The organism is Occallatibacter sp., assembly GCF_049582745.1.
Taxonomy (GTDB): Bacteria; Acidobacteriota; Terriglobia; order Terriglobales; family Acidobacteriaceae; genus Telmatobacter.
In genome coordinates this window covers 1-57,671 of record NZ_JBAUUO010000067.1, presented here as the reverse complement: position 1 = coordinate 57,671, position 57,671 = coordinate 1, and the positions used below count along the sequence as shown (strand labels likewise).

Annotated in this window: 47 protein-coding genes and 1 pseudogene (1 of these 48 running past the window's edge); 20 read left to right on the top strand and 28 right to left on the bottom strand. The window is 58.9% G+C overall.

Translation table 11 applies throughout. The features are described 5' to 3' along the window. On the bottom strand, positions 1–86 hold the start of the coding sequence (locus WCA10_RS11100; RefSeq protein WP_472822585.1) for a helix-turn-helix domain-containing protein. Its footprint begins 133 nt before the window's first position; only the first 86 of its 219 coding nucleotides appear in the window; its start codon is at positions 84–86; its stop codon lies beyond the left edge, outside the window. 154 nt (positions 87–240) lie between these two features. On the opposite strand from WCA10_RS11100, the gene WCA10_RS11095 reads away from it, so the two are divergent. The 4 genes from WCA10_RS11095 (at position 241) to WCA10_RS11080 (ending at position 4,130) form a co-directional block, all read left to right on the top strand. Further along, positions 241–1,686, top strand: a complete 1,446-nt coding sequence (locus tag WCA10_RS11095; RefSeq protein ID WP_472822584.1) for a Kelch repeat-containing protein — start codon at positions 241–243, stop codon at positions 1,684–1,686. Between the two features lie 491 nt (positions 1,687–2,177). Next, a complete protein-coding gene (locus WCA10_RS11090; RefSeq protein WP_472822583.1) occupies positions 2,178–3,245 on the top strand; it encodes a hypothetical protein in 1,068 nt (355 codons plus the stop codon). 166 nt (positions 3,246–3,411) lie between these two features. Then, on the top strand, positions 3,412–3,669 hold the full coding sequence (locus tag WCA10_RS11085; protein WP_472822582.1) for a hypothetical protein: 258 nt from the start codon (positions 3,412–3,414) through the stop codon (positions 3,667–3,669). Next, positions 3,669–4,130, top strand: coding sequence for a type II toxin-antitoxin system VapC family toxin (locus WCA10_RS11080; RefSeq protein ID WP_472822581.1), 462 nt, complete (start codon positions 3,669–3,671; stop codon positions 4,128–4,130). The genes WCA10_RS11085 and WCA10_RS11080 overlap by 1 nt, the downstream gene beginning before the upstream one ends. A gap of 120 nt (positions 4,131–4,250) precedes the next feature. Here the strand turns inward: WCA10_RS11080 and WCA10_RS11075 are convergent, their stop codons facing one another. From WCA10_RS11075 to WCA10_RS11065, 3 genes are all read right to left on the bottom strand, one after another. Beyond that, positions 4,251–4,928 (bottom strand): hypothetical protein, encoded by a 678-nt coding sequence (locus WCA10_RS11075; protein WP_472822580.1) that lies wholly within the window; start codon positions 4,926–4,928, stop codon positions 4,251–4,253. Between the two features lie 194 nt (positions 4,929–5,122). Then, the gene (locus WCA10_RS11070) at positions 5,123–6,118 is read right to left on the bottom strand and encodes an ArdC family protein (RefSeq protein ID WP_472822579.1); all 996 of its coding nucleotides are present in this window, start codon (positions 6,116–6,118) and stop codon (positions 5,123–5,125) included. A 458-nt stretch (positions 6,119–6,576) separates the two neighbouring features. Then, a complete protein-coding gene (locus WCA10_RS11065; RefSeq protein WP_472822578.1) occupies positions 6,577–7,857 on the bottom strand; it encodes a tyrosine-type recombinase/integrase in 1,281 nt (426 codons plus the stop codon). A gap of 337 nt (positions 7,858–8,194) precedes the next feature. On the opposite strand from WCA10_RS11065, the gene purL reads away from it, so the two are divergent. The 5 genes from purL to fusA all read left to right on the top strand — a co-directional run bounded on the left by purL (position 8,195) and on the right by fusA (position 18,970). After that, positions 8,195–10,693 carry a phosphoribosylformylglycinamidine synthase subunit PurL gene (gene purL / locus WCA10_RS11060; RefSeq protein ID WP_472822577.1) on the top strand — a complete coding sequence of 833 codons (2,499 nt, stop codon included), beginning with the start codon at positions 8,195–8,197 and terminating at the stop codon, positions 10,691–10,693. Further along, positions 10,690–12,342, top strand: coding sequence for an amidophosphoribosyltransferase (gene purF, locus WCA10_RS11055; RefSeq protein ID WP_472822576.1), 1,653 nt, complete (start codon positions 10,690–10,692; stop codon positions 12,340–12,342). Before purL ends, purF begins: the two co-directional genes overlap by 4 nt. Positions 12,343–13,127: 785 nt before the next feature. Next, on the top strand, positions 13,128–13,883 hold the full coding sequence (locus tag WCA10_RS11050; RefSeq protein ID WP_472822575.1) for a TIGR03435 family protein: 756 nt from the start codon (positions 13,128–13,130) through the stop codon (positions 13,881–13,883). Between the two features lie 618 nt (positions 13,884–14,501). Continuing rightward, a complete protein-coding gene (locus WCA10_RS11045) occupies positions 14,502–16,529 on the top strand; it encodes a fused MFS/spermidine synthase (protein ID WP_472822574.1) in 2,028 nt (675 codons plus the stop codon). A 293-nt stretch (positions 16,530–16,822) separates the two neighbouring features. Continuing rightward, entirely contained in the window at positions 16,823–18,970 is a 2,148-nt protein-coding gene (fusA, locus tag WCA10_RS11040; protein ID WP_472822573.1) for an elongation factor G, read from the top strand. A 318-nt stretch (positions 18,971–19,288) separates the two neighbouring features. On the opposite strand, the gene WCA10_RS11035 is transcribed toward fusA, so the two are convergent. Next, a complete protein-coding gene (locus WCA10_RS11035; protein ID WP_472822572.1) occupies positions 19,289–20,794 on the bottom strand; it encodes a hypothetical protein in 1,506 nt (501 codons plus the stop codon). A gap of 600 nt (positions 20,795–21,394) precedes the next feature. On the opposite strand from WCA10_RS11035, the gene WCA10_RS11030 reads away from it, so the two are divergent. Further along, positions 21,395–22,825 (top strand): MATE family efflux transporter, encoded by a 1,431-nt coding sequence (locus WCA10_RS11030; RefSeq protein WP_472822571.1) that lies wholly within the window; start codon positions 21,395–21,397, stop codon positions 22,823–22,825. A gap of 96 nt (positions 22,826–22,921) precedes the next feature. Continuing rightward, the gene (locus tag WCA10_RS11025) at positions 22,922–24,385 is read left to right on the top strand and encodes a TolC family protein (protein ID WP_472822570.1); all 1,464 of its coding nucleotides are present in this window, start codon (positions 22,922–22,924) and stop codon (positions 24,383–24,385) included. 366 nt (positions 24,386–24,751) lie between these two features. On the opposite strand, the gene WCA10_RS11020 is transcribed toward WCA10_RS11025, so the two are convergent. The 7 genes from WCA10_RS11020 to WCA10_RS10990 are packed head-to-tail and all read right to left on the bottom strand — an operon-like array spanning position 24,752 to position 31,829. Continuing rightward, entirely contained in the window at positions 24,752–25,345 is a 594-nt protein-coding gene (locus tag WCA10_RS11020) for a YceI family protein (RefSeq protein WP_472822569.1), read from the bottom strand. Further along, positions 25,342–27,276: a cbb3-type cytochrome c oxidase subunit II gene (locus tag WCA10_RS11015; RefSeq protein WP_472822568.1), complete on the bottom strand. Its 1,935-nt coding sequence runs from the start codon at positions 27,274–27,276 to the stop codon at positions 25,342–25,344. The genes WCA10_RS11020 and WCA10_RS11015 overlap by 4 nt, the downstream gene beginning before the upstream one ends. Next, positions 27,263–27,673, bottom strand: a complete 411-nt coding sequence (locus tag WCA10_RS11010) for a hypothetical protein (RefSeq protein WP_472822567.1) — start codon at positions 27,671–27,673, stop codon at positions 27,263–27,265. Before WCA10_RS11010 ends, WCA10_RS11015 begins: the two co-directional genes overlap by 14 nt. Next, a complete protein-coding gene (locus tag WCA10_RS11005; RefSeq protein WP_472822566.1) occupies positions 27,670–29,085 on the bottom strand; it encodes a hypothetical protein in 1,416 nt (471 codons plus the stop codon). Before WCA10_RS11005 ends, WCA10_RS11010 begins: the two co-directional genes overlap by 4 nt. Further along, positions 29,066–29,773 carry an ABC transporter ATP-binding protein gene (locus tag WCA10_RS11000; protein ID WP_472822565.1) on the bottom strand — a complete coding sequence of 236 codons (708 nt, stop codon included), beginning with the start codon at positions 29,771–29,773 and terminating at the stop codon, positions 29,066–29,068. The genes WCA10_RS11005 and WCA10_RS11000 overlap by 20 nt, the downstream gene beginning before the upstream one ends. Beyond that, positions 29,770–30,879 (bottom strand): ABC transporter permease, encoded by a 1,110-nt coding sequence (locus WCA10_RS10995; RefSeq protein WP_472822564.1) that lies wholly within the window; start codon positions 30,877–30,879, stop codon positions 29,770–29,772. The genes WCA10_RS11000 and WCA10_RS10995 overlap by 4 nt, the downstream gene beginning before the upstream one ends. Then, a complete protein-coding gene (locus WCA10_RS10990; RefSeq protein ID WP_472822563.1) occupies positions 30,876–31,829 on the bottom strand; it encodes a polyprenyl synthetase family protein in 954 nt (317 codons plus the stop codon). Before WCA10_RS10990 ends, WCA10_RS10995 begins: the two co-directional genes overlap by 4 nt. 371 nt (positions 31,830–32,200) lie before the next feature. Here WCA10_RS10990 and WCA10_RS10985 point away from each other — a divergent pair, with 371 nt between their 5' ends. Together WCA10_RS10985 and WCA10_RS10980 are read left to right on the top strand one after the other, a co-directional pair. Next, positions 32,201–32,878 (top strand): response regulator transcription factor, encoded by a 678-nt coding sequence (locus WCA10_RS10985; protein ID WP_472822562.1) that lies wholly within the window; start codon positions 32,201–32,203, stop codon positions 32,876–32,878. Beyond that, the gene (locus WCA10_RS10980) at positions 32,859–34,295 is read left to right on the top strand and encodes a sensor histidine kinase (RefSeq protein ID WP_472822561.1); all 1,437 of its coding nucleotides are present in this window, start codon (positions 32,859–32,861) and stop codon (positions 34,293–34,295) included. Before WCA10_RS10985 ends, WCA10_RS10980 begins: the two co-directional genes overlap by 20 nt. 274 nt (positions 34,296–34,569) lie before the next feature. Here the strand turns inward: WCA10_RS10980 and WCA10_RS10975 are convergent, their stop codons facing one another. The 4 genes and pseudogenes from WCA10_RS10975 to WCA10_RS10960 all read right to left on the bottom strand — a co-directional run bounded on the left by WCA10_RS10975 (position 34,570) and on the right by WCA10_RS10960 (position 36,973). Then, complete coding sequence (locus WCA10_RS10975) at positions 34,570–35,439, bottom strand: hypothetical protein (protein ID WP_472822560.1); 870 nt, start codon at positions 35,437–35,439, stop codon at positions 34,570–34,572. 371 nt (positions 35,440–35,810) lie between these two features. After that, positions 35,811–36,485, bottom strand: coding sequence for a hypothetical protein (locus WCA10_RS10970; RefSeq protein ID WP_472822682.1), 675 nt, complete (start codon positions 36,483–36,485; stop codon positions 35,811–35,813). Between the two features lie 78 nt (positions 36,486–36,563). Continuing rightward, positions 36,564–36,812, bottom strand: a pseudogene (locus WCA10_RS10965) (PilZ domain-containing protein); the annotation flags it as partial. After that, the gene (locus tag WCA10_RS10960) at positions 36,770–36,973 is read right to left on the bottom strand and encodes a hypothetical protein (RefSeq protein ID WP_472822559.1); all 204 of its coding nucleotides are present in this window, start codon (positions 36,971–36,973) and stop codon (positions 36,770–36,772) included. The gene WCA10_RS10960 and the pseudogene WCA10_RS10965, both read right to left, overlap by 43 nt. Positions 36,974–37,180: 207 nt before the next feature. On the opposite strand from WCA10_RS10960, the gene pgl reads away from it, so the two are divergent. From pgl to WCA10_RS10935, 5 genes are all read left to right on the top strand, one after another. Continuing rightward, positions 37,181–37,978, top strand: coding sequence for a 6-phosphogluconolactonase (pgl, locus tag WCA10_RS10955; protein WP_472822558.1), 798 nt, complete (start codon positions 37,181–37,183; stop codon positions 37,976–37,978). Continuing rightward, positions 37,975–39,003 carry a glucokinase gene (glk, locus tag WCA10_RS10950; RefSeq protein WP_472822557.1) on the top strand — a complete coding sequence of 343 codons (1,029 nt, stop codon included), beginning with the start codon at positions 37,975–37,977 and terminating at the stop codon, positions 39,001–39,003. The genes pgl and glk overlap by 4 nt, the downstream gene beginning before the upstream one ends. A gap of 307 nt (positions 39,004–39,310) precedes the next feature. Continuing rightward, a complete protein-coding gene (locus WCA10_RS10945; protein ID WP_472822556.1) occupies positions 39,311–39,583 on the top strand; it encodes a hypothetical protein in 273 nt (90 codons plus the stop codon). An 81-nt stretch (positions 39,584–39,664) separates the two neighbouring features. Beyond that, positions 39,665–40,111, top strand: coding sequence for a hypothetical protein (locus tag WCA10_RS10940; protein WP_472822555.1), 447 nt, complete (start codon positions 39,665–39,667; stop codon positions 40,109–40,111). 223 nt (positions 40,112–40,334) lie between these two features. Then, complete coding sequence (locus tag WCA10_RS10935) at positions 40,335–40,529, top strand: hypothetical protein (RefSeq protein ID WP_472822554.1); 195 nt, start codon at positions 40,335–40,337, stop codon at positions 40,527–40,529. Positions 40,530–40,590: 61 nt separating this feature from the next. Here the strand turns inward: WCA10_RS10935 and WCA10_RS10930 are convergent, their stop codons facing one another. The 5 genes from WCA10_RS10930 to WCA10_RS10910 form a co-directional block, all read right to left on the bottom strand. Next, positions 40,591–41,775: a tetratricopeptide repeat protein gene (locus WCA10_RS10930; RefSeq protein WP_472822553.1), complete on the bottom strand. Its 1,185-nt coding sequence runs from the start codon at positions 41,773–41,775 to the stop codon at positions 40,591–40,593. 354 nt (positions 41,776–42,129) lie between these two features. Next, on the bottom strand, positions 42,130–43,131 hold the full coding sequence (locus WCA10_RS10925; RefSeq protein ID WP_472822552.1) for an ROK family protein: 1,002 nt from the start codon (positions 43,129–43,131) through the stop codon (positions 42,130–42,132). A 202-nt stretch (positions 43,132–43,333) separates the two neighbouring features. Then, positions 43,334–44,464, bottom strand: coding sequence for a 6-phosphofructokinase (locus WCA10_RS10920; protein ID WP_472822551.1), 1,131 nt, complete (start codon positions 44,462–44,464; stop codon positions 43,334–43,336). Positions 44,465–44,665: 201 nt separating this feature from the next. Next, complete coding sequence (locus WCA10_RS10915) at positions 44,666–45,025, bottom strand: STAS domain-containing protein (protein WP_472822550.1); 360 nt, start codon at positions 45,023–45,025, stop codon at positions 44,666–44,668. Positions 45,026–45,328: 303 nt separating this feature from the next. Next, complete coding sequence (locus WCA10_RS10910) at positions 45,329–46,156, bottom strand: RDD family protein (RefSeq protein ID WP_472822549.1); 828 nt, start codon at positions 46,154–46,156, stop codon at positions 45,329–45,331. On the opposite strand from WCA10_RS10910, the gene WCA10_RS10905 reads away from it, so the two are divergent. Continuing rightward, a complete protein-coding gene (locus WCA10_RS10905) occupies positions 46,155–47,129 on the top strand; it encodes a stage II sporulation protein M (protein WP_472822548.1) in 975 nt (324 codons plus the stop codon). The genes WCA10_RS10910 and WCA10_RS10905 overlap by 2 nt on opposite strands. A gap of 61 nt (positions 47,130–47,190) precedes the next feature. Here the strand turns inward: WCA10_RS10905 and WCA10_RS10900 are convergent, their stop codons facing one another. From WCA10_RS10900 to WCA10_RS10890, 3 genes are all read right to left on the bottom strand, one after another. Then, a complete protein-coding gene (locus WCA10_RS10900) occupies positions 47,191–47,928 on the bottom strand; it encodes a lysostaphin resistance A-like protein (RefSeq protein WP_472822547.1) in 738 nt (245 codons plus the stop codon). Positions 47,929–48,153: 225 nt separating this feature from the next. Next, positions 48,154–49,350, bottom strand: a complete 1,197-nt coding sequence (locus WCA10_RS10895; RefSeq protein WP_472822546.1) for an acyltransferase family protein — start codon at positions 49,348–49,350, stop codon at positions 48,154–48,156. A 185-nt stretch (positions 49,351–49,535) separates the two neighbouring features. Beyond that, complete coding sequence (locus tag WCA10_RS10890; protein ID WP_472822545.1) at positions 49,536–51,812, bottom strand: protease pro-enzyme activation domain-containing protein; 2,277 nt, start codon at positions 51,810–51,812, stop codon at positions 49,536–49,538. Positions 51,813–52,191: 379 nt separating this feature from the next. Here WCA10_RS10890 and WCA10_RS10885 point away from each other — a divergent pair, with 379 nt between their 5' ends. Continuing rightward, the gene (locus WCA10_RS10885) at positions 52,192–54,378 is read left to right on the top strand and encodes an OPT family oligopeptide transporter (RefSeq protein ID WP_472822544.1); all 2,187 of its coding nucleotides are present in this window, start codon (positions 52,192–52,194) and stop codon (positions 54,376–54,378) included. A 169-nt stretch (positions 54,379–54,547) separates the two neighbouring features. On the opposite strand, the gene WCA10_RS10880 is transcribed toward WCA10_RS10885, so the two are convergent. The 4 genes from WCA10_RS10880 to WCA10_RS10865 form a co-directional block, all read right to left on the bottom strand. Then, positions 54,548–54,679, bottom strand: a complete 132-nt coding sequence (locus WCA10_RS10880; protein WP_472822543.1) for a hypothetical protein — start codon at positions 54,677–54,679, stop codon at positions 54,548–54,550. A gap of 382 nt (positions 54,680–55,061) precedes the next feature. Continuing rightward, positions 55,062–56,648, bottom strand: a complete 1,587-nt coding sequence (locus tag WCA10_RS10875; protein ID WP_472822542.1) for a hypothetical protein — start codon at positions 56,646–56,648, stop codon at positions 55,062–55,064. Between the two features lie 6 nt (positions 56,649–56,654). Continuing rightward, positions 56,655–57,185, bottom strand: a complete 531-nt coding sequence (locus tag WCA10_RS10870; RefSeq protein WP_472822541.1) for a YfiT family bacillithiol transferase — start codon at positions 57,183–57,185, stop codon at positions 56,655–56,657. 58 nt (positions 57,186–57,243) lie between these two features. After that, on the bottom strand, positions 57,244–57,438 hold the full coding sequence (locus WCA10_RS10865; RefSeq protein ID WP_472822540.1) for a hypothetical protein: 195 nt from the start codon (positions 57,436–57,438) through the stop codon (positions 57,244–57,246). Between the last annotated feature and the right edge of the window lie 233 nt (positions 57,439–57,671).

Here is a 57,671-nt window from a genome sequence, read left to right as displayed (position 1 = left end):
GCAGCCTCTTCCTGATTGATGCCCTGTTCTTCGCGGATACGGCGAAGGGCACGGCCAAAGCGGATTCGAATGTCGAGCGGCATCATCTATCATGGTTAGGCGTGGTAGCCGATGCGTACACAGCCAATGAGTCACACTGGTATTGCTCTGAGGTTCTTACTGGGCCATGACGACTGACTAAAGTGGGATAGGCTATGACCCGGTGCCTGTGCTACAAAACGGAAGCGAAAGAGAGCATCCATGACTGCCCAAAAGCTTGATTCCTGTTGCCTGCAAGTGCTTCTTTCCTTCACCGTCCTTCTCACCGCATGCGGCGGCGGAAGCACGAGTACCGGAACCGGTGGAGGAGGCGGGACCACGCCGCCGCCCAGCACTTCCAATGAGTGGACGTGGATGAGCGGCAGCAATGCTGTGGCCGCGAAATTTGGCGGCGCGTCGGGCGTCTACGGTTCCCTGGGGATCGCCTCCGCGAGCAATGTTCCTGGTGGGCGTGAGTTCGCTTCAAGCTGGACCGACAACAGCGGTAATTTCTGGCTGTTTGGCGGAATGGGATACGACTCGAAAGGTACACTCGCTTTCGGTCTGAATGATCTTTGGGAGTTTAGTCCCACAACCAAAATGTGGACTTGGGTGAGTGGCAGCAGTACCGCGCCTTCGTCCAATGGCAGCCAACCTGGCGTGTACGGGACTCAGGGTATCGCCGCTGCGTCCAATGTCCCTGGAGGACGCTTTGGCGCAGTTAGCTGGATCGACACCAGCGGCAACCTTTGGCTCTTTGGTGGAAACGGCCAAGACGCGCCCAATGGCTTTCTCAATGATCTTTGGCAGTTCAATCCCTCAACAAAGGAATGGACCTGGGTCAGCGGGAGCAATACTGGAAGTACGCCAGAGGGAAACGGAGTCTATGGTACAGAAGGCGTTGCGGCTCCTGGCAACGTGCCCGGCGCGCGCGAGGCCGCCGCGAACTGGATCGACGCCAACAACAACCTCTGGCTTTTTGGCGGTAGTGACCTCAACGACCTTTGGGAGTTTAGTCCCACAACGAAGTTGTGGTCATGGGTTAGCGGGTCCAGTTCGGTGAATGGTTCGCCTGATTGTTTACCAGGAGTCTACGGGACGCTCGGCGTTGGTTCTACCTCAAACGTTCCCGGTGGCAGAGGCGAGACTTCGCAGAACTCCACCAGTTGGATCGATAGCAGCGGTAACCTTTGGCTGTTCGGCGGATTTGCCTGTACCGGCTCTCTGAACGATCTCTGGGAGTTCAGTCCTACAACCAAGATGTGGACCTGGGTCAGCGGGAGTAACGCTGCCGGTGCCAACGGCGTCTACGGCACATTGGGAACCGCCTCCGCAGCGAATGTTCCCGGTGCCCGGTCGAACGCCGTGAGTTGGATTGATGCAAGCGGGAATCTCTGGCTCTTCGGCGGCGGCAACCAATTTAACGACCTTTGGAAATTTAGCCCAACCGCAAAAACTTGGGCTTGGATGAGCGGCAGCAATACTGGTAATGCAAGCGGCGTTTATGGGACGCTCGGTTCCGCTTCGACCGGCAATGTTCCAGGTGGTCGGGAGGGCGCAGTCTCATGGAGAGACAGTAGCGGTAATCTATGGCTATTCGGCGGACTCGGCTACGAGTCAACAGGCACGGTTGGGTATCTCAATGATCTCTGGCGCTACCAACCCTAGCCAATGTGCCGTATTTGGGGTCCGTGATTCTCTCCGTACACTTCCGATGAGTCACACATACCGTTGACTTAGTCGAGCGGGGCGATTGAACATGAAGTTGTCTCCCTATTCCAAGTTGACGCCCCCGGACCGCAGGCAAAGGAGAATTCATGATTCGTGTACTTGGCTCCGCTTCGCTCATTCTCTTCGCCACCGCGCTAGCTAGCGGTCAGTGCGCGATAAAACCGATCAAGCCCATCCCTCCGATCGGCTGCAAGGATGTTACGCCTCAGTGTGTCAGCGATGGCAACGGAAGGAGTCATTGGAATTGGATTTGTGTACCGGACACCGCACCAACTGCGACGAGCAACGAATGGAAGCCGAGCGTCCGGTCAGCCGGAACCCCAGGCGGCGCGAGTCAATCCACGGTTCAGCCAGCCGCTCACAGTCCTGGGACGGGCGTCATGCGGGGACCTGATTCTCAATTGCCAATCGGAGTATCGATAGCGGATATGGATGCCGGCGAACAACGCGCGACCGAGGAACTTCGCGCCGTTGCGGAGTCAATTAAGAGCTGCCCGGTGCTCGGATCACCTCCCGACGCTGAGGGCTTCGCTGACGTGTATGGTCCTCCGTTGAACGTCCTTTGGAACGTCGAACCTCGCCCATCGACGCGTGGCCGGTATACCGGCGTAATCGAATTTGGCGAACCTTCCTATTACAAACTGCCGCCAGATGATAGCTACTGCAATAAACCGAAGATGGATAAATCCGAATGCCGGCGCAGATGGGTAATCGGTACGCGAATCTACCAGCAACAACTGGACCACCCGCTTCAGTTTAGATATGAATTCGATGTGACTCCCCAAGGTTTGGACTTCTTGCGGGCATTCAAGAAGACTAAACAGACAGATGACGAGCCTTGGGTCGCTGGAGCGATGGATTCAGATGGGTGCGCTGCAAAGGCGATTAAGTTTGCGCTGAACAGCTCTAACGTCAATGACCAGCTTTCTCCGTCACAGCTTTCGGTGGCCAGCCAGGGACCACAGCGGACCAGTGAGGAAGCAACGCAACCGGCATCAAACTCCGTTGACCAGAGTTCATTGGACATTTCAAGGGTTGCAATCGGAACGGTTCGGGACGTTGCTCTGAGCGGTTTGGCGAATAACTACAAGCTTACGAAGGAAGACATTGGTGGGGGCCAGATTGAAGTGTGGCTGGTGGAAAAGAAAGCCGTTTCGGGGCCGACAGATTTTTGGGAAATTGCGTTTAAGGATGACAAGCTTGCCTCGGTGATCACGCACTTGTCCCCCACTCTACGTGGAGACGCCGTAGGGCTCGCTCAGCAACTGTTCGCAGAGCTTTATCCAAGAGCAGAAACCGAGTCGGGACAAGTCGCAAAATTCCTTGGCTCTCGGGAAATTACCGTGCAGATTGAACTTGGGCAAATGACGACCGCTACGGGAAACGAAGAGACGATGCGTCTTGACTTGCCAAATGGAACGACATTTGAGATTAAGATCCAGGCTCCGGTTACCTCGGCACCAACGGTGAGCACGAGCAATTTCAGAACCAATTGATTCGGTGAAACCTGTGAGATCGGGCCAAGCGGCGGAGCAGTAGCTCGACGGAGATCGAACCGGAAGGCTGGGCAAATCGCACATTTCGCGTGCGAATCCCCCTAAATCAAACACGGATCGACTTTTGCCAACAGCCGTCCGATAATAAGTAGGAAGCGAGACTGCCATGACAATTCGTGTTGAACTCAACCCGGAGATGGAAAGACAGCTTGCCGCTGAAGCATTGGCTCGCGGCATTGCACTGGAGTTGTATGCACAGAGGCTCCTTCAGGAGGCAATCGCTTCTAGGAGCAAAGCGCATGGGCGCGCAAGCCAGCAAGAATTTCGCGACTTTCTGGATGCCCTTGCGAGCAAAGCGCCTAATGTCCCGCAACTGCGAACAGAGACCTTCTCCCGCGAAATGATCTATGGTGAGCACGCCTGATGCCCGGCTTGTCCTACCTGGTGGACACGAACATTCTGCTCCGCCTCGTTCAGCCGGACAGCCCCGAATATGGCACCATCCGGCAATGTACAGATCGTCTTTGGGAACGCGGGGCGGACCTCTTCTACACATCCCAAAATCTAGCTGAATTCTGGAACGTCTGCACTCGACCGGCTGATCGGAATGGGTTCGGATTCTCTGTTGCAGAGACGGATGAGCGCGCAACTCTGATCGAAGCCAAATTCTCTTTTGCCGCCGACAGCGAAGCAACACATCAAGAGTGGCGGAAAATCGTAGTTGCGGCGGGCGTCTCTGGTATCCAGGTCCATGACGCCCGAATGGTGGCCGCGATGCACGTGCACGGTATTGCGAATTTGCTGACGCTCAACGCCAAGGACTTTCGCCGGTTCAGCGACATCACTGTCCTTTCGCCAGATGAAGTGGTGGCCTCCTCCAGCTAGGGGCCGTACCACCTAAATAAATGCAGAGCGCGTTTTCCGAGTCTTTGTGCTCTTGGGACGGGAAAGCAAATCATGAGAGGAAAGCCGCTGCCTATTTTTCGTTGGCAGCGGCGGACCTTCTCATCGTTCCGCCTTCTCTTCATATGTGGTCACGGTCGCAGCCGCCGACGCCGGATCGACCAGCGTAAGAGTTGCGCCGAGCAACCCTAAGTTGCTCAACTCGAATTGGCCAATGCGTCCGTCTTCATATTCGACCATCCAGATCATTGGAAATACGCAGGCAGTTTCCCCAACAAGATCAGCCGAGCGGATCGGGCGAATGGTGACTCTCTTCACCGCCAACATCGCTGTCTTATTTGTAGAAGCCGTCTTTTCCAAGGTCAGTTCCGAATTCTCCACAACGTGCGAGTAGAGCATCAGGAAGCTCATCCATTTTCCCTGATCATCACAAATTGACTGGTTCGCACCGATCTGCCCCAACAAAATGCGAAGTTCCAAACGAAACGTCTCCAGAGTCAGTAGCGCATGGAGCGCATCGTGCTGGGCTTGATCAAATTCCCCATTCATCGTCAGGATCGGGTCAACCTTGGACAAGAATGCTTGCGCTCCTGCCCGGCTGAGTTGAGTGTGCAGCGCCCAATTGCAATAAAACTCAAGCGTCGGAAGCATTGCCCTTAACGACTTGTCATGCTCAAAGAGTTTGCGGCATTCCGCAAGGAGATATGTCACCTTGGGTTCATCAGTGATTTGATCGCCCTTGAGAAGGCGGCGCAGTTTTTCTTCTATTTCGTTTTTCACAGCTATTCCCTTCGACGGCGCAGAGTATAGCTCCCGGTCTATGGCTGGCCAGCAGACTGTATATCGAGTATGCTCCTGCTCTCGCCGGATGAAAAGTCTGCGCTTAATTGGGCTACCGCTTTGGAATCACCTGAGCCGATGCTGCAAATCGATCACAAAGTAGACGCGGTATGAAGGCACGTGCGACGATGCGGCTAATCACTCAATGACAGAACTCCTGTCACCTCGGGGACGCCGCTGTCAGTGGCATCCCCGACGTTTTCGGCTGCCTCCTTCTCTTCCTCAAACGTGCTGCCGAGAATCAGGCCCACGGCTCTCTGCGCGTTGGCGGCTGCATGAACGATGAGCCGGTTATCCTCTTCCAGCGCGGCAATCCAGTTTTGGATGTAAGCAGTGGTGTTGCGGTCGATGCGCTCGTTGGCAATCCCGGCGATTGCGCAAAAAAAGGCTGCGCCCATCTCTGCGACCAGTTCCTCCTTGCTGTAAAGCTCATCTCCGAAGCGGTCGCCAAAGATGCGATGCAGACGGCTCTCGTGGCCGGTGCTGTGTACCAGCTCGTGAAAGAGCGTGCTGTAATAGTGCGGCGCATCGACGAAGCGGGAACGTGCGGGCATGTGGACGGAATCGGTAGAGGGCCGGTAGTAAGCACGGCACTCGCTTGGGCTGTTGAGATAGAGAGCGGGGCGGTTCTCCCATCCGGTAACGATGCTTTCGCAGAGTTCGTCTTCGTCGATCTCTGGCGCAATGGCAGGCTGCGAGATTTCAGGAAGCGTGAGGCCGTCGCACTGCTCCACGTTGAAAACCGTGTAATGGCAAAGAACGAAGGGAACGCGCTCATCCTCGCTCGTTGCTTCCCCGTCTTTCGTGGCGCGTTCGGGAAGCTGCTTATAAAAGACAATCGGCGTACCGTGCTCGCCTTTGCGGACACTGCCTTTCAATGCCTGGGCCTGCTTGAAGGTAAGCCAGAACGGAGAACCGTACTCACTCGACCAAAGCAGAAGGACATTAATGCCACGGTAGGGCTTCCCGGTATAGAAGTTGCGCGGGAATGGGCCGCCAACATAGCGCGGCGTCTTCCACGGCTTTTCCCACGGAATCACGCCGGCTTTGAGGCTGGAAATAATGCGCTCGGTGACGGTCTGGTAGATGCTTGGCCTGCTGGCTGCGTTACGGTAGTTGCGATGTGCCATGACGATTCGCTCTCCTGTGCTGCCCGCGTGGGGCGGAATCTGAAGGAGGGCTTTTTGCCTTTGGCTCTCAACCAAATTTCTTTCGTTGAGTGCCCCGCTTCATGTCTTACGCGGCGGGCGGAGGCGAGGCGGGTTCAGTCAAGGGCGCGCGCTTATTGCGCGTTCATGGAGCGTCAGCGAACACCCTTGACGGGTTCCGACCGGCTCTGCCATAAGGCCGCATGAAGCGGGGGCACTTGATGAAAGAAGAAATTTAGGTCTACTTCCGAATCGTATTCAGGGAAGGGGCAAGTGATCTGAACTGAGAAACGCAGCGCACTCTCGTATGCAAGCGATTGGCAGTGCTTGGCCCGGTTCCGGGCCGGAGTGGGGCCGGTTCCGGCCCAAAAGCCATGCCAGGATGGTTCCATCCTGGCTCACTGGATATTCAAGTTAATCTGAAAACAAGCAGTGCTGGTCTAGGCTTCCTCAGCCAAACGAACGGCCTCGACTCGTCCGGGGCCTTTCTTGGGAACCGTCTTCTTCTTCGACCGTGGCCTCATGACGTTGATAGCGGAAGCATCGAGCTGCGTCTTCAAATGTGCTGCATAGTATTTCTCAATCATCTCCACGCTTGTCCGGCAGTTCTTGGCAATCTGATAGATGTCGGCACCTTCAAGCAGGCGGAGGCAAATGTAGGTGTGGCGCAGGCTGTAGGCCGTTCGCGGCCTTCCGTCACGGTCGGTGCGGAGCTTTTCTTCCTCAAGGATTGCGTTGAACAACTCGCGTGGCCATTTCGGGAACAGAAGATCAGTGGGTCCGGGCGCGTGCCACTCACCGTTGGCCATTGATGCGGTGCGGCTGCCTGCTCTTCCCGGCCCTCCGTCTGGACGCAGGCGCGCTTTCAACCGCTCGAACGGATGCACGGCACCTGTTGTGCTCTTGCAATAGCCAACGCCTCGCTTGCCACGTACTTCGATCTCAAGGATGGTTTGGCCGCTCCCCTCGTCTTCGATCACAGTCACATCGCGGAACTGAAGACGCCTCGCCTCATCGGGGCGGAGTCCGGTGTTAGCGGAGAACAGAACATAATCGTGAAGTTGTTCCGCTTCCCAACGAAAACGGGGCTGCTTTGGGTCCTGGACACGTTTCCGCGTTGCCTCATAAAGCTGCCTGTACTCTTCCGGGGAGAACCACGCTCTATGGGAAATCTTCGGGGACGCGCGATATGGCGCTGAGAAATCCGGGAGATGATCGACCCATCCGTGCCGCAGAGCTGTTTTGAAAATCTGCCGCAGCGTCACGATCTCCTGGTGCATGGTGCTACGCGCTGGAGGTTTGCCGCGCAAGGCCTTGCTCTCTTCAAGTCGATGGACGCGATATTCGTTGACCTTGCCCGCCGTGATCTCAGGTAGCACCATGCTGCCGAAGAACGGGATCAGATAGCCATTGGCACGCGCGTGCTGTCCACTCGCATATTTCGCGCTGCGCTGTCCCTGCGTCATGATGTCAAACTCGCGCAGATACAACTTCGCAGCGTCGCGGAACAGTTTGCCGGTCTTCAACTCACCGTCGCGGAGTTTGCCGCGCAACTGCAAATACCAGTCTTCCGCGAACTCCTTTGCTTTCGACAGGCTGTCTTCTTTGGTCGTCGTGCGCCGGTTCCTTCCGGCCAGATAGGTCGCGCATTGCCAACTCGAACTGTTCGGACGTTTGTAGACGTGAACTTTGCCACCGAGGATGGTGTGATGCTCTGCCATGCGGCTGCACCTCCTGCTTCTCTATAGAAGCACAAAAGTGTGCAAGGGTTGCGCAAGTCCTGCGCCATGCATGACATCAAAGCAAGCCGTTTATATTCAATCGTTTATAGTGGATTTTATTTTTAGTAAGCCGATTTTGAGTCCGCTGCGTCTGCCAGTTCCGCCATCCCGGCCAAGGTGGGGCGCATGGAAAGTATCGCACAGCGATTGCTTTCGAGGCTACCCGAGCTCTGCCGGCAGAGAGAGCCGTTTCTGGCCAGGTCCTTTTGCTAAGTCCTTTCTCCAGGCCCTACGCGCGCCGGTTCCGAAATCCCGTGCGACAATGGAGGCAATCGTGATGACTACTGCCTCTTCTGCAGTCGTTCCCGATCCGGTCGTGATAACCCCGGAGTTGCTGGCTCAGCACAGCATCACTCCGGATGAGTACGAGCGGATTCTGACGGCACTGGGACGCGTCCCTTCTCTTACCGAGCTGGGTATTTTCAGCGTGATGTGGAGCGAGCACTGCTCGTACAAATCGAGCCGTGTGCATTTGAAGCGGCTGCCAACAAAGAGCGACCGCGTGGTGCAGGGGCCAGGCGAAAATGCCGGTATCATCGACGTGGGTGACGGGTGGGCCTGCGCGTTCAAAATCGAAAGCCACAATCATCCCAGCTACATCGAGCCTTACCAGGGCGCGGCAACGGGCGTTGGCGGAATTCTGCGCGACATCTTTACCATGGGCGCGCGGCCACTTGCGGTGATGGATTCACTGCGCTTTGGGCCGATATTGCCGGAGCCGGGCGTGGAGCAGGATCTGGTGCAGAAAAACCACTCCGTAGTTGAGGGCGTGGTGAGCGGCATTGCGGGCTACGGCAACTGCTTTGGCGTGCCGAACCTCGGCGGTGAGACGAAGTTCGAGTCCTGCTACAGCGGCAATCCGTTGGTGAATGCATTTGCACTCGGAATGGTCCGCAAAGACGAGATTTTCTACGCCAAGGCCACCGGCACCGGCAACCCGGTGATCTATGTTGGCGCAAAGACCGGCCGCGATGGAATCCACGGCGCGACGATGGCCAGCGAGGAATTCCACGCAGGCACCGAAGCGAAACGGCCGAACGTTCAGGTCGGCGATCCTTTCATGGAGAAGCTGCTCCTCGAGGCATGTCTCGAAGCAATGAAGACAGGCGCCATCGTCGGCATCCAGGACATGGGCGCCGCCGGCCTCACCTGCTCGACCTGCGAAATGGGTGCGCGGGGCGGCGTGGGACTCGATGTGGAACTGGACTTCGTTCCGCAACGCGAAACCGGCATGAGCGCCTACGAGATCATGCTCTCCGAGAGCCAGGAACGCATGTTGCTGGTCGCTGAAAAAGGACGTGAAGACGAAGTGCTCCGCGTTTTTGCCAAGTGGGGACTTGACGCGGTCATCGTGGGTACGGTGCAGCCGGAACCGCGGTTGCGCATCCGCCATCATGGCGTGCTGGTTGCGGATATTCCGAACCAGTCGTTGACCGATGATGCTCCGCTCTATCACCGGCCAGTTGGGAAATGGAAGGCACCGGTGCCGACCGATCCTCCAGATAAAGCGATCATCGCGTTGGAGCAGGATCGCGATTACCTCGCCGATCTCAAGGCACTCCTGGCAAGCGCCAACGTGTGCTCCAAGCGATGGGTGCACGAGCAGTATGACACCATGGTGCAGACTAACACCGTGCTTGGACCGGGCGGCGAGGCCGGCGTAATGCGCATCAAGGGAACCGCCAAGCCGGACGGACCTGAGGGGCCAATTGGAGAGATCGGGTTGGCTATGGCGCTGGACGGAAACGGGCGCTGGGCTTATCTCAATCCCAAGCTGGGCGCGATGCATGCTGTGGCCGAAGCTGCGCGCAAGGTTGCCATGTCTGGTGCAACTCCGGTGGCAGCGACGAATTGTTTGAACTTCGGCAATCCGGAGAAACCGGAAATCATGGCGCAGCTTTCTGCGGCCATCGACGGCATTGCAGAAGCCTGCACGGCGCTAGGAACGCCGATCACTGGCGGCAATGTTTCACTGTACAACGAAACGAAAGGCGAAGGAATTTATCCGACGCCGGTGCTGGGGATTGTGGGAATTCTTGAGGATGTGACTCGAGCCGTGCCGGCGGAATTCCAGCAAGCTGGTGACGCTATCCTGCTGTTGTGGCCGGTGCCGCGAGGCGAAGAACCGAACCCGCACCTTGAAGTCCCATTCACACCGGTGCCCATCAATCCATACATCCTTGCGGGGCTGGACCCGCATCCTCCGTTTCCCGTCGCCAGCCCTTTGACCACACCGGTTCCGGATGCTCCCGAAGACACAACGGACTCGCCTTCGAAGGAGCTTGCCACCTTCGGCAGCTCGGAATTCAGCAAGTCGGTTATCGGGGCGCTTTGGGGTACTCCTCCTGCGCTTGACCTCGAAGCAGAATCCGGTCTCCACAAGCTTCTGATTGAGCTCTCCTGGTGCAGGTTGATTCGTTCCGCTCGAGACATCAGTGACGGCGGCATTGCGGTTGCCATGGCCCAGGCCTCCTTCCCGCTGGGAATAGGCGCCAAGGTCGATCAGGAGCAATCGCTTTTGGTGCACCCGCTCTTCGGACTGTTTGCAGAACCAGCATCGACGGTTCTCGTAACAACGGCCTCAGAGAATATTCCGGAGATCGAGAAGCTCGCTGAGGAGTTCAACTTTATGTGCTCGCGCATCGGCACCACTGGCGGAACTCGCCTGGAGATCACGGTTGATGGCCAATCCTTCATCTCGGCGCCAATCGACGAGCTGCGTGAACCCTGGGCCAAATCTCTTGAAGCAGCACTCCACAATGAGGTAACGGCATGAGCCGGTTGCTGTTTCAGGGGGTTGAAGGCGAAGCGGATTTGAGTTTATTGGAGCGAGGCGAAAACTCCGCTCAGGGGCTAAAGCCCCACGCTTTATCTGCAGGATTTACGGCACGACTAAAGTCGTGCCCTGACGCAAAATGGGTCAAAGCACAAGTTCTTCCGCCATCTCTGAAGCCCCAGGCGCCTTTCACCGCGGCCTGTGGCACGGCTAAAGCCGTGCCCTTTCACGACGACAAGTTGCGTGAAGAGTGCGGCGTTGTTGCCATTCACGGGCATGCCGATGCGGCACGGATGGCGTATCTCGGCTTGTACGCACTGCAGCACCGCGGCCAGGAATCAGCAGGTATCGCCACCGCCGATGGGCAGCACCTCGCCAACATCAAGGGCATGGGCCTTGTGTCGGAGATCTTTACCGATGAAGTGCTGCAGAAGCTCCCGGGTCGGATGGCGATTGGCCATACGCGCTATTCGACTACCGGCGACTCCGCCCTTTTGAATGCCCAACCGATCCGCGTGGATTCGACCAAGGGACTCATTGCGATTGCGCATAACGGCAACCTCGTGAACCTCGGCAATGTGAAGGCGAGGCTCGAGCGCGATGGCGCATACTTCCAGACCACATCGGATTCCGAGATCATCGTGCAGCTCATTGCGCACTCCAAAGCCAGTACGCTCGTCGATGCCATTGCCGATTCCCTGCGGCAGGTTGAAGGCGCCTTCTCGATTGTGATGATGACGCGAGACCGCATCTTCGCTGCGCGCGATCCTCGCGGATTCCGGCCGCTTTCAATCGGGCGAATCAAAAACCCAGACGGGCCTGAGACGATTGTCTTTGCTTCTGAAACCTGTGCCTTCGACCTGCTGCGCGCCGAATATGAGCGCGATGTGCTTCCCGGCGAACTGGTGATGGTGACCGAAGATGGCTTGACCAGCCGGCAATATGCGAGCGGAGTTCCGCAATCGAGCTGCATCTTCGAGCACGTCTACTTTGCGCGGCCCGACAGCCGCATCTTTGGCCGCTGGGTGCAGGAAAGCCGCGACCAGATGGGCCGCCAGCTTGCGCGCGAGTCGGGAGTGCCTGCGGACGTGGTGGTGCCGGTGCCGGACTCGGGCGTGACGGCGGCGTTAGGCTATGCGGAGCAAAGCGGCATTCCGTTTCGATTCGGTTTAATACGCAATCACTATGTGGGGCGCACGTTTATTGAACCCGAACAGCGCGTGCGCGACTTTGGTGTACGCTTGAAGCTCAATCCGGTGCATAACTTGCTTGAAGGCAAACGCGTGATCCTGATCGACGACTCGATCATTCGCGGAACCACGAGCCGCAAGATCGTACGCATGGTGCGCGGTGCGGGAGCAAAGGAAGTACACCTGCGCATCAGTTGTCCGCCGACGATTTCGCCTTGCTTCTACGGTGTCGACACGCCAAGCAAGAAGGAACTGATCGCGGCCAACAACAGCGTCGAAGAGATTCGGCGCTACATTGAGGCCGATTCGCTGGCTTATCTTTCGCTTGAAGGGTTGCTGAAGTGCTGCGATGGCAGCGAGCACAATGGCTACTGCACGGCGTGCTACACAGGCAACTACCCGACAGCGTGGGTTGACGTGGACGAGATTCTGCCGGCCACGGAGAGCATCCAGGTGTGAGCACCCGAGCCCTGGGATGCCCGACTGTGATGCTTTGAACAATGTGCAACCTTGCGGTTGCGCTTTTAGAAAAACAAATTCAGGTAAAGTCGTCAGCGCGCATGACTTAGGCGGAAGGGGGTCCCCTATGTCAAACATCGCGTTGTACTTAGGTCTCAAAGTCTTCATAAAATCTAACTTAGCGGCAGACTTTCGGGAGGATTGCACCATTTCGGGGCAGGTGGTCTCGCAATGTGGTGGCCTGGTTCAGTGGAATTCGGATCTGAGTGATTTTGCGCACCGCGGCGAGCGAGTCGTTCTGATGCGTGGACCTTTTAGACATTGATATAAGTGTAGAGAATTCGGAGAAATAACCTGCAAGGTTCGGAAGAATTATTTGCGGAAGGGAATGAGGCAGATAGGGCGGATACTGCCGAAGCGGGGTATTGACATGCGGGTTTCCTCGTTTCGGGAAACGCCGGCCCCGGTAAGGGGTTACTTTCCAATAGCCCACCATCCGGCCACTGTACCGTCCGAAGAATAATCTTGGTTCGAGCGTCGCTATAATTGTCGCGTCTATCTTTTCGATTCAGAGGATATAGGAGCGCGAGCCAAAGTTGTGCTATCTGCGCCGCTCCCAGTTGAGCAAATTGGTTATGTTTTCCATTCACTGAGAAAGGTGTGTGAGCCGAATGCGCATATTTACCCGTTCCAACCGATTGGCCTACATCGGCACCCTGTGCGCCGTCACCTGCCTACTTACTTTTGGTGCAACCTCCAATTGTCAAGAGCCCTCAAATGTCCCGATGGCTCAGAGGGTCGCGCCAGCGCCCATGGCCTTTGACAAGGTCATGTTCTATCCCGATACCACCGCCGATAATGGCGACGGTTTCCTGTGGTGGGGCATCCCCAACTGGTGGACGTTTTCTAACGTGTCGTCGTTGAACCTGATCGCCAACGCATACGGTCTTGGCATGCACCAGGCAATTGGCCTCCCAGAGTGGGGCGGGACCGACCGGTACCTTCTGGAGGCCACGATGGATCGAGAAAAGTTGGAGGCGTTCAAGACGCTTCCTATGGACGAGCAGTTGAGACAACAGCGGTTGATGATGCAAGCGGTTCTTGCCGACCGATATCAGCTCAAAGCGCACCTCGAAACCCGCGAAATGCCTGTCTACGAGCTGGTCGTCGCTCATGGAGGACCGAAGTTGAGGGAGAAGATCCTCGAATTCCGCTCAGGGGCATCTTTCTTTATGCCTCGAAATTGGACCATCAACGGCACAATGAACGACCTCGCCAGCAAGCTCGCCGGACCCACGGGCGGTGTCGTTATCGACAAAACGGGACTGGGGGCCAAGACATTCAATTACGATCTCAAATGGACTTCGGACAGCCAGAGCGGCTTGGCAGGCGGCGCTCCCTCGATTTCCACGGCTCTCGAAGAACAGCTCGGACTGAAATTGGTCCCCGGCACAGATCAGGTGGAGGTTCTCGTCATTGATCATATCGAGAAACCGACTCCGGAAACCTACCGCAGGGACCCTTCGAGATCATCGCTCTAAAAAACAGTCGCGGCATGGGTTCTCACGCGCATTTGGGATTGGATAGGCAATGCGAGATTGCTCGCTTTCGATCATTGGTCCCGCATAACCGCGGATGCGGAAGTTTCAACTCAGAGCTTGCATATTTCAGGGGCTGGCCCGGGCGTTTTTTGCGGCTTTGCGGCATGACTGAGAGTCATGCCCTGATACAAAACTAATCTTCTCGGATGGATTAGCGGCGGAATGAATGGAAGGCAACCGCGGATCCCTCCACTTCGGTCGGGATGACAAGCGGTTTGAGATTGTTGATGAAATACCGTTGATGCGGAAGGTTCGGTTGAAACTTCGCTCAGGGGCTGAAGCCCGAGACTCATTTGGTTGCATTTGCGGCCCGCGACCCATAAATGGGTTCCCCGAGCCGTGCCCTTGTTACAAAACCTGCGCTGACGGTGGTCCGAGTGAGTTTTTCACCAAGCTATAAAGTCGTGCCTTGTTACAAAACTTAGATTTTCAAAGATGATACGAAGCCTAACAGGGATGAGGAATGGCGGCTGTCGCTGCAGGGGGTTGGCGTTGTGATAGCATCCGCCTGATTATGGTTCTGACTGTCGATCGCGCAACTCCCGCTCTGAGGTTGCCATGACGCGTTCGCCGTGGCTGTTTGGGAGCGCGGTTTTTCTGGGCGCCCTTCTGCTCTTCCTGGTCGAGCCCATTTCTGCAAAGCAACTGGTCCCCGTGCTTGGCGGATCGGCCGCCGTCTGGATCACTTGCCTGGTTTTCTTTCAAACCGCGCTGCTGGTTGCGTATCTATGCGCCCACGGGATGAGCACGCGGCCGCGATGGGCTCTCTATTTTGCATCGCTCGTGGTTGCCTTCATTTCAGCCGTATGGTGGAGTGTGCGCGGAAGCATTGTGGTGGGCGATGCGGCTCATCCGATTTTCACAGTATTTGCCGTGCTAAGCACCACGATCGGACTTCCATTTCTGATGCTGGGCACGACGAGTCCGCTGATGCAGGTGTGGTGGGCTCGGCTGCATCAGTCCGCGATTCCGTATCGCCTGTTTGCCCTCTCGAACCTGGCATCGCTGCTCGCACTGGCCGTTTACCCCACAGTCGTCGAGCCACAACTGACGCTTCAGGCGCAGCGCGTGGCCTGGTGTTGCGGATTCGCAGTCTTCGCGTCGATCACGGGCGTGCTGGCCTGGAGAGCGCGCTCGGCTGCGCAAGTCACGCCTGCTCAGAATTTCGCCGCACTTGAAGAGGACGCGCCCGCGCCGACCGTGCAAAAGCTGATGTGGGTACTACTACCAATGGGTGCCGCCATGCAACTGAGCGCGGTGACCAGCTATATTACCGCGAACATCGCCGCCATTCCTTTGCTCTGGATTCTTCCACTTGCGGTATATCTGCTCAGCATCATCCTCGCATTCGAGTTTCCTCGCCTGCTGCCGCGCAGTCTTATTGCTCGCTTCCTCATCGTGATGCTTGCGGGTTTGGGATACGCACTTTCGAAGCAGGATGTGGACTGGCCCCTGCGCGTCAGTATTTCCTTCTTTCTGATCGAAGCATTCATCGCATGTCTTTTCTGTCACAGCGAGGCCTATCGGCTTCGTCCGCGCCGCGCGTCTGAGGCTACGCTGTTCTACCTTCTATTCGCCGCCGGCGGCGCAATGGGCGCCTTCGTCATTGGCATCGCCTTCCCGCTGCTTTTCCGCTTCAACATCGATCTCGTGATCACCTGCTGCTTCACAGCTTTTCTGGCCTTTCTGGTCACATTTGAGGATGGCTGGAATTCACGCCTGCTGTGGGCCGTCGCCACGGCTGCGATGGCGGTGCAGATTTTCTGGATTAACATCGTCAACCAGCGCAACACCACCGTCGCGGTTCGAAACTTCTATGGAGCGCTGCGGGTGAAGCAGACCTTCGGCTTCCCCGGAGCCATACTGCGCACGCTGACCAACGGCAACGTGGAACACGGAACCCAGATCTTCGGCACCGATGAACAGCGCCACATGCCCACCAGCTATTACGCCGAAGATTCCGGTGTGGGCCTGGCCATTCGCATGTGTTGCGGCACGCTCCCGCGCAACATCGGGGTTATCGGGCTCGGCGCTGGAACGATCGCCGCTTATGGGCGTCCGGGCGATCGCATTCAGTTCTATGAAATCAACCCGGCCGTCGAGCCGATAGCTCGTAACGTCTTCACGTACATCCGGGACTCGGGCGCGCAAGTCTCCGTCATTGCGGGAGATGCGCGAACGTCTCTCGCCGCGGAACCGGCACAGGATTTCAATGTCCTGGTGGTGGACGCGTTTTCAGGGGATGCGATACCGCTGCACCTGCTCACCACCCATGCACTTGCGCTCTACCGGCGGCACCTGGCTCCCGGAGGAGTCATCGCCTTCCATATCTCCAACCGCCACGTCGATCTGGAGCCGCCGATCTGGGTGCTGGCGAACCGGGCCGGCATGCAATCGAGAATCGTGACCAGCTATGCCAACGACGCGCGGGGCGAGTTCACCGCGACATGGATGCTGGTTTCGGACAATTCCGCTTTTTTTGCCGAGCCGGAGGTCGTCGCGCACTCCTTACCGGCGGCGCCGAACTTCTCGCTGCGGCCGTGGAGCGATGATTTTTCCAGCCTTTTGCCCGTTCTTCGCTGGTAGGTGGCGGTGGTAGGTGGCCCCTGTCACATGACGTTCACAGTTGCCGTGTGATAGCATCCCCTTTCTTAAAGCTAGACGCCTGGCGGCACTCTTCTGCACCTGACCGCCTGGCGCCTGCCGGGGACTCTCCGCATGGACGAGGAAGACGGCAGACGGGGCCCTCGAGCCCGCCAACCCGGACGCGCTGACGTCCTCACGGACGCCTCGATGATGTCCCTGTGCTCCTCTCTTTGCCCGGCCTTCGCACCGGTTCCAGACACCCGCACACCTATCCGTATCAAGGAGAATTGGTTATGAAAACGTATCAGGGAAGTGAGATCCGCAACGTAGCTGTAGTCGGGCATGCTCAGAGCGGCAAAACGTCTTTGATCGCCGCACTGCTGCATGCCGCAAAGATGACTCCGACGCAGGGCAGAGTGAGCGAAGGCTCGGCGGTGACCGCGTATGACGAAGAAGAAATCGCCCGCGGCACAACCATGTCCAATGCTGTAGCCTTCGCCGAGTGGCAGGGTGTCAAGATCAACTTCGTCGACACGCCGGGATTCCATATGTTCTCGCACGAGGCGCGCGCCGCACTGCTGCCGGTAGAGGCAACCTGTGTCGTGGTGAATGCCCAACATGGCATTGAGCCGGTGACGGAACGGGTGTGGAAATACGCGGAAGAGGCGAATGTGCCGCGCTTTGTGGTGATCAACCAGATGGATCATCCAAAAGCCGGCGGAGGCGGAGGATTGAGCGCGCTGATTGACGATCTGCATGAACGATGGGGACGCAATTGCCTGCCGATCCAGTTGCCGATTTCGGATGCGCAGGGATTTCACGGTGTGGTCGACCTGGTGACGATGGAGGCATTCCACTACACGCCGAATGGCGACGGACGCGGCAAGATCACGGGTGAGATTCCTGCGAGCATCGCGCAGCAGGCCAAGGAGGCCCACGAGGCACTGGTCGAACTGGTCGCCGAAGGCAAGGACGAGTTGATGGAGGAGTACTTCGCCGAGGGAACGATTCCCGAGCAGCACCTGATCAGCGCGCTGCACGAGGCGATCCGCGAAGACCGCATCTTTCCTGTGCTGTTTGCGAGCGGCGGGACCAACGTGGCCACCGACCATCTGCTGGACTTCATCAAGGTGTATGCGCCGTCGCCGACGGAGCGCACACCGATTCCGGTGAAGACGGCGGCGATGCAAGCTGTGGCAACGAACGGCGGCGGCGCCGAAGGCGGGGCGAGCGTCTCGTTCCGCAAGGTGCAGGACAGCGAGCCCACAGCGCTGGTGGTGTTCAAGACGATGAGCGATCCTTTTGCTGGACGCATCACGTTCTTCAAGGTGGTCAGCGGCGTGTTGAAGAGCGATGCGACGCTGGAGAACTACACGAGGCGCGGGCAGGAACGCTTCGCGCACCTGAGCGTGATGCAAGGCCGGAAGGCCGTCGAGGTACCAGAGCTGCATGCGGGAGACATTGGCGCTGTTGCCAAGCTGCGCGAAACGTTGACCGGCGACACGCTGGGAGCGAAAGGCGGAGATATTCAAGTTGAGCTGGCACCTCTGCCTGAGGCAGCGATGACGTATGCCATCGAGCCCAAGAGCCGCGCCGATGAGGACAAGCTCGCGCCGGCGATTCACAAGCTGATGGAAGAGGATCTGCTCATCCGCTTCTTCCGCGATCCGCAGACCAACGAGTTCCTGATCGCCGGCGCAGGGCAGCCGCACATCGAGTCGATTGTTTCGCGCCTGAAGAAGCGCTATCACGCCGAGGTGACGTTGAAGGCGCCCAAGGTGCCCTATCGCGAATCGATCAGAGGAAAGGCGGAAGGACATGGGCGCCACAAGAAGCAGAGCGGCGGCCATGGGCAATTTGGCGACTGCAAGATTCGTATGGAACCGATGCCGCGCGGCGGCGGATTTGAATTTGCCAATGAGATCTTCGGCGGCTCGATTCCACGCCAGTTTGTGCCGGCGGTGGAGAAGGGCATTGTGGAGTCGGCCGCGCGCGGGTACCTGGCGGGTTATCCCGTCGTCGATTTCAAGGCGACTGTTTACGACGGGAGCTACCACGACGTCGACTCGAACGAAATGTCGTTCAAGGTGGCGGGGCGGCTGGCTTTCCGCAAGTGCATGGAGCAGGCCAAGCCATGTCTGCTTGAGCCGATCATGAAGGTCGAGATCGAGGCTCCGGACGAGTTCGCCGGAACGTTGATGGGCGACCTGAACAGCCGTCGCGGACGCGTGCAGGGCATGGAGTCGAAGGGACGCACGACGGTGATCAACGCCGAAGTGCCGATGGCCGAAATGCTGACCTACGGCACGCTGCTGACTTCGATGACGCAGGGCAAGGGCAGCTACCGGATGGAGATGCACCACTACGACATCGTTCCGCAACTGGTGGCCGAGAAGATTCTGGCGAATGCCAAGCGGCCGGTGGATGAGGAAGAGGAGTAGCCGGTCAGTGGACAGTTGTCTGTTGATCGAGGCCCGCGGCTTTCTTCGAGAGGATTCGCAGGCGGCTGCGGGCTGCGGTGCCTGAGGCACGGAGGAGGACTGCTGACCTGCTTTCCTGCGGGACTGAGCGTTTTATTGGCCCGAACCCAACTCAAAGAGGAAAGCTGCGCTGCAGAGCAGGCCACGGGCAAGAAATTTCACGAGGCCATATTACGCGCAGTTCCATGGAACGTAAGTGGGTATGCCTTGGCCCGGAACGCGACGTCGCCTCGCGGCGGACGCGGCTCGTTCTTTTTAAATGCGAGTGTCAACGCAAACTCAGTTCTTCGCGGGCGCGGAGACCTCGGCCGTGATTCCCGGATCCTCGTTCTTTAATTCGTACGTGCTGTAAATAGTGAGGCTGTTCGGCGGCAGAGAATCGGACCAGCCAGTGCCCGGCGCAGGTGAAAACCGCGGTTCTGGGTCGACCCTCACATCTGCCCGGTCGTATTGCGGCTTGCCGTATCGGTAGCGAAAGAATGTTCCCAGCGGCGGCGCTGCTGCCCACGAGAGCTTCAGCGCGAATTCAACGGGCGCGTCGTTCACGACGGCGAGAGTGACATTGCCGTTCGGACTTCGAAAAGCGGCACAAAAAACACGCTGCCATTCTTTCATGCGTCCGTCACTCACATCCGTGGCCAGAACATCGGAGTATTTGGCGGTGAAGCGACTCAGAAGACCGATCCCAAAAAATAGGTTCGCATGCGGCGTGAAATCCGAGAGCAGCCTGCTGTGCAAAGTATCCCAGGTATCCACATATTGCCACTGGCCGTCGAGATCGCCACGGTTGAGGAAGCTCCAGCGATTGAAGCCATCCACACCGGCATTCGCGTTACGAATTACAAACTCGCTGGCGGCCAGAACAGGCGCCGGCTTATCAGGGCGTGGTTGAACGGGAGCCGCTGTTGATTGGATGGCGCCGAACTCGGAGAAAAAGACAGCCTTGCCTTCGTCGTGCGCCGGTTTCGTCCAAGAAGAAATGGCACGCACCTGATTTTCGATGTATCCGTTGCTGTCTGGATCGAACTTTATGCTGTAGTCGTGGAAGTCGTACGCACCAAGCAGGAGCATATCCTCTGGTTTGATGGCCGCACGGAGGACCTCCATGCCTGAATCGGGCCCTGAAAGCGGCAGGTTGAGGCCGCGCTGAGCGAGGGCCTTGCGCACGGCGGCCAGACCGGCACCGATGGTGAGGGGTGCACCGGAAGGACCTTGCCACCACGACCAATTGGATCCCGGCTCATTGGTAATGCTGAGCCACTTGATGCAGGTGTAGCCGCGTTTCCTGATCAGGTAGTCCATTAAAGTGGCGAGGCCATTGGCGAATGCATCGAGATCGCGCGGGGCGCTGTGAACGCGCGCGATCGGATCGTTGCGCGACCCGGGGTAGGCCAGCCATGCGGTGTCGATCCACATCTGCTGGAAGAAAACATCTGTGTTGTGCTTCTGGTTCCAATCCAAGATGCGATAGAGGATGCGCATCTCGGGACTGTCAAACGTGAAGTGATCGCGATCGGGCTCGTAGATGCGCTGCTCGATCTCGACGCGGTTCCAGTCGAGTCCGAGCCAACTGGCGTGGCGGTAAATTTGCTGCCAGGCGCGCTCATCTTCAGCGGCGGGATAAGCGCCCCAGCCGCTGCCGCCGTGGCCGATAGGGATGGGTTGCTCGATTGCGTGCCATGAAGCGCCGATGCCGCCGCGCATGGTGTTGACGACCTTGCTTGTGTCTATGCTGATTTCGACCGGAGATGGGGGCTTCGGCTGAGTGCCTTCTGCTATGCGCAAAGGAAACAGTGCCGCCGCCACAATCAACGAAATGCATAGACGTGGAGCGCGACTGATTCGTGTTGTTGGACTTTGCCTCATCCGTACGCAAGCATCAATAATTCGCCCTCTGCAATTACAACGTAACATTACCTCGTTTGTGCCCAGGATCGTAAATCGAGCGACGAGAAACAACTGCGCGGAGGGGTATTGGAGCATCGGGATGACCGGCACGTTCCGGAGGTTCCGATCCTTCCTGCGACATTTGCGAGACGGGCGCGCGCGGATTTTGCTGGAAATTGGAATTGGAATCGGGTTATAGTTTTAGGACCCGCCGGGATCTCCGGCTTATGGAGGAAACAGTGTTTCAGCCTACCGTCGTACGAGTTTCGCGCTGAACATTGCCTCGGGATTTTCCCTGTACTGCCGCCTTCTGGCGGCGCCCCCGAGGTTGAATTCAGCCCCCGGGGTGATTCTGCAAATCACAATCTGATCGCAGCGTGACCCCTTCGCGTGATCGCGTCCTCGCGTCCGTCCTCCGGCGGACACGTGTTAACCGCGATCGCGCCCATTCCCGCCCAAACTGAGTTTGGACGGGGCACCCAAGGTGGAGATATTGCAATGTCTGTTCTTGAATGGTTGATGCCGCCGCCCTCGACGGAGGGTGATCGCGGATTCTGGTCTTCGGTACGCGAGGCGCTGAAAGGCTCGCACCAGGACTACACAACCGGAAATCTGAATCGCGCCATTTTGCTCCTGGCCATTCCGATGGTGCTGGAGATGGTGCTGGAGTCGCTGTTTGCCGTGACCGATGTGTTCTGGGTGGGGCGGCTGGGCGCGAATGCGGTGGCGACGGTGGGCATAACGGAGTCGATGCTGGCGCTGGTGTTTGCGATCGGGCTGGGCGTGTCGATGTCGACGACGGCGATGGTGGCGCGGCGCATTGGCGAGAAGGATCCCGAAGATGCGGCGATTGCGGGCGTGCAGGCCGTGGTGGTTGGTCTGACGATCTCGCTGGTGCTGGGGATTCCGGCAGGGATTTATGCGCCGGAGTTGCTGCGCGCGATGGGCGCGTCGCCGGAGATTGTGGCGAGCGGATCGGGGTATGCGCGGATTGCGCTGGGTGGCTGCGGCGCGATCATCATGCTCTTTCTGAACAACGCGATCTTCCGCGGTGCGGGCGATGCGGCGATTGCGATGCGCCTCTTGTGGGTGTCGAACATCATCAACCTCGTGCTCGATCCTTGCCTGATTTTCGGGCTTGGCCCGTTTCCGCGGATGGGTGTGACAGGCGCGGCGCTGGCGACGTTCACCGGGCGGTCGATCGGGGTGTTGTACCAGTTTTACCGGTTGCTGAAAGGCACGGAACGGATTCACATCCTGGTGCGGCATCTGCGGATCAACGTGCGCGTGATGGGGAAGTTGCTGCGCGTTTCGGTGACCGGCATTCTGCAGTTTGCGATTGCGAATGCGAGCTGGATTGTGCTGGTGCGGATCATTGCGATCTTTGGCGCGGCGGCTGTGGCGGGGTACACAATTGCGATTCGCATCGTGGTGTTCTTCATTTTGCCATCGTGGGGGTTGAGCAATGCAGCGGCAACACTGGTGGGCCAGAACCTGGGCGCGAAGAGAGCGGATCGCGCTGCGCAATCGGTGTGGCAGACGGGCTTCTACAACATGGTGTTCCTGGGCGTGATCGGTGTTTTCTTTTTTGTATTTGCGACGCCGGTGGTGAAGCTGTTTGTGAGCGATCCGGCGGTGGTGCCGATTGCGGCCATCGCGCTACGGACGTTCAGCTGCGGGAATATCGGGTATGCCTACGGCATGGTGATGCTGCAGGCGTTCAACGGGGCGGGCGATACGCTGACGCCGACCATTGTGAACTTTTTCGGCTTCTGGGTGCTGGAGTTGCCGCTGGCATGGTGGCTTGCCGTGACGATGCACTGGCGAGCGGAAGGCGCGTTTCTGTCGATCGTGATTGCGGAGTGCAGTATTGCGGCGGCGGGGATGGTGCTGTTTCGGCGCGGGAGGTGGGCGCGGCAGCAGATATAGGCCGGAGTATGGGGCGAAAGCGGTTCATTCGCCCCAGCCTGGCCGGTATTTCGGGCATGATCGGGAATCCTTCTGCCCGCCGGGTCATCTGAGAAAATGATGGATGTGAAAGAGTTTGGAAAAAACGGCCGGCATTTTGCGGCGGGGCTGGGGTGTGTTGCGGCCCTGGGGCTGGCTGCGGTGGCTTGCGCGCAGGCTCCGAATCCCAGTTCGAAGGCGAATCCGTTTTACGGCAGCGTGACGGCGCACGTGGTGACGGACGAGCCGCTGAAGTTGTCGCTGGATGAGGCCATCCGGCGGGGGTTTGAAACCAACCTTGGATTAAAGGAAGCCGAGAGCGGCGAGAAGCTTTTCCAGGGCGAAAAGAATATTGCGCTGCAGGAATTTTTACCAACGATCAACCTGACGGGGGGCACCGGCGTTTTTCAGCACAACCTTGCGGCGCAGGGGTTTGGGCCGGGAGTGCTGAAGCAGTTCGGAAGTAACTTTCCGGGTGGGTTTCCGCCTGGGCTTTCGCTGATCACGAAGGACGATTTGACGCAGGGTCAGCTGAGTTTTAAGCAGACGTTGTTTTCGGGTGTGGTGATTGCCGGCTGGAAAGCGGCTGGAGCCGCACAGAGATCGGCTTACTTCAGCAAGATGACGGCGCGCGGCGAAGTGGTGCAGCAGGTGGCGACGGCGTACCTGCACGCGATTGCGGATGCGAGCCAAGTGGACAATGCCACGGCGCTCGAGAGATCCGACGAGGTCGCTCTACAGCACGCGCACGATGCGCACGTTGCGGGCACGGCGGCCAACCTGGATGAGTTGCGGGCGCGGGTGCAGTTGCAATCGCAGCAGCAGGCGTTGATTGCAGCCGAGAACGCCGAAGAGAAGGATCTGATCCTGCTGAAGCGGGAGATCGGAATCGATCCGGGACAGAAGATCGTGTTGACCGACCCCGCGCCGTATAGCGATTTGGCAGAGCAGACGCCCGCGGAAGTGCGTGCCGTCGCGTACAAGAATCGGCAGGATTATCAGAATCTGCAGAATCAGGTGATTGAGTTACGCGCGCTGCATTCGGCTTACAGGGCGCAGCGGCTGCCGAGCTTGAGCTTCAGCGGCTACTACGGCGTCGACAAGGTGAATGGGAGTACGAGTCACGGCGTATTTGCCGCGGTGGGAACGCTGAATGTGCCTATTTTTCGGGAAGCGAGTATTCGCGGTGATTCCGACGCGTCCGCAGCTCAGCTGGCGGCGGTGAATGCGCAGCTTGACGACGTGCGCAGCAAGATAGACCAGCAGGTGCGGTCGGCGCTGCTGGACGTGGATGCTGCGAAGAAGCTGGTGGATGTGGCGAAGTCGAATGTCGACCTGGCAACGCAGGCGCTTAGCGATGAGACTGACCGCGTGAACGCCGGCGTCGATAATAATCTGCCGCTTGTGACGGCGCAGGCATCGCTGGCATCGGCACAGAGCAATTACGTGCAGAGTCTGTATCGGTACAACCTGTCGAAGCTGGCGCTGGCGCGGGCGGCAGGGGTGATCGAGTTGCAGTATCGGGCTTATTTGGGGAAATGATGTCGGTCTGCTGTTTGCAGTGAAAACCAGAAAGGCAAAAGCAGATTCTTCGCTCACCACCCCCAAACTGAAATACGTTTGGGGCCCCGTTCACTCAGAATGACACCGCGAAATGTTTGAGAAGTGCTGCTAAAGGGGAGAGCGAGAACAAAAGCAGATTCTTCGCTCACCACCCCCAAACTGAAATGCGTTTGGGGCCCCGTTCACTCAGAATGACACCGCGAAATGTTTGAGAAGTGCTGCTAAGGGGGAGAGCGAGAACAAAAGCAGATTCTTCGTTCACCACCCCCAAACTGAAATGCGTTTGGGGCCCCGTTCTCTCAGAATGACACCTGAACTGAGGGGAAGAATTCCGGACTCGGGACGTTAGCTTGCCCCTGTGAGTTTGCCGGTGAGGGTGAGGTCGATGTCGACTTCTTTGGCTACTTTGAGGATGAAGACGCTTGGATCTTTCAGACCCCACTTCACATAGGGGACAACGAAGTGTGTTTTGGCGGTGAGATTTCCGGCGTCGATGTGGATCTGCATGGGCACGGTGAGGTCGTGGGGTGTGCCATGCAGGGTGAACGTGCCGGAGACCTGGATGGTGGAGTCGCCGGTGGGCGCAATGGCTCCGTCGTATTTCTGCGGAACGAATGTGATCTCGGAGTAGTGCTCGACGTCGAGAACATCCTTGTTCATCTTTTTGTCGCGGCTGGCGTCGCCGCTGTTTCCGCTGCCGGCAGCGACAACAACGGAGCCGGAGATGGTGTGCGCGGTGCGATCGAAGTCGATGGATCCGCTCTGCACGTGAAAGGTACCGGTGACATGGTGGCCGTTGCCGCCGAGGGACCATGCGACCTGGCAGGCGTTGGGATCGACGGTGAAGGTCTGGTGCTGTGCGAAGGCGCTGGCGGCAAAAAGCAGCGAGCCAGCGATAAAGGCGGAGCGGCCTGAAGCGGAGCGGACGGGGTCTTTCAATGTTCATCTCCTGAAGTGAGGTGCGGCGATTGCTCTTGTGACGGCCGCGCGGTGCTTTGCGCGAGCCAGAGGCTGAGTGAAGCAATATCTTTATAGCGCAGATACTCGTGGCCTGCCATATCCGAGTTGGGAATTCCAAACTTGATGATTTGGGCGAAGTGATCGATCTGGGCGGGCTGCGGTTTCGAAGCGGATGTGAGTCGTGCCGGGCCGGCGGCGAGAACGGCCGGGGACTCGATGAACTCTGATTGCCACTTGATGCGGGTGCGGCCGTTCGCATTGTGGCAGGTGGCGCAATAACGATTGTAGAGTTGGGGACCTTCCGCAGGGCTGGCGGAGGCAAGGACCTCGGCGGGGAGGCGCCATTGCTGTGCGTCGGCAATGTGCTGTCCCGTATCCGGCAAGTGCAGGCTTGCGAGATATGCAACCAGATCGTTGCCTCTCTGGTCCCGGAAAAGGAATGCATAGGACGGCATGATCGAGGCCCCGCTAACTTCGCGGGGATTGTAGAGGTGCATCTTGAGCCAGAGGGCAGAGCGGCGTGCGCCAACCTGCGACAGGTCGGGGCCCTGGCGGCGGTTTCCGATCAGCGGCGGTTTTTGGTGGTGCAGTTCGTCGAGGTTTTCAATGGGTCCCCACATGAGGACGTCGGCGGTGCCGGGGCGGACGTATTGGGAGTGGCAATGGATGCAGCCCTCGGAGATGTAGACGAGGCGGCCGCGTTCGACGGCTGAAGGTGAGGCAGCAACGGGAGCGGCGGGCTGAAATCGGTACACGACGAGCGCGATGAGGAGTACGACGCTGGTGAGGGCGAGTTCGCGCGGGCGGTAGCGAAAGATCCTGAACAGAACAGGTGCGAGGACGACCGCCGTGGCGGCGAAGACAAAGGCGGGCGGAACATGGCCGAGATTCTGGCCCATGCCGATGCCGAGGGCAGAGCCAATCCAGCCGGCAATCGCGTAGATCCAGCCGGCGTGGCGGCCGCGTTGCGCGATCGTAGCAGCGGGAGAAAGAAGCGCTGGATACGCAACCAGAGCAACGGAGTAGAACGAGACGCCGGCGGGATAGAAGACCGATGCGGTGAGAGCGCGTGCGGGATCGAGCAGGAGCAGGCAGGCGAAGGCGAGCGCTCCGACGGCTAAAGCGAGAACAATGGGGAGGCCTCGACGACGAAGCAGGAATGCGCCGAGAAGTGCAGCGGCGAGGTGAATGAGCCCGTTGGCCCAGAGATGCGCCGTGCCTTGCCAGGTGCCGGCTCTGAGAACGGTGGCGTTCTGGATGATGAAGAAGGCGGCGGAGTCGAGCCAGATGAGCGCGGCGAACGATGCGACGACGAGCGGAAATGGAATCACAATTGAGGGCGAAGGCAGCGCCGGCTGAGATTTCGATGGGGATTCGAGAGTGAAGCTCGCGAAGATAACGCCGATGAGGCAGAGCCAGCCAGCGGTTGCCGATTGCATCTGCGGAGTTGCGGTGAAGAGCGATGGGATATTGCAAAGGAAGTAGCCGATGCCGGTGCCGAGGCCGACGTTGAGGAGCGCGTTGCGATCGCCGATCCACTGGCGTAGATGGGTGACGAGGGTGACGGTGAGGAGACCGAGACCCGCGCCGATGAGGATGGAGACCGCGATGGCCGAGGCGAGGGTAAGCGGCGCGATGGTAAAGAACGCCGCAATGGCAGCGGCGCCGAATGCGCATTGAAGGCGGCGCACGGGGGACGGGAATTGCCTGAGGCGTGGAGCCAACAGGCTGAGGACGATGCCGCCGATGGCCATGGCAGCCATGACGGACTTGAGGTGTGCGCCGGTAATGCCGAGTGCGTCGAGGCGGTGAATGAAAGCGAACTGCGCGAAGATCAGGAAATAGACATAGGTGACGGCGATAAGGCCGACGCCCTGGAATCCCAATGTGCGCAGCTTAGTAAGTGACATGGGACAACCAACCTCTACGCAGACCGCGCGCCTGAATGCAGACGCAGATGCCGTCAAATATCGCAATCGTAATCCAACCGAGCGCGAGCGTACCGTTTAGCACCGCCGCCACGACAAAAATCGCGACCGAACTGCGGATGATCGCGGTGAGGAGCCAAACGGCTTCAAGGCGCGGCACGCCGCCGGTGCGGTGGATCAGCATGGCGCCATAGAGATATGACAGGCCGACGGCGAGAACAAATGCTCCTATGAAAGAAAGAAAGGGAGCGGCATCGCGAGGAACGGACAGTCCCATCATACGAACGGTAAAGACAGGGGCGGCGATGAGCAGGGCGCCCGTCGAAGCATCGGAAACTCCCGTGATGAGCTGGTATGCGAGGAGGTAGAGGTCTTTCATACTGTCACCTCATTGGAACGTTCAGATGGAACAAAAGCGCGGATGCGCGTGAGCGCGGATGCGGCGGCGAACCACTCCGCGGAAGAGACGAGCATCAGGATGCCTGTGACGAGTCGAAGAACATACAGGACGTTACGCGTTGGACCGGGAACGATGGTGAACGCGGGATCGCTGCCTTCGATCGAGCCGGCGATGAGCATCAGGACGACGTAGGCCAGCACGCTCCAATTCCACATGTGGAAGGACCAGCGGCGGGTGAGGATCCAGCCATCGTCGCCGAGGAGTTGCACCATCACGACGGCGAGCAGCGCGGTAAGAAAGCCGGCGACGGCAACGAGCGAATGGCCGACGAGGCCATCAGTGAACTTGAAACGGTCGAGCACGCCGGGGAGGAACATAATCCAACCGGAGACGACGAGGAATCCCCACCACCAGAGAAGAGCCGTGCGCCATGGGCGCGTATTGTCGTGCCACTGAAAGGTTGCATAATATGCAGGCACGAGGGGAAGCCAGATGAGAAGGCTGCCAAGGCTCAGGTACTGCGACGGCAGATGATGGCTGATGTCGCCCCGGTTCATCGACAGACACAACAGGGACTCGGCTGCGAAGACAATGACCGATATGGCGAGCGGCCGGTTGCGACCGGGCTTGCGGCGCGCGACGCCGAAGGGAACGATGAGCAGAATGGCGACGACGCCCAGAGATGATTTGAGTTGGCTTTCGCCGGTGGGTCCGCCGGTGGAAGGATTGATGGCGGGATAAAGGCCGGGACTCGAAGCGATGTAGATGGCGAATGGGACCGCGAGAAGAATGGCGAGGCCGATGATTTTCACGGCGTTTGCGGCCCACGGCTTGTTGCGGGCGGAATTCCATGCAAGAAGCATGGAGCAGGCGAGCAGAAGCCAGAGAGCGAGCATAGCGGCGGAGAACGCGAAGCGCGCGAATCCGGACCAGTCGAGGAAGAGCTTGCCGCTGGAGTGACCGGCGAGCCAGGTGAGCGATCCGATGAAGAGGGCCGTGGACCATGTCCAGAGCACGGGGCGGCACCACGGTGCGAGCGGACTGCGATCTGCGCCGTAGATGCGGAAAAGCCAGCCAAGCATGGGCAGGCTGCACCATCCGTAAAGAAGGATGTTGACGTGGACCATCATCCAGCGGCCGTAGGTCCATTCGCCAAGAAATGCATTAAGTGAAGGCACAAGCAAAAGCAGGGCGAGCATGACGCCGATGGTGTTGCCGATGACGAGCCAGAGAAACGCGTGCCAGGCAGCAGTGGCAATGGGAGCGGCGGAGATGATTTCGCGGTGCGACGGGTGAAGGTGCTCGGCGCTGGAATGCAGCGCTAGGTTATGGCCGTGAGGCGACGTGCTTGTGTATGGCGGATCGAGAACGCTAGACGGTGCGAGGTTCATAGATCCTCCCGTCGTGCATTTCGACAAAGCGGTCGCAGCGGTAGGCCAAACCGCGATCGTGCGTGGCCATCAGCAGCGTTACGCCGTCGTTGGCAGCAACATCGAGCAGGAGCTGAAAGACGGTCGCGCTGGTGTGTTCGTCGAGGGAGCCTGTGGGTTCATCAGCGAGCAGGATTTTGGGTTGGTTCATCAACGCACGACAGATAGCGGTGCGCTGGCGTTCGCCGCCGGAAAGCTTTTGGATTTTTTGATGGAGGCGATGGGTGAGGCCGGTGCGCTCGGCGAGTTGATGCAGGCGCTGATTCGCGAGGATGCGGTTGGTGCCTGCTGCGACCGTCGGAATCAGGCAGTTTTCTGCGAGCGTAAGGTCGGGGATGAGGTTGTGAAGCTGGAAGACGAAGCCGATTTCATGCCGGAGCAGTTTGAGCAGATTGCGATGACGATTGACTTCGATACCGTTGACGACGATGCGGCCGCTGTCGGGTTCGTCGAGCCCGCCGAAGAGGTGGAGGAGAGTGCTTTTGCCGCAGCCGGAGGGGCCGCAGAGCGCGATGGTTTCGCCCTGGGCGGCTTCAAAGTCAACACCACGAAGGACGGTGATGGCGCCGTCGTCGAAGCTCTTCCACACTTGTTCGGCGCGGAGAACAACACAATCAGTGGGACTCGGGCGTGTGGCGAGGCTGCTCATTCGAAGCGAAGCGCCTCCACCGCACGGATGCGCATGGCGTAGGCTGCAGGATAGAGCGCGCCGGCGATGCCGGTAAGCAGCGCCAGCGCAATCACGATGAGCATGAGCAGCGGCTTTATCGATGCGTCGACGTAGCCGTCAAGCGCGGGGACGTGCTTAAGCGTGAAGAGCGCAACGATGCCGATGACGAGCCCCACGAATGCGCCGAAGGCTGCGACGCAGGAGGATTCGCCGAAGATCATGGCGGCGATCTGGGTGTTGCTGAAGCCGTTGACGCGGAGGATGGCGATCTCGCGGATGCGGGTGAAGACCGACATGATCATGGTGTTGGTGATGCCGAGTCCGCCGAGGATGAGGCCGCATCCGCCGACGGCCCAGGCGGTGGCTTTGAGGATTTTGAACTGGGAGTAGGAGTGCTGAAATTCAGTGTCCTCAAGCGCGATGAGGTTGGGGTATTTTTGCTTGATTTGCGCTTTGAAGGCAGCAGCATCGTCTTTGTTGCGGAGTTTGACGGTGACGACGGAGGAGCCTTCCTTGTGGAAGAAGCTTTGGGCGGCGGCGAGCGGCATGAAGACTCCGCCGTCTTCAAAGCCATTGGCGGCTCTGAGAATGCCAATGACGTGGAACGTGCCGTGGCCAATGGGGACGCGGCTGGCGACAGTGGCGTTGAGGAAGTCTGCCGCGCGGGAGCCGAGGACGACATCGTCGTTGCTCTTTCCGAAGTCGACGCGATCGCCGGCTAGCCACGTGGCTTTGCGGATGCGAGCATCGCTGGGGGTGACGCCGAAACAGGTGATGATGGGGTGGTCGGCGCTGGAGACGATGCCGAAGAGAACGGGGTCGGCGTGCGCGACTGTGGGCCAGGTGGAGACTTCGCCGGCGAGGGATGCGGGAACATTACTGAAGAAGAGATCGGAGACATTGCGCTCGAAGACGATGATTTCGCTATCGCTCGAGAGGATGCTCGAGAACATGCCGATGGCACCTTGAAGAATGGTGACGACGGTAAGCATGGCAGCCACACTGAAGGCGATGCCGGCGATGCTGATGAAGGAGCGAATGCGATGGCGGCGGAGATTGGTGAGGATGAGCTTGAGAAAGATCATGACGGCTCTCTCGTGAACGCCTCCTCGGCCATTTCGCAGGCGACGTCGGTCACCTGGCGAAGTTCGGCTTCGAGATCGCTGCGGAGTTTAGAGAGGAACGAGAGGGCGGGACGACGGACAAGCAGACGACGGAGGGTGAGATCGCCGATGTGCAGGAGGCGTTCGAGGCGTTCGACGGCGGCGCAGATGCCGATGGCGCTGGCAATGTTGGGGCGGTCGAGGAGATCGTCGCGCGCGGAGGTTTTGCCGGTTTCAGTGGCGCTTTGCAGCACGTCTTTGAGATCGTCGATCGCCTGGTAGGCGAGTCCCCAGCAGACGGCCACGCGTTCGAGGAGCTGGATCTCGCGGGCGGGAGCGCCGCCCAGCATTGCGGGAACGACAAGAGTGAGGCGAATGAGCGAGACGGTCTTGCCGAGGGCGATGCGCTCAGTGGTTTCGCGGGTGTGAGGGAGCGTGGAGTAGCGGAGGTCGAGACTCTGGCCGTTGAGCAGGCCATCAACACCGAGGCGCTTCTCAATGTAAGTCATGACGTGCGGCTGCACGTTCCGCGGGCAGACGGCAATGGCGCGCCAGATAAGCGCGTAGGCGCGATTGATGAGGGCAAGCGCTGTAAGAATGGCAGTGGATTCGTCGAATTCGATGTGTACGCAGGGGACGCCACGGCGCTGGAGTGCGTTGTCCATGCAGGGCAGGTCGTCGAAGATCAGCGAGGCAGTGTGGAAGTACTCGAGTGCGATGGCGACGTTGTGGGCGGATTCAAGGTCGAGATCGTAGGCTGCGGACAGTCGCAGGACCATGCGGGGGCGAACCATGCTGCCGGACGCTGAGAGGACGTGGCGCAGGGCTTCTTCAAAGCCGGGATCGAGAAGCGAAGGGAGCGGCAAGGAGGTGCGAAACGACTCTTTCAATAAGGCCGAGTTTTTCTCGTCGAACTGTGGCTTTGCCGGCACTCTGCTCCTTAATACCCCGTGAGATTCCCTGTGAAGTTGCATTGCAATCGCAGCGCGCGAAGACACTTGAAGGGTCCCAAGGGCACGAGCCGCCATGTATCTGGTTGAGACGCGATTCAGCCGGTTTGGGCGCAAGCGCGCAGGAGCGAAAGTGAATGAAGTTTTGTTCATTTGATAGTCCGTACATTTGCGGGTGCAAGGAATGGGCTTTTGTTATCAACCATATTGGATGCACATGACGTAGAAACGGCACCTGCATGACAAATCGTTCATCCGTGCGCTCGTCGGAACAGATCTGCCATGAGTTCGCTCAAACATTCGAAGCGGTGAAACACACTACGCGTCTAAGTGAATGAACTAAGATTGCCTTCATGCGGCTTCTGTTAGTTGAAGACGAGTACGATATTCAGGCTTTCCTGCGGCGTTCACTGCGGGAGGCCGGCTACCAGGTGGATGCGGCCTCGGATGGCAAGACCGCGGAGCACCTGGCCACCGAGAACGCCTACGACATCCTGGTGGTGGACCTGGGGCTGCCGGATTGCGATGGGATCAGCCTGATTTTGCGATTGCGGCAGATCGGAGTGAAGGCGCCAGTGCTGATTTTGTCGGCTCGGCGTTCGGTGGACGATCGCGTGCGCGGACTGGAGCAGGGCGGCGACGACTACCTGACGAAGCCGTTTGCACTGGCGGAGTTGCTGGCTCGGCTACGGAATTTGCTGAAGCGCAACAGCCCGGCGGGAAGCGAATCGACGAAGTTGCGGGTGCTGGATCTGGAGCTGGATCTGCTGCGGCGGGAGGCGACGCGCTCGGGCGAGGTGCTGCAACTGACGCCGCAGGAGTTTGTGCTGCTGGAGTATCTGTGCAGGAACGCCGGGCGGGTGGTGACGCGTTCGATGATTCTGGACAAAGTGTGGGGGATGCGCATCCAACCGGATACGAACGTGGTAGATGTGCATATCTATCGCCTGCGCGGAAAGGTGGACGGCAAAGGGCAGCAGCCGATGATTCGCACGCTGCGGGGAGTGGGGTATGTCCTCAAAGACCGTTAAGCCCGTGATGCACAGCGCGGCGTGGCGCATTTCGCTATGGGCCACGCTGGCGTATGCCGTCGGCACAATGCTGGTGTTTGTGTTTCTGCATCAATTTGTGGCGGCGGATATACAGCGCCGCAGCGATGCATGGCTTTCCGGTGAAGTGGAAGTGCTGGGCGACGTGGCGGAGCACACGCCGAAGGATGCGCTCTATGGCCGCGTGATGGGCGAGGTTGCGGAGCTTGCCAGCAAAGAAGTGCCGAACCGGGTGCGGGGAGAGAGTGCAGAGAACGACTCGGTGTTCTTTGTGCAGCTCGGCACCAATGGAGCGATGCAGCTGTGGGCAGGACCGGGAAGCAGCGATGCATTTGTCGCCGCTATTCAGAAGGCGACCATTCAGCCCGACCGGCCGACGGATGTGGACGTTGCGGGAGCCGCCATTCCCTTTCGCGTGGCGACGCTGCGCATCGATGACGGGAGCCGCGTGTACCTTGGGCTTTCGGAGCGCGATGAGCTGCGGGTGCTCAACAGGCTGCGTCTGAAGTTTATCTCGTGGTGGCTGCTGCTGGTGGCGCTGGGATTTGCGATTGTGTTCTACACGACACGGAGGATGCTGAGCCATGTGCGGGAGATTACGGAGGCGGCATCGCGCATCGGGCACTCGGAGCTGAATGCGCGCGTGCCGACCAGCGAGCGGAATGACGAGGTGGGACAGCTGGCGCGCACGCTGAACCGGATGCTGGATCGAATCGAGAACTCGATGCACCAGCTGCATACGATTACGGATTCGCTGGCGCATGATTTGCGGAGCCCCTTGACGGCGATTCGCGGGAAGCTGGAGATGTCGCTCTCGGCGGCGACAGACGCGGAGCAGGCGGAGCCGATTGTGTCGTCGATTGATGAGCTTGATCGGTTGACGGAGTTTCTGAACGCGTCGCTGGATGTGGCCGAAGCACGTGCGGATGCGCTGCGGCTGTCGCGTACGGAGATCGATCTGGATGAGCTGTTACGCATCATGATCGATCTCTACGAACCGTCGATGGCGGAAAAGGGAATGCAGATCAGGCTGCGCAGCGCGGGGCCGGTGACGATCGACGCGGATGCGGCGCTGGTACACCGGATGATTGCGAATCTTTTCGACAACGAATTGAAGCATCTGCCGGCGTCGTGCACGGTGACGGTGCGGCTGGAATCGGGGGATGGCGTCGCGATGCTCTCGGTGGAAGATGACGGACCCGGATTTTCGCACGAAGTGAGCGAGCACATGTTTGAGCGGCGTGTGAAAGGCCGCGAGTCGAACGGGCACGGACTGGGACTGGCGTTTGTGGATGCAGTGGTGCGGGCGCATGGCGGGACGATTACGGCGACGAATCGCGAGGGTGGCGGGGCGCGGATCGCGCTGGCGATGCCGCTGGTGGCGGTGCATGCGGTGTAGGAGCCGGATTCTGAACTGGCGAGCTGAATCAGAATTGAGCGTGAAGGCGCATGTGCTGTCGCGGTGATCAATCAGTAGCGTGCGAGTAGGCGGTTATCCAGGATCAAGGCGAGATTCAACGCCCACTACAATTCTGCTCATGCCAAAAGCTTTGGGATACTGGACGATCGGAGCAACGGCGATGCTAACGATAGCTGGCGCGATGTTGATGGCTCGCGGTCACCAAACGGTTGTTCTCGACGGCATACTTCAGCACGGTTCCACCCAGGTTTTGCTATGGGATAGTCCTGATGAACACCTCGACGGCCCAGCGACCATCCTTCTCGCCTGGGTTTAGCGGGGCAAATCTCCCAAACACATTCCCTACTGTATCCTCGATTCCTCGCGCCTTCTTGCTTACAGGGTCGACAGCATACACTGGGGAGCCATCACTGTTGGTTGCCAGTGCTGTCCCCTCTGGTATATTGTCCTGGGTTGGTACAAACGTTCGCAAAGAGATCGAATGTATATCCTTCGACTCGAGTGAGTACAACTCGTTTGGTCTTGAAGTGCAGGGAATGTCCTTGCGCTCCTTGAGGCAACGACTGGCATCCCATAGCATCAGCTTCCGCTTGACATCTCCGGGACTGTCGTACTGGGTGTCGCTGTGCTTCTGAGTGATACCCTTCCAGATGAAGCTGTCCTGGTCCAAGACCATATGCTGTCCGTGTCGTATCAGCATCTCATCAAAGCCCAAGGCGTAGAATCCGCTCCTCGGATCGGGGTCGTCGGCACTGCGTGCAGGCACGTTGACGCCCTTCCCAGTAGCCCCCGCCTGTAGCGACGCCATGGTCTCGTCATAACTACTGTGGGCAGACCTATTCGTGAACATCTGCCTGCTACTCTTGACCGCGCCGTTCACAGTAAAGACCAGGAACATGTTCCCTGATCCCTCCTGTGGCCAGCTGGCCTTCTCACAGGTGCCATCTTCCGCACCCATCAGATCGAAGCAGGCATAAGCCCTCGTCGGATTGGTGAATCTGAACCCGCTGCCCGCAGTGTCTATAACTATCGGGCCTACGGATACCGGTTGAGTGTTGGAGCCAGGTTGGGCCTGAAGCAACGAAGCAATTCCTACGCACAGGATCACTACGATGTATCTCATGGATCTCCTTGTTGTAGCTTCAGTTGGGGGAATAGTCCAGCCCGGGACAGCACGGAGGCCTGTTTTGCGATGAAGATCGAGCGCCGGAGACTGCGATGAGGAAAGATAGAAGAATGGCGGCTCTCATGCTGGTAAGGATATTCCAATTCCGCCGACTGATGGGCGATAGATGTGACACTTCCGTGGTCACAGCGAGTTTCAAGCCGTTCTGGGCCGTGGTCCACTCCGTCGAAACTCATCGACTCCAGATGAGTTTCATTCAAATAGGTGGGTCGCAGACCCATGCAGAACTCGGACGTTACTGAGCAGTATCGGAAGGGTAGATGGTCAACCAGCCTCTGAGATTCCGCTGATTGAAAATTGTTTCCCCGTCATTGATTCGCGGCGGCGGTTTGTTGCAGGGAATCTATGGCATAAAACTCACGCAGAGATCCTCTTTGCCCATTGCAGCGCGCAAACAGTTGAAGGCCGAGACTGGTGGGAGTAATGAAGATTTCGCCAGGAGGCGACGAAGTTGGGGAATTGGGGTCTTCCTTTTCAATCAATCCAAGGGCAGACAGACGATCGAGATCGCGTTCAACCTGCGGTCGCTGCGGTCCCGTAATTGCCTTGATTTCGTCAATGTTGCAGGCCAGCGGTTTCGCACAAATCAAGCCTGACTCTGTCGCGACCTTAGCTGCTCTGGCGCATACGACGACCAGGGTGCGAACCGGAAAAGTGGTGAGTTGGGAGAACAACTCCACCAGGACGCCACTCAAGTCATCATTTCCATATGCCGTGCAAGATGTGGCCAGGAGGCCGCCCCAGAAATGCCTTAGCCAACCTTCGTCAGTACATGATCCGTCTTCCAGAATACGTGCAACAAGGCGTGGCTCAGCGCGCAGCCCTTCCGATGCAGGCTCGACGACCAGTAGTTTTTGGGCTTTGAGCGCAATTTCTATGGCGTTCGCCACTCTTTGGGTGCTCAGTCTGACCCTGAGCAATTGTTCAATTTCTTCAGATCCGCCTGGACAAATTCGACTCAAGAATGCAATGGCTTCGCTCAATCGGACGACGCTCAGCATTTCTTCGGGCTTCGTCTCTTCGATCAGGCTCTCTCTCAGGCGATCCCATTGGCGTGATTCCCGGTCGTCTTCCAAAACAAATGCCAGACCCGCTCCGTCCTCTCCGTACCTGACGACCTTGGCCTGCACCGCTATCCGATGCTCAGGACTCCGTTGCAGTGGGCCTTCCTTTTGCAGCGTCAGCGAAACCACTGCGCCGGGCTGCCAGAACTCTGTTGTGAGAAGGTAGACTCCGGTTGAGCTGATGTCTCTTACACGGTCATGTTTCAGGACTGCGCCGTCCCAACGGTATGCAGCGAAGTGATCCACAGATCGCCGCTCAGCTCGTTTGGAATGTGACGCCCAAAACTTCTGAAGCCAGCCCCTGCCTTCTGCCATAAGGCCTCCGCTTCGATGGGGATGTCGTATTTCAGGCCGATTTGGTCAAATTCTATCGGCGGCGTATTGGCGCCGGCAGGCTTTATCAGCATCTGTCCCCAAAAGGATCAATAGATGCGGGCTTGGAGGATGCGAGCGCAAGTTGCCGGGCGAGCCGGAGATTTGCGATCGGACGACGGGAGTGACATATCAAAAGTGGTTCAGATTTCCTTAAGCGGCTACGTTGGTCGTTTTGACAATTGGCATTGATGAAGGCTCGGCGACCTCGCGTGTAATGTAGAAATCGGAGGTCGGGTCGGATGGCGGGAAAACTGAAGATTGAATATATTGTGGAGCCGGATGGGGCGGCACTGGCGCGGCGGACGGCGCAGCACTTTGTCGAGGTGGTGGAGCAGGCGGCGGCGAAGCGCGGTGTTGCGCGGATTGCGATCAGTGGAGGATCGACACCCAAGGCTGCGTTCCAATTGCTGGCCGATCCAGCGCAGCCGTGGCTGAAGAGGATGCCGTGGGACAAGCTGGAGCTCTATTGGGTGGATGAGCGGACGGTGCCGCCGGACCACCCGGAGAGCAACTACCGGATGACGCGCGAGGCGATGCTGGACCATGTTCCGCTGAAGCCGGAGCAGGTGCACCGGATGGAGGGGGAACTGGAGCCGGAGGTGGCGGCGGCGCGGTATGAGTCGCTGCTGAGGAATACGTTCCGGCTGGAGGGCGCGGAGACTCCGCGGTTTGACCTGGTTGCGCTGGGAATGGGCGATGACGGGCACACGGCATCGATCTTTCCACACACCGAGGCGATCCACACGCTGGGGCGGCTGGTGACGGCGAACCAGGTTCCGCAGAAGGACACCTGGCGGATCACGCTGACGTGGCCGGTGATCAACCAGGGGAGCTCGGTTTTCTTCCTGATTGGCGGTGAAAACAAGGCGGAACTGGTGAAGGAAGTCTTCACGGGGCCGCGCGATCCGGAGCGGCTTCCGAGCCAGTTGATATGGCCTGCAGGCGGTATACTCACTCTGATCCTGGATAAGGATGCTGCTGCGCTGCTGCCCGCGACGGATGGGCAAGGCCGTGGAATGCTGGAGAGGGAACGATGATTTTGGCAGGGGATGTGGGCGGCACAAAGGTCCACCTGGCTTTGTTTGACTTTACCGAGGGAAAACTGAATCACACGAAGGATCAGCAGTATCCGGCGAAGGAGTATTCGGGACTCGAAGAGATCGTCAAGGAGTTTCTGGGCACCGATCATGTGAGTGCGGCCTGCTTTGGAGTGCCTGGACCGGTGCGAGATGGTCGGCTGCGGCTGACGAACCTGCCCTGGACGCTGGATAGCCGGGAACTGGCGAGAAATCTGCAGATCGATCATGTGTTCCTGATCAACGACCTGGAAGCGAATGGGTATGGCGTGGCGGAACTGGGACCGGACCAGATTTACACGCTGAGTGAAGGCGATGCGAGCCAGATTGGGAACCGCGGACTGATCGCGGCAGGTACAGGACTGGGCGAAGGAATCCTGGCGTGGAACGGGCGGATTCATGTGCCGTATCCATCTGAAGGAGGGCATACGGATTTTGGTCCGCGCAACGAGACGGAGATCGAACTGCTGCGGTTTCTGCAGCGGAAGTACAACGGGCGCATCAGCTATGAGCGCGTTGTGAGCGGGATGGGGCTGACGAACATCTACGAGTTTCTGCGCGATGACCAGGGGATGGAAGAGCCGAAGTGGCTGGCGGATAAGATTGCCGAGGCGCACGACGGGAACAGCGTGATCACGGAGATGGCGCTGTCGGCGAAGAGCGAAATCTGCGCGAAGGCGCTGGACATGATGGTCTCGATCTACGGGGCAGAGGCCGGAAACCTGGCGCTGAAGGTGCTGTCGGTGGGCGGATTGTATGTGGGCGGCGGGATCGCGCCGAAGATTCTGGAAAAGCTGAAGGATGGCACGTTTCTCAAGGCGTTTCAGGACAAGGGGCGGTTGAGCCAGCTGCTGATTCATATGCCGGTGCGGGTGATTCTGGACAGCCGTGCGGCACTGCTGGGCGCGGCGGCGTATGCAGAGGCGCGGGCTGCGGAGTTGAGCGGGGTTTCGCCGCGCGCGGCTTCAGTGGCGCATCACGCGTAGTTCTTTTCTTAGACGAGGAGGGCCGGCCGATGGCCGGCTCTTTGATTTTGGGCGGGACTCGTTGAAGGATTTTTGTTATGCGTGCTTCGTGCTATCTCACCCATGCCGCGATGAAGCTGCGTCATAGATGGGGTACCCAGATTCCTGGTGATCCAGGCGAATGACGGATGAGGGTTCGTGGTGTCCCCGGTCTCAGAAACGAGACCGGGGACACCCGGCGCCGGCTCTTTGCTTTTGCGTTGCGAGATGCAAATGGGAGAATCGCAGTAATATCGGGGGAAGCGCAAGAACCGGAGGAACGGCTGCGATGGTGAAGTGGTTGCGGCGCATTGTCGTGGCTCTGGCGGCGGTGTTTGTCGTGCTCTATTGCGGAGACTGGGCAGTGTACAAGATGCGTGGATCGCCGCAGGGTTCGGTCACGGTGCGGCGCTATCTCACGGTTCCGCTGAAGGGCAACAAGTCGGAATTCGATTATCTGGGGAGCAGCGCGGTTCCCTGCTCGGTGTCGATCTTTGCGCAGGATGGCAAAAATCCCTGCTGGCAGTTGCGGCGCAACAAGGAGCAGAACACGAAGATTTAGCGCGAACACTCAGCAACCAGTTTTCAGCGCGGCGTATACTAAGCGGGCCCCGGAGATCCGAAAGAAAGAATCGGGTTCCCAATGAGCTTCGCATTAGCAAGGGTCCGCTGGCGCCGCGTCATCGGCGCTGCGTTTGCAGTCATAGCACTGAGCTTCCTGATTCTAATTGTCATCGTAACCGTCTACGCCTTTGTCTTGGCGTTTCAGGCCCGCGGCGCTCCCAACCAGACCGCCATTAATCATTTTGCCGCAAGCATCAGTCCCAAATTGATGCCATGGATTGAGACGGTACTGACGTTCCTGTTTGCCCTCAAGGCTGCTCGAAAAGCTGAAGGGGCACGTATTGTCAGTGGTGTCATCGTAGGTATTCTGGCCGGTCTGTTGAGTTCGGCGGTGACTTTGGCCTTTGGGGGGCGGATGGGATTGAATAACTCGCTCTTCGTTCTGGTTGTCGTGGCACTGGGATGGCTCGGCGGTTTCATCGGGCAGAAAAAGGTAGCCTCCGCGCACGGCGAAGACTCTCGTTGAGAGACGTACAAAAACTCATCGACATTTCTTCGCGCGATTCGTGCTCCTATCAATCCGACTTTTTAGCGCGTTTGCCCCATCCAACATACGACTCGTCGCGTCGTTTCTCCCCGGTCGCAAGTGAGCTCAGTTCTCACACGAGTACGTGATGCGAGTCACGTTTTCCGGTTCTTCAGGTGCGTAGTATCGAGAAACCTTGCTGCTTGAACAGGTGGGTGTTGATATGTACAGTCGAACACAAAACGAGAACGGAACCTACAATACGCGGTGCCTGGATTGCATGATGACGGTGGCGTCCTCGATCGAGACGGAAGACGATGTGGAGCGGCTCGAGTCGCGCCACATGTGTCCGGAGCGGGCGCTTGCGCAGCTTCTCACCAAAGAGACCGCGATCGCGGCACAAGCACAGCGCAACTAGAACTGGTTGCAGGAGCGACGACGAAGAATGTCGCGCAATGCTCAGGGGCTCAAGCACGACACTATTTGTCGGTGGGAGCGGCGGGCTGCGGAGCGTCTGCGTGTTTGGGTTGCCCGCCTGAAATCTTCTTATAGAGTTCCTGATCGGCCGAACGAGTGATGGTGCTGGCCTTGTCGAGCTCCGCTTTGGCTTCTTCTTTTCGGCCCATTGCGCGGTAGAGACGGCCGAGACGCCAATGCACGTTAACGTCATTGGGATTGAGCTTTTCGGCGGCGATGAATTCGCGGAGCGCGTCGTCGTTACGGTCGTCATTGGCGGCCAGGATGCCGAGGTCGAGGTGAGCAAGGCCGATCGAGGGGTCAAGCTTGATCGACTTCTGCAGAAGTGGCGTGGCATCGGCGTACTGATTCATCTGGATGTCGGCGTCGGCAATGTAGAGCATGGACTGCGCGTGGTTGGGGTCGTTGGCCAGTTCGGCCTGAAATTCCTTGATGGCCTCGGGATATTGTTTTTGCGACCAGAGCAGATAGCCGAGGCCGAAGTGGACGTTGGGCTCGCCGGGCTTGGCTTTGACGGCTTTGCGGAACATGTCGATGGCGCCCGAAGTATCGCTCATCTCATCCAGGGCTTCGCCAGCGAGCATGTCGGCTTCGGCGGAGTCGGGGTCGAGGTTGAGAATTTCCTTATAGACATCGAGGACGCGATTGAACTGTTTGGACCAGAGATAGCTGTGCGCGAGGGCGAGGCGGGTGGACAGGTTTTGCGGATCCGCGTCGGCGGCGGTCTTGAGGTAGGGCGCGGCCTGTGCGAATTGGCCGAGACCGTAGTGAGACATGCCCAGGAGAATCGTGAAGCGGAGCGCCTCGGGCGAATGGGGCTTTGCGCTTTTGAGGAGGATGTTGAATTCGGGAATCGCGGCTTTGAGGTCGTCAGCTTTGAAGAGAGCAAGGCCGAGGTTGAGTCGCAGGCCAGGCATGGATGGCTGGATCGCGAGAGCCTTGCGGTAGAACGGCACGGCTTCGTTGTAGCGGTCCTGACGGGCTTCGAGGAGGCCGAGGTGCGCGTAGGGTTCGGCGTCGAAGGGGTGGGCTTTCAGAAAGGCGTGCCAGGCTGCTTCGGACTCGGCGAATTTGCCTTGCTGCTCGAGAGTGAGGGCGGATTGGCGGAGGTCCGGAGATTGTGCAAGTGCGAAGGCCGCGATGAGAAAGAGAGCCAGGGACCGTTTCGATTGCGCGACGAGTTTCACCGGTTCCCTTTCCGGCCTGATTTGGCGGCCAAGTTCATTGTCGCTCGCGGAGGCGAATGGGACAAATCTGCCTGGGATTGGGTGGGGCGCTACGAGACGAGTTGGATTGAAAGATGGACAGAGGAAGACTTCAAGAAAGCCACAACATGAGCGAGGTCCGATATGAGGAGTGCGATGACTTGCGTGATATTGCGCCACTGAATCCCACACTCGGATCGTAGAGAAGTGTCCCTCCGGGAACAGCAACTACTCCCGCATTCCGGCTGGATAACCGCATCCGTAAATACTAGTTGAGCAACACCTGCTGCCGGCTGCTTTTGGGCGCGGGAACAGAACAACCGCACAAGTCTGCAACTACTTCAGTAATTGCAGAGCCCCGATCGCGGCACCGAGCGCACCGGCGCAATCGCCGTTGGGAATCACATGAATCGGGATATCAGCCTGCTCGGCGCGCTGAAGCGGCATGCCCGCACGAATCTGCTGAATAAACCACTGCCGGAATTCCTCTGTCGCCTCAAGCACGCCGCCGCCGATGATCAGCGCATCCGGATCGAACGTATTGATCATTTCGTCGAAGAAAAGGCCGAGCGCATGTGCCTGAACTTTGAAGATGGTTCGGCAGAGCGGATCGCCCTTCGCCGCCAGCCCGCGCGCAGCATACGCAGTCTTGGCAATCTCCATTTTCGCCAGCTCGTGTTCTGGATGTTGCTTCAGCAGGAACGGCAGCACATTCATCCGGATCGACGTCAGCGAGCACAACGACTCGAGATCGCCAATTCGCCCGCAGTTGCAGATCGGTTTCAATCCTGCAATCTCAGGAATCTCAGAGTAGGGAACCAGCACATGGCCCAATTCGCCGCCGAAGCCATTCTTACCCTCGATCACCCGATCGTTTACGATCACGCCTCCACCGTTTCCGGTTCCGACAATAATGGAGATTGTCGTCTTTCCGCTATTCGTGCCGTATAGCGCAAAATGGCCCCACAGAGCCGCCGCGTTGGCATCGTTCAAGTACACAACCGGCTTGCCGAGCTTGCTCTCGAGGGCACCGCGAATGTCGAAGCTGGTCCAATCCTCGTGCACAAAGTTTGTGGATCCCCTGGCGCTGAGCACGCCCTTGGCGCTGGCTGGACCCGGCGTATCAAGTCCCACCGCGGCGACGTCCTCCATGGACACACCCGCGCGGGCCAGTGCCGGCGCCGCGCCTTCCGCGATCTGGTTGATGCAGATCTTGGGCCCCTCCACAGAGCGGGCTGGATATTCACACAATCCTTCAACCAAAATGTTCTGCTTTTCGTCAACCACCGTGTAGTTAACGGCGGTTCCGCCGAGATCGATACCAATTACATAGCGCATGCTTGTCTTCTTTCCGTTTTGTTGGACACCTACAAATGTACAGCGCGCAACCTCAAATCAGGACCGGAGCGGAGGTTCGGTATACCGGTTGTCGAGCCGCGCACAGTCAAATCGCGAGAAGAGCACCCTGCAATCCCGTGCTCGGGTTGGATATTTATCCGGGACTCGCTTGAAAGACCGTCGCATGCGCACGTTGTTCTTCTCAATCACCGAGGCACGTACCCAACCTGCGCGCTGTCTCTAACCAAGAATGGCCGCGCGGGACTGACTTTCGCTTACCTGCCACTTTATCCAGCGGCACCGGCTCCGTGTCGTCGCCCCGGGCCGCCACCATGACGCCAAACTTCCCCTCGTTGATCAGATCGGCGCAGGCGGTGCCAAGGCGAGTGGCGAGGATCCGATCTGCCGCACACGGCGTGCCGCCGCGTTGGACATAGCCAAGGATGGTCACACGAGATTCGAGGTGCGTGAGCTCCTCGAGCTTTCCCGCGAGGCGCATGGTGTTGCCTTGATGCCGAATATCAAGCTCGCCGACTTCGCGCTTGGCCTCGATCTTATCGTTCAAGGTTTTGGCGCGTTCCAGTTTCTTCTCAGCGCCCTCATAGATGCGCGCGTCGTCGCGGCTCATCGCGCCCTCGGCCACGGCCACAATGCTGAAGTTGCTCCCTCGTTTGCTGCGTTGGCGAATGGCGTCGGCGATCCTCTTGACGTCGTAAGGGATTTCGGGAATGAGGATCACATCCGCGCCGCCCGCCAGTCCAGCGCCGAGCGTAAGCCAGCCCGCGCGATGACCCATGACCTCGGCCACGATGATGCGGTGGTGGCTGTGAGCGGTGCTGTGCAGGCGATCAATTGCATCAGTGGCGATGTCCAAAGCAGTGGCGTAGCCAAAAGTTGCGTCGGTCATGGCCACGTCGTTGTCGATGGTCTTAGGCAGCGTAATCACATTGATGCCCGCACGTTGCAGGCGCAGGGCGTTTTTCGCTGTGCCGCCGCCACCAAGGCATACGAGGCAGTCGATTCCCCACTTCTTGAGATTGTCCCGGATGACGCCGGTCATATCCTTCGTTTTGCCTCCCATCACCATGCGATGTGGCTTGTCACGGCTGGTGCCGAGAATCGTGCCGCCGATGGTGAGAATGCCGGAAAGTGCAGCGCGATCCAGATTGATCCGCCGGTTCTCGACGAGACCGCGAAAACCGTCTCGAAAACCTACGATCTCCCAGCCGTAGTAGCCGAGCGCGGCTTTGCCGACTCCGCGGATGGCGGCGTTTAGACCAGGGCTGTCGCCCCCGGCTGTGAGAATGCCAATGCGCTTAATTTTGGTAGCCATTAGAAACAAATATCGGTCACGGTGAAGCATTTGTCGAGCCAGGCTGCCGCTTCGCGGCATCGTGAGTCAGCAAGTTAGCGCTTTCATCGAGTTCTCACGCAGATACTGAAGCCCGTCCCAATGCAAGGCGCATATTCAGCAGCCTGAAAAGGCCGCTGGCGAGGCGCACAGGAAGACGGGGGCGCGGGTGGTGAGGCGCACTTAGAATGCGGCGATGGCTTCGGCCTGGGTGTGGAAGAGTTCGGCGTACTTGGTGATGCCGGCTACGGTGAAGACCTTGGTGAAGTGAGGCGAGAGGCCGAAGGCGCAGACTTTCTGCGCGTGATGATAGGCCTCCATGAGGAGCTGAATGACGAGAGTGATGCCGCTGGAATTGATGTAACTCACCTTGGAGAAATCGAGAAGGATCAGCTTGGAGGATTCTTTGGGAAGGCTTTGATAGCAGCCCTCGAAATCGGCTTTGGATGTGGCGGCGATGTCGCCGTCGAAGCGCAGGACGAATACAGGGTGTCCAGCGGGGGACGAGAGCTGATCAATGTGCCACTTGGTCCTGGTCTGCATGATGGATCGTCTCCGTACTCTTCTAGCTTGCCACCAAAAGTCCGGGAGAGCCAATTGGATTGTGGTGGTTTGGGCTGAAAGGGTGGGGATAGCGCAGGAAGAGCAACTGCAGGTTCCTCCGCTCCCGTTGGTCGGTCGGAATGACAGTGTTTTGGGGGTTAGATGGGCTGGTGGCGATTGCGCAGGAAAAGCAACTGCAGGTTCCTCCACTCCCGTTGGTCGGTCGGAATGACAGAGCCCGGGTGGGGTGGATGGTCGGAATGACAGGGCAAGAATGATGAGGACTTTACGACTTTGGAAGTGTCAGGAGTGCATGCGGGCGACGTCGCGGAGCTGTCTTGCGGTGATTTCAAGGAATGTTTCGACGCTGACGCCGGGAGGTGGTTCGAGGCCGGACTTGGACTGGATGGCGGCGGAGATGCGCTGGGCCAGGGCGGCGCGTGTGGCGAGGGGCATGTCGAGACGGCGGGCGAAAAAACTTTCGAGGACCAGAAGATCGGATGCCGCGAGTTTGGCGATGCCGTGATCGGGGAGCGAGAAGCCGGCGTGCGGTTCGGGGGTGGGCGCGGCTGGGGCGAAGATGTTGGCGGTAAAGGTGCGGGTGGACTCCGTGCTGGTGGGAGCATCTTCAATGCGGTCACGAACGACGAGGGTGCCGGCGGCGAGATCGCCGAGACGCTGGTGGTCGCGGGTAACGAAGATGGCGACGGCGCCCACCGCATAGAAGAAGGGGATCTGGTCAATGTAGCGGATGAAGTTGCGGGCCATGGATTCAAAGAGGCCGATGGCGCGGCCTGACCGCTGGATAACGCGGATGTGAGCGATGCGCTTGCCGGGGGTGCGGCCGTTCCAGAATGCCTCAAACAAGGTGAAATAGCCCCAGTTGAACAGGAAGAGCAGAAAGAGGTAGAGGGCGGTTGCCCATTGCGCGGAGAGGTGGTTGAAGGCGTTGAGGCCGGGCAGGAAGAAAGCGAAGATCCAGATGACAAAGACGATGCCAATGCCCCAGATGATGTAGTCGACCAGGAGGGCGATGAAACGGCTGCCGATGCCGGCGAGAGGCATCTGGATGGCGACGAGTTCGGGTGTTTCAATGCTAAGCTGATCTGAACTCTGGTCAAACTGAGTCATGGCGCCCATTCTATCGAATCAATGGATCGCGAAGCGCCGGCCCCACTGGGACCGGCTGTCGGTGCTGTTGTCGCGTTCGGACAGGGACGGGCTGGGCAGCCTTTCGCGCGCCGAACTGCAGGAGATGGCGCTGCTGTACCGGCAGGTGGCGGCGGATCTCTCGGTTCTGCGGCGCGATGAGACGGCGCGGACCTATAGCGACAATGTGAATCAGTTGCTGGCGCGGGCACACCACATTGTTTATTCGCGGCAGAAGACGACGTGGCTGACACTGTTTCGCTTTCTCAAGGACGAGTATCCGGTGATTTTCCGGCGGCAACTGCCGTACGTGACGGCGTCGCTGGTGGTGACGATTGCCTGGGCGGTGCTGGGTGCAGCGCTGACGAGTGCGCGGCCGGAGTTTATGCGTCACTTTGTGGGGCCGGCCATGATTGCGACCATGGAGCAGCACAAGATGTGGACGGATTCCATTGTGAGTGTCGCGCCGAAAGAGACCAGCCACATCATGACGAACAATCTGTCGGTGAGCTTTCTTGCATTTGCCGCCGGAATCACGTTCGGGGTTGGCACGTTTTTTCTGTTGTTCAACAACGGGATGATGCTGGGGGTGATCGCAGCGGCGTGCCACCAGTACAGTATGTCGATCCCTTTGTGGAGCTTTATCGCACCGCACGGGTCGCTGGAACTGCCGGCGATCATAATCGCGGGGGGCGCGGGATTTCGAGTGGGACACGCGATGCTGTTTCCCGGGGGATATCGCTGGAAGGAGTCGGTGGCGAAGGGCGGCATTGAAGCGACGCAGTTGGTGGCGGGTGTGATTCCAATGCTGGTGGTGGCCGGGTGCCTGGAGGGATTCTTTTCACCATCGCATGCGCCGGTGTGGCTGAAGTTCACGGTGGGGGCGCTGTTGTTTTCGCTGCTGATGACGTGGCTGTTTAAACGACCGGGGACAAAGGAAGAAGTGAAGGAGTGAAAAAGTGAAGGAGTGAAGAAGTGAGGGAGTGAAGGAGTGAAGGAGTGAAGGAGTGAAGGAGTTAACGGGGGAGTGAGGGGCTGGCGTGGTGGCTCTGGCTGAGATCGAGCGGGGTTGGATTGTAGTCAATATAGCCAAGGCCGACATGCATGTTGTGGAGGATGGATGCGGGAATGGTGATGGCGACCGCGATGCCGAAGATGGCATGGGCGATGGCGAGCGGATAGACGTTGCGCGAGCGGATGAAGACGAGACAGGCGGTCAGTCCCCAGATGAGCGTGAGCGGGGTGAGGATCGGATTCGGCAGATGCGCGAGTGCGAAGACGCCGGCGGAGATGATTGCCGCGAGGTTGGCCTTTGGGACGATACGTAGAAGACGCGCGAGGAAATATCCCTGCAGCAGTAATTGCTGCATGAGTGACCAGATGGTGTAGCCGGCAAAGGCCCGGACCCATTGCACGGGCCCACCAGGGTGATGGAGCGTATGCAGGCTGCTGGCGAAGAAGGTAGCGATGGCCGCGAGGATGAGGGCGACTCCGATGACCCAGGACGAGCGCCAGAATCCGGCGACGCAGCAACCCATCGCCTTCCATCCCTCGAAGGAGAGGACGATCGAGACGATGAACCATCCGAGCGCGATGAAGTAGAGCCAGTGCTGGAGGGGGTGCGGAGTCCAGATGACAGCGAGGATGAGGCTGTACCCGACGGCGAGTTCGGCGAGTTCCGACGCGATGCGCCGCTTCGGTGATGGGGCCGCGGCGCAGGCGCAGCTTGTTGGGGAATTCGCAGGTACACTCATGCGCGACCTCCACGCCGAAGGGTGGTGCGGGGACTTCGGCAAACCGGCTGTGACGACCGAGCAGCCGCCGGAGAAAACTGCTTGCCCAGGTTCTGGAGCGGTCCACCTTCAGAACCGCTGCGCGTCTGTTAGAGCAGATAGACGGCTAGCATACCTCCGAGGTTATCCGATGAAACATCGGATAACACTTTTGTGGAGGACACAGTAGTCACCAGAAGGTCACCGCTACACCTTGAGGAAAATTTTCCTCCGGTAGAGGATCCAAACCGGGATGAAGCAGAAAGTTGTGAAGGAGGCGGAGTAGGCGAAGGCGGCCCAATGGGGATCGGGAATGTGGGCGAAGGTGTGGGTGAAGAGCCAGACCATCAATTCGGTATGTTTTCCGGATCCTGCTGAAACGTGGATGTTGTAGAGAATGCCGGGCATGAGTTCGCTGAACATGTAGGCGGCGATGGCGTTGGATCCGAAGACGAGCCAGGGCCAGGTCCATCCTTTGCGCCAGTTCATTTGTTCGATGGTGAACCAGGCGAAACAGAGGAGGGCGAGCGAATAGCCGCCGGCGACGAGGACGAAGGAACTGGTCCACATATTTTTGTTGAGCGGGAATTCGAGGGACCAGAGATAGCCGACGGCGAGACTGCAGATGGATGCGATGGCGAGGCCGGTGGTCTTGGCGGCAACGGATCGCTTGGAGCGCAGGAAGATTCCGGTGATAACACCCATGAGCGCGGTGCCGATGGCGGGAAGATCGCTAAGCAGGCCTTCGGGGTCGCGCACGTTGTGATCGGGCGCATAGAGATAAAGGTGATGCGGGAAAAGAGCGCGATCGAGCCAGGAAACGAGGTTGTTTGTCATGTCCATGAAGGGGACGTCGCGACCGGGCACGCCGACGCCGGGGATGGGCACCCAGCGTACGAGGACCCAGTAGCCGACGAGGCAGAAGCCGAGAGCGATCCACTTGGTGGAGGCGCGCTGATCCCAGAGGTAGAAGAGGCCGACGACGAGATAGCAGACGCCTATCCGCTGGAGCACGCCATAGAAACGCATGTGGTCGAGATGGAAGAACGGAAAGCTGTTGACGATGATGCCGAAGAGGATGAGGACGATGGCGCGAATTATCGTATGCTTCGCGAGTTTGGCACGCGTGTCGCCTTTGGCAATGCGTGCATGGAAGGCGAAGACGACCGAGACGCCAACGATGAAAACGAATGTGGGGAAGACCAGGTCGGTGGGGGTGAGGCCGTTCCAGTTGGCGTGATTCATGAAGCGCCAGGAACCGGGGCCGCCATTGTTGTTGACCATGATCATGAAGGCGATGGTGATGCCGCGGACCACATCAAGCGAGAGGAGGCGTTTGACGGGGTTGGGTGCGAGGGCGGGATTGGTGACGGTGGTCGGCTTTTCAGTGAGACCTGGTTGCATCGGTACCCCTGGGAAAACTGATGCATCTTAAGCTACGCGCTGGGGGTCGGGTGTGCCAATAGGCGAGATGAATCAAGGCTGTTGAAGGAAGAGGGCGGACCTCAGTTCGACAACGAAGCAAGCCCGGACTTTGCAGTCCGGGCTTGAGTTGGATCGAGTGTTGCATTTCACAATGCCGAGTCGTGTCACTGCACGGTCAAAGCGACTGTCGCGGTGTGCGTAATTGTTCCGCTCTTTCCGGTGATCGTAATTGTTCTTGAGCCGGTTGCTGCTCGGCGGTTGACAGTGATGGTCATGGTCGAGGTTCCGGCGCCAGTAATCGATGTCGGGCTAAAACCAAGCGTGACACGGGAGCCGGTGACGGTACCGCTGAGAGCGATACTGGAGCCGAAGCCTCCGCTCACAGTCGTAGTGATCGTCACACTTCCCGCGCTGTTACGCTTGACGGCCAACGAAGTGGGCGAGACGTTGAGGGTGAAGTCGGGGGTTATGCCGGGGATGGTAAGCGTGACCGTGGTGGTTTCAACCGTGGTGCCGGAGGTACCGGTGACGGTGATGGGATAAGTTCCGCCTGCGGTGCCTGCCGCAACACCGATGGTCATGCTGGTGCTGTTGCCGGCGGAGGTGGGATTGGTCGTGAAACCGATGGTGACGCCTGAGGGTTGGCCGGCAGCCGACAAGGTGATGGAGCCGGAGAAGCCACCGGTTACAGCGCTATCGATGGTCGTGGATCCGTTGTTGCCGGCAGAGACGGAGACTGAGCTGGGCGAGGCCGAGATGGTGAAGCCAGCGGGTGGAGGCCCGGAAAGTGCGGTAACCAATGCCGCGGTCGGACTGCCCCATCCCGTCACGAGATCGAAACCGGTGACCGCCGAGTAGCTGCCGGAGGTGCCGCTCTTGATGTCGTGAAAATCGGCGGCGTAGGTGCTGGCGTTGACGTTCTGCTGGTAGATGGTGGGATTGATAAAGCCAATGGACTTCTGACCACCATTGGCGAGTTGCTGGTTGACGAGAGCGATGTAGCCGGCCCACATGGGCGCGGCGAAGCTGGTGCCGCCGTAGTAGTTGGCCTGGCAAGCCTTTTGATCGCCGCAGGTGTAGAAGGTGAAGTTGGCGTTAGCGGAAACATCGGGACCGTTGCGCAGCGTGGTCGATCCCTTGTTGCTGGAATTGATAACGCCGGAGAGTTTCTGCCAGGACGGAATGGCGATGCTATCGGGGCTGATGCCGCCGCCGCTGTCGACCCATGCAGTTTCAGAGGCCCACGGACCGGCTGCACCAGAGGTTACAAGATCTGTGCCGCCGACGGAGACGACATAGGCGTCGTCTGCCGGCCAGGCTTCGACGCGGCGCGACCAGGTGGAGCTATCACCGGAAGCTGCGAAGAAGTTCTGTCCCTGGGCGGCCATCTTCTGAAAGTAAGGATCGAGTGTGCTGGGATCGGCGGGCGTCCATCCCCACGAGCAGCCGATGGTGGTCGGCAGGGGATTGTGGGTGGTCATGGCGCTGATGATCGATGTGTCGGTGGACCCGATGTACATAACGAGACTGGCGAGGCCCGGCGCCATGCCGATGGCCTGGGTCATGTCAAGATTCTGCTCGCCGTCGTCGCAATTGGGATAGGAACAGCTGGTGCTTGTGCCGTCGGTGGAGAGCAGGGTGATGGGAACGTTGTTGGTCTGGCCTACATTCTTGAAATAGGTGGTCAGGTCGGTAAGGTTGGTGCCGTAGTACTCGAGTAGTCCAAGATTCTGGCCGGCGCCGGTGAGAGATCCCGATCCGTAGTAGGCGGCGCGCATATCGCTGCCGAGGAACGAAGCCGATGGGCCGGAGCCGGTGGTGGCGTGGGCGACGACCTGATCGGGCTGGATTCCGTGGGCCGCGGCGTATTCGTCTTTGTTGATGAGCAGCGGCTTGGGAATGGAGTAATTGTCGAGGCCGGAAATGTGCCAGAGGTTGAAGGGCAGATCGAGAGTGGGCTCGCGATCGGGCGAATGAAATGTGCGGCTTTCGGTGGGGTGCTTGTAGGTGCGCATGTTCACGTGAAATGCAGCTTCAATATTGGAGACGCTGCCTTTGACCTGGACGAGCATGCCATCGCGGGAGCCGCCTACGACTTCGAAGCCATAGGTTTTGGCGAAGCGGACGACGGTATCGTAGTCGTCGGCGGTGGGTCCGAAGCGGGCAGTGAATTCAGTAGGGGTAAGGAACTGACGATAGTTCGGACTGGCCGGGTTGTAGACATCGGCGAGGAGAGCCTTGAGGCCCGCAGGGTCGCGCAATGGGAGAACGAGGTCAAGCTGCAGGACCTGGTTGCCGGGGAGGCGACCGTAGGCCGGCGCCGTTCCGTTTTTCACCACATCGCGCACGTGATGCGTCTTGACCGATTGGGCCATGCAGGTTGCTGCGGCGAGAAACAACACTGCGAAGGCAAGCAGAAATTTCCCTTGTCTTGGAATCACGGATTCTCCTTGGGACGGGGGAATTGGGAATTCAATTGGGAACAGAGCTTCCCCGGCGTTGATGCATTTTCAGGCAAGTGTGGGGAGAGTGTCTAGGAAAATGTGGTTGTGCCGGCGGACGGACCGTTACAAGCGTGGGCACTGGGGTGCACTTCGGTCACCTGCCGTATTCTGTTGCCGGTGTTGAAAGCAACTGCGGGTTCCTCCACTCCCGTTGCTCGGTCGGAACGACAGAACCTGGGGGCTATGTATGAAGGGTGTGGGAAGGAGTGCGGCTGGGTTAGGATTACGGGCAAAGCAAAGAAACCGGTTGAGATGACGTAAACTCGTCCCTTCAGGGAAATCGGAGTTTTTGTAAAACTTTGTTTGGAGGCAGTCTGTGGCCGAGTTTCAACCTTTTGTATCGCCCGATCAGAACCCGCCCGAGTTTACAGTTCGCGCGCTTGTGCTGGGTTCCATCTTCGGCATCATCTTTGGTGCGGTGACGGTGTATGTGGGCCTGCGGGCCGGGCTGACCGTGGCTGCATCGATTCCAATTTCGGTGCTGTCGATTAGCATTCTGCGCGCGTTTGGACGAGCCTCGATCCTCGAAAACAACATTGTGCAGACGACGGGAAATGCGGGGCAGTCGATCGCTTCGGGCGTGATCTTTACACTGCCGGCGCTGGTGTTTCTGGGATTCGACCTGGAGTACTCGCGAATTTTCATGCTGGCGCTCATCGGCGGATGGCTGGGTGTGCTGTTCATGATTCCGCTGCGGCGGCAACTGATTGTGAAGGAGCATGGAGTGCTTCCCTACCCTGAGGGAACGGCCTGCGCGGATGTGCTGATCGCAGGCGAGTCGGGCGGATCGCTGGCCAGCCGGGTTTTTCTGGGACTGGGGCTGGGCGGACTATACACGTTTTTTCAGAATGACAATCTGTTTCGCGGGTGGCCGGGTTCGCCGGAGTTCCGGCCGGACTTTGGGCCGCAGCACGTGCTGAAGGGCGCTTCGATCAATGCCGATGCGACGTCGGAGTATCTCGGCGTGGGCTACATTATCGGATCGAAGGTAGCCGGGGTGATCTTTGCGGGTGGCGTTTTCTCGTGGCTGGTGGTGATGCCGCTGATCTATTTCTTCGGGAAGGAACTTCCGCACCCGGTGTATCCGGGGCAGATTCCGATTGCGCAGATGGGGCCGAGCGATCTTTGGCAGGCTTACATCAAGCCGATGGGAGCTGGGGCGGTGGCGGCGGCGGGACTGATTACGCTGATGAAGACTCTGCCTACGATCTGGAGCGCGCTGTCGGTGGGGCTGAAGAATATGAAGCCCGGCGCTGAGAGAGTGGAAGCAAAGCCGATTCGCACGGAGAACGATCTTTCCATGAACGTGGTGATTATTGGATCGCTGCTGATTGTGGCGTGCATGTTCCTGTTTCTCGAATTCAAGCCGGTGCCGGGAGCGTTTGTGGGATGGGCGGCGAATTTGTCGGCATCGCTGCTGGTGGTGGTGTTTGGATTTTTGTTTGTGACGGTGAGTTCGAGGATTGTGGGACTGGTGGGGTCGTCGGCGAGCCCGGTGTCGGGCATGACGATTGCGACGCTGATGGCGACGACGGCGGTGTTCCTGGTGCAGGGATGGACGGCGCCGGCATTTGGAGCGCTCGCAATCACGATTGGCGGCGTGGTGTGCATTGCTGCTTCGAACTCCGGAGATACTTCGCAGGATTTGAAGACCGGGTACATTATCGGGGCGACGCCGCGAGCGCAGCAGATTGCGCTGATGATCGGTGTGGTGGTTTCGACGCTGGTGATTGGGGTGACGCTAAACCTGATGAACACGGGGCTGCAGGAGTTCCACGCAGCAGACCAGCCGTGGAGCATCAACGCATCGCATCCGGGAGTTTCGATCCAGTCGGACATCAAACATCTGCCGCCAGAGATTCGCGTGGTGGCGGACGACAAGACGACGACTACGCACAAGGCGTCGGAATTCGTGGTGCTGAACGCGATCGGGTCGACGGAGCTGCAGGACGGAAAGTATTTGTATTCTCCGGCGACGGGAAAGATCGAAGTGCACTGGATCCAGGGGATCGGGAGCGCGGCTGCTCCTGCTCCGCAGGCGCGGCTGATGGCGACGGTGATCAATGGCATTCTGAGCCGCAAGTTGCCGTGGGGGCTGGTGCTGCTGGGTGTGGCGCTGGTAATTGCGGTGGAGTTGCTGGGGATTCGCTCGCTGACGTTTGCGGTGGGCGCGTATCTGCCGATCGGGACGACGCTGCCGATTTTTGTGGGCGGTGTGGTGCGGTGGATGGTGGACCGGGCAGCAGCGCGGGCCGGGAATGCCGAGGGGGACAGCGAGATTTCATCGGGCTCGCTGTTTGCTTCAGGGTTGATTGCGGCGGGCGGAATTGCGGGGCTGATTGGGGTGGGACTTAAGGCCGTTGAAGCGACTTACATGGAGAATCGCGACATCCTGAATTTCCCGCAAGGGACGTTTCTGGATCATATGTGGGTATCGGTGCTGGCGTTCGCGATGCTGGCGTATTCGCTTTATTACTTTGCGCGAAAGCCGTTGAAGAAGTAGTGGGCTCGATTACGGCGAGAGCGGCGAAAAACAGAAGCAGATTCTTCGCTCACCACCCCCAGACTGAAGTGCGTCTGGGGCCCCGTTCGTTCAGAATGACACTGCGGATTTTTTGGAGTCCCGTTCACACAGAATCGCATCGTCGATTGAGTGAAGACAGCGTGGATTTCTAGCGGGCCAGGTGCCAGAAGTGCCAGATACCATAGGCCAGTGCTAACATGCCGGCTTCCAGGAGGAACGCGGAGCGGAGACCGCGAGCGCAGCCGAGGCCGTCGGGATTCGACTCTGACCATTCGTTCACGGTGTTCTTCGTAAAGGCCGGGGACTCGCAGATCGATACGACGTTGTCGGAAGCGAAAAGCGGGGCGGAAACGGCGGGCTCCCTTACTGTGGAAGACGGAAATTCACAAACAGTCTGACTCGGCACGACGAAGATCTCCCACCTGGGGGGGTACTTGCTGGAGGAAGCAGACACCCCTTCAGGACTCGAGCAACTTGCTCTTGCGGAATGGAGTGATTCTCCCGCTGTCTCTTCAGGAAATATGTGATTTATATCACCTTTCCCTTGCCTGGAGAATGGCCCGCTTTTGAGTGTTCACGATTAGGATTCTTCTTTCCCGGGCCATAGGAAGGAGTGAAGGAGCCCATAGGCCCTGAAACGGGAATGCAGGTGTTGCTCTGGCTCAGGCAGGGTGCTTGCGGAAGACGATGTGGAGTTCGCGACGCCAGTCTTCGCTGAGGGCGATGAGTTCCCAATCAACCTGGGGAGAGAGATAGCGCAGGAGGGGGAGATTCGCGGGGTGGATGCGCAATGCGGGAGCGGCCAGGAGGAGACGCGGAGGCACGGGCGAAACTTCTGCTTCTGTGAAGTAGCCTTCGCGCTGGAACGCCGAGATAGGCCGGTCGCTGCCGGCGGTGGGCTGCGTATCGGCATTGAGAGCCCGGACGCGAATCCAGTAATCGAGGGCCTGGAGAGGGAGATGCATGTCTTCGTCAGCTTTGAGTTCAATGACGACCAGGCGGCCGGCGCGATCGAGGGTGAGCAGATCGAGCATGCCGCGATCGCCGGATGAAAAGGCGGGGACCTGGGAATAGATGTGATCGCTTCGGAGCGAGGGCAGCAGGTCGCCGAGTCCAGCGCGGAATTCGGATTCGAGCCAGCGCTCGGGCTGGATGCGAAAGAGTGGATCTTTGTGAACGCCGTCGCGATGGCGGCTTGCGAATAGGCGGGCGCAAAGTTCGCGGCAAAGGTCCGCTGTTTCGTCGGTCAAGGGCGTCTCGTTTGCGCCGGCACCGAAGGTGATCTGCTGCTGATGGGCGAAGGAGTGCGCATCGGCGCCGTGACGTACGCGGGCGAATTCAAGGCCATGCAGGGTCAAGCCGACTTCGGCTGCGGAACGCGGACGGATTTCGATGCGCGATTTAGCGTTGGCGGGAAGCAGGTTCAGAATTGTGTCGATGCCGGATTGGCAACGCGCGAGGGCTGCCGCCGGGGAAAAGGCGTGAACAAGACGCACAACCTGGTTGCCTCTGTCACGGAAGTCGACGAGCGCGAGTTCTTCGTTGCGCTCATCGAGGGTGAAGAGCTGAAAGTCAGCGGCGGCGTGGTTGAGCCATGCCATGCGCTCGGCTGTGGTCTGCTCGGATCCACGCGGCACGATGACCTTGAGCGAACCGAAGTGGCGGCGTGCATCGCTTTTCTGGCGGCAGTGGTCGAGCCAGAGAATGCCGAGGGTGAGGATGGCGTCGATGGTGGCGGAGGATTCTGTTTCGCTGACGCCGATGATCGCTTCGGCGGCGGTGCCGCGAAGAAGGCGGCCACGAATGTAGGCCGGGCCAAAGCTGTGCTCGAGATCCATCGCAGAACGGAGGCCGTCGACCTTGGAGCCGATAAAGGCGCGGGTGAGGACGCGTTCAAGGAGTCTCTGAAAGTTGCGGCGCGCGGAGTCGCGGGCGGTGGGGGTGCGGCGATCGCTGTTGGGAACAAGTTCGAGGGCCTGGGGCTTGGCAGAACCCATGCGACGCGTCATGACACGGAGGCACTGGGAGCGCGGCTGGATTTCGACGACGGTACGGATGAGATTGCGCTCCTCACTCCAAAGCTGGAGGAGGCAGCGGCCGTGGGACTCGGTAACGGAGTAGCGTGCGAGTCGCATGTCGAAGAGGACGCGGCCATCTTCGAGGAGAGCGGCGGCGGGATGAAGGGCGAGGTATTCTTCGAGGATTTCGGCGAGTTTTGCAGCGGAAACGGCGTCGACAGCAGCGGACACCGAAGGCTACCAGTTCTTTCGTGCGCGCAGATTCGTGATGTGCGCCGTGTGGTGGCGCGAGTGCCAGGCGTAGATGGCAAGCACGGTGGCGAGATTCTGGCGGCCGTTCTCGGGATGAAAGTGGCCGCGTTCGAAGTCCGCGTCGGAGAGCGATTCGAGGAGCGCCACCCAGCGCTCGTGCATTGCGGCGACCATCGCGAGGGAGCCGTCGATGGGCAGGCGGCTGTCTGCGAGGCGAGCCCAGGCGGCTTCGTCGTAGGGTTTGATGATGGGCCAGTCTTCGGTGAGAGCGAGCTTGGTACGCATGTACGCGTTGGCGTGGCTGTCGGCGATGTGATGCACGAGCTGGCGCACGGTCCAGCCGCCTTTGCGGTAGGGGGTGTCGAGTTGGAGGTGGGTGAGGGCGTTGACGGCGGTCTGCAGCGATGACGGAAGCAGGCGGAGGGTGGAGATGTGTTCTGCGCGAGCTGCGGGGTCGGAGGAGGCGGACGGCGTGAATCGGCCGATCGGGTAGCGGAGGTCTTCCAACTCTGTCATAGCGTAAACCTGGAGAGCTCACGGGCGCGGCAACAGCGAGACACGGCGCGAGGCGAATCTATTTGGGCGGCGTGGGGTGCTTCTGCGCTTTGTGTTTCGGCGCGTGCTTCATATTCTCGTTTTTCGGGTGATAGGCCGTGGGATGCACCCCGGCGCGGGGGTCCTTATGGGGCTTCTTGTGAAAAGGCCAAATGGCGAAGGCCGGAGCGGCACACAACACCAGCAAAAGCGCGGTAACCGCAAATTTCCTCATGGCAGGAATGTAGCACGAGAACGGAGCGGGCGATAGTACCTGAAGTCACCGGAGACGACGGAAAGTACCGGCGGCAATAGGTTAAGCAAATGTTTACTCCGGGGTTACTAATGGGATGGTCCGCCGCCTAAACCTCAGCGGAGGTATAAGGGTTGAACAGGAGGCGTCCCCATGGAGATCCACACAATCGGCATCGATTTAGCGAAGACAGTTTTTCACCTCATTGGGCTAAA

What these genes read in the sequence shown, in the direction of transcription:
- WCA10_RS10935 (WP_472822554.1), top strand. Translation starts at nt 40,335, where the DNA reads ATGTACAGTCGAACACAAAACGAGAACGGAACCTACAATACGCGGTGC.
- WCA10_RS10975 (WP_472822560.1), bottom strand. Translation starts at nt 35,439, where the DNA reads ATGAGATACATCGTAGTGATCCTGTGCGTAGGAATTGCTTCGTTGCTT.
- WCA10_RS10900 (WP_472822547.1), bottom strand. Translation starts at nt 47,928, where the DNA reads ATGAGTGTACCTGCGAATTCCCCAACAAGCTGCGCCTGCGCCGCGGCC.
- WCA10_RS11050 (WP_472822575.1), top strand. Translation starts at nt 13,128, where the DNA reads ATGGCTCAGAGGGTCGCGCCAGCGCCCATGGCCTTTGACAAGGTCATG.
- WCA10_RS10945 (WP_472822556.1), top strand. Translation starts at nt 39,311, where the DNA reads ATGGTGAAGTGGTTGCGGCGCATTGTCGTGGCTCTGGCGGCGGTGTTT.
- WCA10_RS11000 (WP_472822565.1), bottom strand. Translation starts at nt 29,773, where the DNA reads ATGAGCAGCCTCGCCACACGCCCGAGTCCCACTGATTGTGTTGTTCTC.
- WCA10_RS10895 (WP_472822546.1), bottom strand. Translation starts at nt 49,350, where the DNA reads ATGCAACCAGGTCTCACTGAAAAGCCGACCACCGTCACCAATCCCGCC.
- pgl (WP_472822558.1), top strand. Translation starts at nt 37,181, where the DNA reads ATGGCGGGAAAACTGAAGATTGAATATATTGTGGAGCCGGATGGGGCG.
- fusA (WP_472822573.1), top strand. Translation starts at nt 16,823, where the DNA reads ATGAAAACGTATCAGGGAAGTGAGATCCGCAACGTAGCTGTAGTCGGG.
- WCA10_RS10925 (WP_472822552.1), bottom strand. Translation starts at nt 43,131, where the DNA reads ATGCGCTATGTAATTGGTATCGATCTCGGCGGAACCGCCGTTAACTAC.
- purF (WP_472822576.1), top strand. Translation starts at nt 10,690, where the DNA reads ATGAGCCGGTTGCTGTTTCAGGGGGTTGAAGGCGAAGCGGATTTGAGT.
- WCA10_RS10920 (WP_472822551.1), bottom strand. Translation starts at nt 44,464, where the DNA reads ATGGCTACCAAAATTAAGCGCATTGGCATTCTCACAGCCGGGGGCGAC.
- WCA10_RS11005 (WP_472822566.1), bottom strand. Translation starts at nt 29,085, where the DNA reads ATGAACCTCGCACCGTCTAGCGTTCTCGATCCGCCATACACAAGCACG.
- WCA10_RS10870 (WP_472822541.1), bottom strand. Translation starts at nt 57,185, where the DNA reads ATGACAGAGTTGGAAGACCTCCGCTACCCGATCGGCCGATTCACGCCG.
- WCA10_RS10985 (WP_472822562.1), top strand. Translation starts at nt 32,201, where the DNA reads ATGCGGCTTCTGTTAGTTGAAGACGAGTACGATATTCAGGCTTTCCTG.
- WCA10_RS10940 (WP_472822555.1), top strand. Translation starts at nt 39,665, where the DNA reads ATGAGCTTCGCATTAGCAAGGGTCCGCTGGCGCCGCGTCATCGGCGCT.
- WCA10_RS10960 (WP_472822559.1), bottom strand. Translation starts at nt 36,973, where the DNA reads ATGCTGATAAAGCCTGCCGGCGCCAATACGCCGCCGATAGAATTTGAC.
- WCA10_RS11070 (WP_472822579.1), bottom strand. Translation starts at nt 6,118, where the DNA reads ATGGCACATCGCAACTACCGTAACGCAGCCAGCAGGCCAAGCATCTAC.
- WCA10_RS11085 (WP_472822582.1), top strand. Translation starts at nt 3,412, where the DNA reads ATGACAATTCGTGTTGAACTCAACCCGGAGATGGAAAGACAGCTTGCC.
- WCA10_RS11045 (WP_472822574.1), top strand. Translation starts at nt 14,502, where the DNA reads ATGACGCGTTCGCCGTGGCTGTTTGGGAGCGCGGTTTTTCTGGGCGCC.
- WCA10_RS10915 (WP_472822550.1), bottom strand. Translation starts at nt 45,025, where the DNA reads ATGCAGACCAGGACCAAGTGGCACATTGATCAGCTCTCGTCCCCCGCT.
- WCA10_RS11095 (WP_472822584.1), top strand. Translation starts at nt 241, where the DNA reads ATGACTGCCCAAAAGCTTGATTCCTGTTGCCTGCAAGTGCTTCTTTCC.
- WCA10_RS11025 (WP_472822570.1), top strand. Translation starts at nt 22,922, where the DNA reads ATGATGGATGTGAAAGAGTTTGGAAAAAACGGCCGGCATTTTGCGGCG.
- WCA10_RS11010 (WP_472822567.1), bottom strand. Translation starts at nt 27,673, where the DNA reads ATGAAAGACCTCTACCTCCTCGCATACCAGCTCATCACGGGAGTTTCC.
- WCA10_RS10995 (WP_472822564.1), bottom strand. Translation starts at nt 30,879, where the DNA reads ATGATCTTTCTCAAGCTCATCCTCACCAATCTCCGCCGCCATCGCATT.
- WCA10_RS11065 (WP_472822578.1), bottom strand. Translation starts at nt 7,857, where the DNA reads ATGGCAGAGCATCACACCATCCTCGGTGGCAAAGTTCACGTCTACAAA.
- WCA10_RS11030 (WP_472822571.1), top strand. Translation starts at nt 21,395, where the DNA reads ATGTCTGTTCTTGAATGGTTGATGCCGCCGCCCTCGACGGAGGGTGAT.
- glk (WP_472822557.1), top strand. Translation starts at nt 37,975, where the DNA reads ATGATTTTGGCAGGGGATGTGGGCGGCACAAAGGTCCACCTGGCTTTG.
- WCA10_RS11015 (WP_472822568.1), bottom strand. Translation starts at nt 27,276, where the DNA reads ATGTCACTTACTAAGCTGCGCACATTGGGATTCCAGGGCGTCGGCCTT.
- purL (WP_472822577.1), top strand. Translation starts at nt 8,195, where the DNA reads ATGACTACTGCCTCTTCTGCAGTCGTTCCCGATCCGGTCGTGATAACC.
- WCA10_RS11080 (WP_472822581.1), top strand. Translation starts at nt 3,669, where the DNA reads ATGCCCGGCTTGTCCTACCTGGTGGACACGAACATTCTGCTCCGCCTC.
- WCA10_RS10980 (WP_472822561.1), top strand. Translation starts at nt 32,859, where the DNA reads ATGTCCTCAAAGACCGTTAAGCCCGTGATGCACAGCGCGGCGTGGCGC.
- WCA10_RS11090 (WP_472822583.1), top strand. Translation starts at nt 2,178, where the DNA reads ATGGATGCCGGCGAACAACGCGCGACCGAGGAACTTCGCGCCGTTGCG.
- WCA10_RS10910 (WP_472822549.1), bottom strand. Translation starts at nt 46,156, where the DNA reads ATGACTCAGTTTGACCAGAGTTCAGATCAGCTTAGCATTGAAACACCC.
- WCA10_RS10865 (WP_472822540.1), bottom strand. Translation starts at nt 57,438, where the DNA reads ATGAGGAAATTTGCGGTTACCGCGCTTTTGCTGGTGTTGTGTGCCGCT.
- WCA10_RS10905 (WP_472822548.1), top strand. Translation starts at nt 46,155, where the DNA reads ATGGCGCCCATTCTATCGAATCAATGGATCGCGAAGCGCCGGCCCCAC.